The 56892-nt window shown below is 63.5% G+C and carries 54 protein-coding genes (2 of these 54 only partly in view); 25 read left to right on the top strand and 29 right to left on the bottom strand.

All coding sequences use genetic code 11. The annotated features are described in order from the left end of the window. From ACWV14_RS11285 to dmeF, 9 genes are all read right to left on the bottom strand, one after another. A protein-coding gene (locus ACWV14_RS11285; RefSeq protein WP_454906661.1) for a HupE/UreJ family protein crosses the window boundary here: on the bottom strand, positions 1-63 show its 5' portion. The gene continues 741 nt to the left of window position 1, outside the view; 63 of the gene's 804 nt are visible here — the first part of the coding sequence; it begins with the start codon at positions 61-63; its stop codon lies off the left edge, out of view. Between the two features lie 52 nt (positions 64-115). Beyond that, on the bottom strand, positions 116-1354 hold the full coding sequence (locus ACWV14_RS11280; protein WP_454906663.1) for a TolC family protein: 1239 nt from the start codon (positions 1352-1354) through the stop codon (positions 116-118). Beyond that, a complete protein-coding gene (locus ACWV14_RS11275) occupies positions 1351-1653 on the bottom strand; it encodes a DUF3240 family protein (RefSeq protein WP_454906665.1) in 303 nt (100 codons plus the stop codon). Before ACWV14_RS11275 ends, ACWV14_RS11280 begins: the two co-directional genes overlap by 4 nt. Continuing rightward, positions 1646-4750, bottom strand: coding sequence for an efflux RND transporter permease subunit (locus ACWV14_RS11270; RefSeq protein WP_454906667.1), 3105 nt, complete (start codon positions 4748-4750; stop codon positions 1646-1648). Before ACWV14_RS11270 ends, ACWV14_RS11275 begins: the two co-directional genes overlap by 8 nt. 1 nt (position 4751) lies before the next feature. Further along, positions 4752-5879, bottom strand: a complete 1128-nt coding sequence (locus ACWV14_RS11265; protein ID WP_454906669.1) for an efflux RND transporter periplasmic adaptor subunit — start codon at positions 5877-5879, stop codon at positions 4752-4754. A gap of 79 nt (positions 5880-5958) precedes the next feature. After that, positions 5959-6447, bottom strand: coding sequence for a hypothetical protein (locus ACWV14_RS11260; RefSeq protein WP_454906671.1), 489 nt, complete (start codon positions 6445-6447; stop codon positions 5959-5961). Beyond that, entirely contained in the window at positions 6444-6719 is a 276-nt protein-coding gene (locus ACWV14_RS11255; protein ID WP_125948373.1) for a metal-sensing transcriptional repressor, read from the bottom strand. Before ACWV14_RS11255 ends, ACWV14_RS11260 begins: the two co-directional genes overlap by 4 nt. A 139-nt stretch (positions 6720-6858) precedes the next feature. Next, a complete protein-coding gene (locus ACWV14_RS11250) occupies positions 6859-6984 on the bottom strand; it encodes a YHYH domain-containing protein (protein WP_159273336.1) in 126 nt (41 codons plus the stop codon). An 819-nt stretch (positions 6985-7803) separates the two neighbouring features. Further along, positions 7804-8784 (bottom strand): CDF family Co(II)/Ni(II) efflux transporter DmeF, encoded by a 981-nt coding sequence (dmeF, locus tag ACWV14_RS11245; protein WP_454906674.1) that lies wholly within the window; start codon positions 8782-8784, stop codon positions 7804-7806. Between the two features lie 62 nt (positions 8785-8846). On the opposite strand from dmeF, the gene ACWV14_RS11240 reads away from it, so the two are divergent. Next, positions 8847-9122, top strand: coding sequence for a metal/formaldehyde-sensitive transcriptional repressor (locus ACWV14_RS11240; protein WP_454906675.1), 276 nt, complete (start codon positions 8847-8849; stop codon positions 9120-9122). A gap of 16 nt (positions 9123-9138) precedes the next feature. Here ACWV14_RS11240 and ACWV14_RS11235 read toward each other — a convergent pair whose 3' ends face one another. Then, a complete protein-coding gene (locus ACWV14_RS11235) occupies positions 9139-11070 on the bottom strand; it encodes an FTR1 family protein (protein ID WP_454907831.1) in 1932 nt (643 codons plus the stop codon). A 199-nt stretch (positions 11071-11269) separates the two neighbouring features. Between ACWV14_RS11235 and ACWV14_RS11230 the strand changes: the two genes are divergently transcribed. The 8 genes from ACWV14_RS11230 to ACWV14_RS11195 are packed head-to-tail and all read left to right on the top strand — an operon-like array spanning position 11270 to position 16573. Then, positions 11270-11593 carry an ArsR/SmtB family transcription factor gene (locus ACWV14_RS11230; protein WP_454906677.1) on the top strand — a complete coding sequence of 108 codons (324 nt, stop codon included), beginning with the start codon at positions 11270-11272 and terminating at the stop codon, positions 11591-11593. A gap of 11 nt (positions 11594-11604) precedes the next feature. Beyond that, complete coding sequence (locus ACWV14_RS11225) at positions 11605-12090, top strand: ArsI/CadI family heavy metal resistance metalloenzyme (protein ID WP_454906679.1); 486 nt, start codon at positions 11605-11607, stop codon at positions 12088-12090. A gap of 10 nt (positions 12091-12100) precedes the next feature. Continuing rightward, positions 12101-12604, top strand: a complete 504-nt coding sequence (gene arsN2 / locus ACWV14_RS11220; protein WP_454906681.1) for an arsenic resistance N-acetyltransferase ArsN2 — start codon at positions 12101-12103, stop codon at positions 12602-12604. Continuing rightward, positions 12597-13106, top strand: coding sequence for an arsenate reductase ArsC (locus ACWV14_RS11215; protein ID WP_454906683.1), 510 nt, complete (start codon positions 12597-12599; stop codon positions 13104-13106). Before arsN2 ends, ACWV14_RS11215 begins: the two co-directional genes overlap by 8 nt. After that, on the top strand, positions 13103-13591 hold the full coding sequence (locus ACWV14_RS11210) for an arsenate reductase ArsC (protein WP_454906685.1): 489 nt from the start codon (positions 13103-13105) through the stop codon (positions 13589-13591). The genes ACWV14_RS11215 and ACWV14_RS11210 overlap by 4 nt, the downstream gene beginning before the upstream one ends. A gap of 4 nt (positions 13592-13595) precedes the next feature. Beyond that, the gene (gene arsB, locus ACWV14_RS11205) at positions 13596-14654 is read left to right on the top strand and encodes an ACR3 family arsenite efflux transporter (protein WP_454906687.1); all 1059 of its coding nucleotides are present in this window, start codon (positions 13596-13598) and stop codon (positions 14652-14654) included. Further along, positions 14644-15357, top strand: a complete 714-nt coding sequence (gene arsH / locus ACWV14_RS11200; RefSeq protein WP_454906689.1) for an arsenical resistance protein ArsH — start codon at positions 14644-14646, stop codon at positions 15355-15357. Before arsB ends, arsH begins: the two co-directional genes overlap by 11 nt. A 16-nt stretch (positions 15358-15373) precedes the next feature. After that, positions 15374-16573, top strand: coding sequence for an MFS transporter (locus tag ACWV14_RS11195; RefSeq protein WP_454906691.1), 1200 nt, complete (start codon positions 15374-15376; stop codon positions 16571-16573). A 1032-nt stretch (positions 16574-17605) separates the two neighbouring features. Here the strand turns inward: ACWV14_RS11195 and ACWV14_RS11190 are convergent. Next, positions 17606-18004 (bottom strand): hypothetical protein, encoded by a 399-nt coding sequence (locus ACWV14_RS11190; protein WP_454906693.1) that lies wholly within the window; start codon positions 18002-18004, stop codon positions 17606-17608. Between the two features lie 814 nt (positions 18005-18818). On the opposite strand from ACWV14_RS11190, the gene ACWV14_RS11185 reads away from it, so the two are divergent. The 3 genes from ACWV14_RS11185 to ACWV14_RS11175 all read left to right on the top strand — a co-directional run bounded on the left by ACWV14_RS11185 (position 18819) and on the right by ACWV14_RS11175 (position 20639). Beyond that, positions 18819-19895: a ParM/StbA family protein gene (locus ACWV14_RS11185; RefSeq protein ID WP_454906694.1), complete on the top strand. Its 1077-nt coding sequence runs from the start codon at positions 18819-18821 to the stop codon at positions 19893-19895. A 142-nt stretch (positions 19896-20037) separates the two neighbouring features. After that, positions 20038-20268 (top strand): hypothetical protein, encoded by a 231-nt coding sequence (locus ACWV14_RS11180; protein WP_454906696.1) that lies wholly within the window; start codon positions 20038-20040, stop codon positions 20266-20268. A 5-nt stretch (positions 20269-20273) separates the two neighbouring features. Continuing rightward, positions 20274-20639 (top strand): hypothetical protein, encoded by a 366-nt coding sequence (locus ACWV14_RS11175; RefSeq protein ID WP_454906698.1) that lies wholly within the window; start codon positions 20274-20276, stop codon positions 20637-20639. Between the two features lie 70 nt (positions 20640-20709). Here ACWV14_RS11175 and ACWV14_RS11170 read toward each other — a convergent pair whose 3' ends face one another. Beyond that, a complete protein-coding gene (locus tag ACWV14_RS11170) occupies positions 20710-21120 on the bottom strand; it encodes a hypothetical protein (protein ID WP_454906700.1) in 411 nt (136 codons plus the stop codon). Between the two features lie 214 nt (positions 21121-21334). Here ACWV14_RS11170 and ACWV14_RS11165 point away from each other — a divergent pair, with 214 nt between their 5' ends. From ACWV14_RS11165 to ACWV14_RS11150, 4 genes are all read left to right on the top strand, one after another. After that, positions 21335-21655, top strand: a complete 321-nt coding sequence (locus tag ACWV14_RS11165; protein ID WP_454906702.1) for a hypothetical protein — start codon at positions 21335-21337, stop codon at positions 21653-21655. Positions 21656-21668: 13 nt separating this feature from the next. Then, a complete protein-coding gene (locus tag ACWV14_RS11160; RefSeq protein ID WP_454906704.1) occupies positions 21669-23126 on the top strand; it encodes a nuclease-related domain-containing protein in 1458 nt (485 codons plus the stop codon). A gap of 61 nt (positions 23127-23187) precedes the next feature. Continuing rightward, positions 23188-24327 carry a DUF72 domain-containing protein gene (locus ACWV14_RS11155; RefSeq protein WP_454912740.1) on the top strand — a complete coding sequence of 380 codons (1140 nt, stop codon included), beginning with the start codon at positions 23188-23190 and terminating at the stop codon, positions 24325-24327. A 101-nt stretch (positions 24328-24428) separates the two neighbouring features. Further along, positions 24429-25160, top strand: a complete 732-nt coding sequence (locus ACWV14_RS11150; protein WP_454906708.1) for an FRG domain-containing protein — start codon at positions 24429-24431, stop codon at positions 25158-25160. A gap of 271 nt (positions 25161-25431) precedes the next feature. Here the strand turns inward: ACWV14_RS11150 and ACWV14_RS11145 are convergent, their stop codons facing one another. Then, complete coding sequence (locus ACWV14_RS11145; protein ID WP_454906710.1) at positions 25432-25827, bottom strand: hypothetical protein; 396 nt, start codon at positions 25825-25827, stop codon at positions 25432-25434. A 158-nt stretch (positions 25828-25985) separates the two neighbouring features. Between ACWV14_RS11145 and ACWV14_RS11140 the strand changes: the two genes are divergently transcribed. Further along, positions 25986-26408 (top strand): hypothetical protein, encoded by a 423-nt coding sequence (locus ACWV14_RS11140; RefSeq protein WP_454906712.1) that lies wholly within the window; start codon positions 25986-25988, stop codon positions 26406-26408. Between the two features lie 52 nt (positions 26409-26460). On the opposite strand, the gene ACWV14_RS11135 is transcribed toward ACWV14_RS11140, so the two are convergent. From ACWV14_RS11135 to ACWV14_RS11085, 11 genes are all read right to left on the bottom strand, one after another. After that, a complete protein-coding gene (locus ACWV14_RS11135) occupies positions 26461-26790 on the bottom strand; it encodes a hypothetical protein (RefSeq protein ID WP_454906714.1) in 330 nt (109 codons plus the stop codon). Positions 26791-26916: 126 nt separating this feature from the next. Then, positions 26917-27246: a type II toxin-antitoxin system RelE/ParE family toxin gene (locus ACWV14_RS11130; RefSeq protein ID WP_454906716.1), complete on the bottom strand. Its 330-nt coding sequence runs from the start codon at positions 27244-27246 to the stop codon at positions 26917-26919. Continuing rightward, positions 27243-27494 (bottom strand): ribbon-helix-helix domain-containing protein, encoded by a 252-nt coding sequence (locus ACWV14_RS11125; protein WP_454906718.1) that lies wholly within the window; start codon positions 27492-27494, stop codon positions 27243-27245. The genes ACWV14_RS11130 and ACWV14_RS11125 overlap by 4 nt, the downstream gene beginning before the upstream one ends. Positions 27495-27602: 108 nt before the next feature. Beyond that, the gene (locus ACWV14_RS11120; RefSeq protein ID WP_454906719.1) at positions 27603-29108 is read right to left on the bottom strand and encodes a hypothetical protein; all 1506 of its coding nucleotides are present in this window, start codon (positions 29106-29108) and stop codon (positions 27603-27605) included. 69 nt (positions 29109-29177) lie between these two features. Then, positions 29178-29768: a type II secretion system protein gene (locus ACWV14_RS11115; RefSeq protein WP_454906721.1), complete on the bottom strand. Its 591-nt coding sequence runs from the start codon at positions 29766-29768 to the stop codon at positions 29178-29180. 313 nt (positions 29769-30081) lie between these two features. After that, the gene (locus tag ACWV14_RS11110) at positions 30082-31308 is read right to left on the bottom strand and encodes a hypothetical protein (protein WP_454906723.1); all 1227 of its coding nucleotides are present in this window, start codon (positions 31306-31308) and stop codon (positions 30082-30084) included. A gap of 34 nt (positions 31309-31342) precedes the next feature. Further along, positions 31343-33133 carry an ATPase, T2SS/T4P/T4SS family gene (locus tag ACWV14_RS11105; protein ID WP_454906724.1) on the bottom strand — a complete coding sequence of 597 codons (1791 nt, stop codon included), beginning with the start codon at positions 33131-33133 and terminating at the stop codon, positions 31343-31345. 110 nt (positions 33134-33243) lie between these two features. Then, positions 33244-33909 (bottom strand): hypothetical protein, encoded by a 666-nt coding sequence (locus ACWV14_RS11100; protein WP_454906726.1) that lies wholly within the window; start codon positions 33907-33909, stop codon positions 33244-33246. Then, positions 33896-35341, bottom strand: a complete 1446-nt coding sequence (locus ACWV14_RS11095) for a hypothetical protein (RefSeq protein WP_454906728.1) — start codon at positions 35339-35341, stop codon at positions 33896-33898. Before ACWV14_RS11095 ends, ACWV14_RS11100 begins: the two co-directional genes overlap by 14 nt. Before the next feature lie 14 nt (positions 35342-35355). After that, positions 35356-36981, bottom strand: a complete 1626-nt coding sequence (locus ACWV14_RS11090) for a type II secretion system protein GspD (protein WP_454906730.1) — start codon at positions 36979-36981, stop codon at positions 35356-35358. Positions 36982-37004: 23 nt separating this feature from the next. After that, complete coding sequence (locus tag ACWV14_RS11085; RefSeq protein WP_454906732.1) at positions 37005-37760, bottom strand: TcpQ domain-containing protein; 756 nt, start codon at positions 37758-37760, stop codon at positions 37005-37007. A gap of 339 nt (positions 37761-38099) precedes the next feature. Here ACWV14_RS11085 and ACWV14_RS11080 point away from each other — a divergent pair, with 339 nt between their 5' ends. From ACWV14_RS11080 to istB, 3 genes are all read left to right on the top strand, one after another. Beyond that, entirely contained in the window at positions 38100-38489 is a 390-nt protein-coding gene (locus tag ACWV14_RS11080; protein WP_454906734.1) for a hypothetical protein, read from the top strand. A 119-nt stretch (positions 38490-38608) separates the two neighbouring features. Continuing rightward, positions 38609-40198 (top strand): IS21 family transposase, encoded by a 1590-nt coding sequence (gene istA, locus ACWV14_RS11075; protein WP_454901620.1) that lies wholly within the window; start codon positions 38609-38611, stop codon positions 40196-40198. Next, the gene (gene istB / locus ACWV14_RS11070; protein WP_454901618.1) at positions 40188-40991 is read left to right on the top strand and encodes an IS21-like element helper ATPase IstB; all 804 of its coding nucleotides are present in this window, start codon (positions 40188-40190) and stop codon (positions 40989-40991) included. Before istA ends, istB begins: the two co-directional genes overlap by 11 nt. Before the next feature lie 151 nt (positions 40992-41142). Here istB and ACWV14_RS11065 read toward each other — a convergent pair whose 3' ends face one another. From ACWV14_RS11065 to ACWV14_RS11055, 3 genes are all read right to left on the bottom strand, one after another. Beyond that, a complete protein-coding gene (locus tag ACWV14_RS11065) occupies positions 41143-43575 on the bottom strand; it encodes a DNA repair ATPase (protein ID WP_454906736.1) in 2433 nt (810 codons plus the stop codon). A 483-nt stretch (positions 43576-44058) separates the two neighbouring features. After that, entirely contained in the window at positions 44059-45438 is a 1380-nt protein-coding gene (locus tag ACWV14_RS11060) for a metallophosphoesterase family protein (protein WP_454906738.1), read from the bottom strand. A 235-nt stretch (positions 45439-45673) separates the two neighbouring features. Beyond that, positions 45674-48235: an adenosylcobalamin-dependent ribonucleoside-diphosphate reductase gene (locus ACWV14_RS11055; protein ID WP_454906740.1), complete on the bottom strand. Its 2562-nt coding sequence runs from the start codon at positions 48233-48235 to the stop codon at positions 45674-45676. Positions 48236-48844: 609 nt separating this feature from the next. Between ACWV14_RS11055 and ACWV14_RS11050 the strand changes: the two genes are divergently transcribed. Next, positions 48845-49447 carry a hypothetical protein gene (locus tag ACWV14_RS11050; protein ID WP_454906742.1) on the top strand — a complete coding sequence of 201 codons (603 nt, stop codon included), beginning with the start codon at positions 48845-48847 and terminating at the stop codon, positions 49445-49447. 112 nt (positions 49448-49559) lie between these two features. Beyond that, positions 49560-51545, top strand: coding sequence for a helicase C-terminal domain-containing protein (locus tag ACWV14_RS11045; protein WP_454906744.1), 1986 nt, complete (start codon positions 49560-49562; stop codon positions 51543-51545). 66 nt (positions 51546-51611) lie between these two features. Here ACWV14_RS11045 and ACWV14_RS11040 read toward each other — a convergent pair whose 3' ends face one another. Next, on the bottom strand, positions 51612-53537 hold the full coding sequence (locus tag ACWV14_RS11040) for an ATP-dependent helicase (protein WP_454906746.1): 1926 nt from the start codon (positions 53535-53537) through the stop codon (positions 51612-51614). Positions 53538-53544: 7 nt separating this feature from the next. Continuing rightward, on the bottom strand, positions 53545-54492 hold the full coding sequence (locus tag ACWV14_RS11035; RefSeq protein ID WP_454906748.1) for a hypothetical protein: 948 nt from the start codon (positions 54490-54492) through the stop codon (positions 53545-53547). Positions 54493-55526: 1034 nt separating this feature from the next. Here ACWV14_RS11035 and ACWV14_RS11030 point away from each other — a divergent pair. The 3 genes in view from ACWV14_RS11030 to ACWV14_RS11020 are tightly spaced (at most 46 nt apart) and all read left to right on the top strand, a layout consistent with a single transcriptional unit that may run on beyond the window. Then, entirely contained in the window at positions 55527-56207 is a 681-nt protein-coding gene (locus tag ACWV14_RS11030; RefSeq protein WP_454906750.1) for a hypothetical protein, read from the top strand. After that, the gene (locus tag ACWV14_RS11025; RefSeq protein WP_454906752.1) at positions 56204-56737 is read left to right on the top strand and encodes a polymer-forming cytoskeletal protein; all 534 of its coding nucleotides are present in this window, start codon (positions 56204-56206) and stop codon (positions 56735-56737) included. The genes ACWV14_RS11030 and ACWV14_RS11025 overlap by 4 nt, the downstream gene beginning before the upstream one ends. Before the next feature lie 46 nt (positions 56738-56783). Then, a protein-coding gene (locus ACWV14_RS11020) for a hypothetical protein (protein WP_454906754.1) crosses the window boundary here: on the top strand, positions 56784-56892 show its 5' portion. The gene runs 83 nt beyond the window's last position; only the first 109 of its 192 coding nucleotides appear in the window; the start codon lies at positions 56784-56786; its stop codon lies off the right edge, out of view.

The raw sequence follows: 56892 nt of genomic DNA, 5'->3' as shown, positions 1-56892 counted from the left end.
ACCGATCAGCAGCGCCAGCGCGGCGAGCGCCAGCAGAGCAAGTTTCCGGTGAGGGATCAACATCAAATCTCTTTCAATGGATACAGGTTTGAGAAATGGACGGGGCAAGGCGCACTCACTCGAGCGCCAGATCCCAGATCAGGTGCGCATCGATGAGGAGCCGATAGGTCGCACGCAGCGCATCGGCACGGGCCTCGAGCGCTGCACGGGAAGCCTCGAGGAACTGGCGCCGGGCCAGCAGCAGCGACTGCAGGTCCGCTTCTCCCAGCGAATACGCGCGCTGCGTGAGTCGCGCGCTCTCGCCGGTGGCCGTTGCACCTCGTTCGGAGAGTTGCCAGCGTGCGAGATGGCCGGTGGCGTCCGCGTAGGTCTCGGCCACTGTCGTCTCCAGCTCGCGCTTCTGCCGGTCGACGGCTGCGCGCGCCACCTCGACCTCCTGCAGCGCCTGCTTCATGCGCTCGTCGCGGTAGGTGCCGCTCAACGGAATGCTGACGCTGACGCCTACGATGCGTTCCTTGCGAAACGCTTCCGACGCCGCGAAGACGCCGACGGTCGGATCGGGCACACGGTCGGCCGAGGCGCGCGAGGCGGCCAGTTCGGCCTTGCGTAGCTGTCCTTCTGCGATGCGCAATGGGTCGGCGGCTTCCAGCACGCGCTCCAGCCAACGGGCTTCTGCCTCCGCCGGCGGGCGCGGATCAGCCATCGGCTGCGCGGGCAGTTGGGCACCCGGGAAGCGAACGCGCAGCTTGGCCCGTGCCTTGGCGAGATTGGAGGCCGCCAGGCTTGCCTGGCGCTCCACGTCCGCGAAGTCGGCCGTGGCCACGCTGGCATCCAGCGCCGAGGCATCGCCGGCTTTCTTGCGGCTCTCCACGGCTTTCAGGTTGGCCTGCGCAAAGGACTGCTGCTCCTGGAAGAGTTTCTGAGCCTGTGCCGCAGAGAGCCCGTCGATCCAGAGGTCTAGCAGGGAGCGCGCGGCCTCGTGGACGGCCTCTCCGACCTTGGCCTGTGCGATGACCTGCTCCGTTTCGCCGAGCTGCCGGTCGAGATCCGCCTTGCCGTTGATGCGAATAGGGCGCTCGAGCTGCGCATGCCACTCCTTGGAGGCGGGGCCACCCTCGTCGAAGCTGCGCCGCTGCACGGCGAGTCGGGTGGTCCATTCGTTCGGCGACGCGGCGATCATGGCCGCCGAGTGGCCCGCAGCCGCCTGGGCGCTGCGGGCCTCGCGGACGCTCGGGTCCTGCTCAATCCACTGCCGCGCCGCGACGGTGGAAGGCAGGTCGGGCGGCGTCGCCTGGTTTTCGGCGAGCGCGGGCAAGGCCCAGGCGATCATTGCGATCCCGGTCCACAACTTCATTTGATTTCTCCCTCGAAGGCCACGGGCGTGGCCCAGTAGCGGATGCCGGTGCCGGCAAAGTCGCGTTGAAGACGCTCGAGCAGGTGCGCCAGGGCTTCCCCGCTCAGCAGAACCTGGATCTGCATGGCGCGGCTGCGGCCCATGACCTGTTCCTGCGCACTCAAGCGGCCATGGGGCGCGCCGTGGCTGTGAATCTGGACGCTGGTGAAAACCTCGCTGTCTTCGCTCTCCAGCAGAGCGTCGAGCAACTTCTCCTCGACGGCTGGCGGGCAGATCAGGTTCAGGCAGTACTCATGCATGGCGCACCTCCAGCGTTGGGTCGTCGCGCTGATCGCGCGCATGGGCGAACCGCAGGTACAGCAGCGGCAGAAGAATCAGCGTCAGGGCGGTGGCCGTGATCAAACCGCCGATCACCACGATCGCCAGCGGGCGCTGGATCTCGGAGCCCGGCCCACTGGTGAAGAGCAGCGGCACCAGGCTGAAGGCGGTGATCGCCGCCGTCATCAGCACCGGCCGCAGCCGCCTTCGGGCACCCTGCGTGACGCAGGTGACCAGGTCATGCCCTTCGGCGCGCAGTTGGTTGAAATAGCTCACCAGCACCACGCCGTTGAGCACCGCGATGCCCAGCAGTGCAATGAAGCCGACCGAGGCCGGCACCGACAGGTATTCCCCGGTGACCCAGAGCCCGACGATGCCGCCCACGAGCGCGAACGGGATGTTGCTGAGCACCAGCAGGGCCTGGCGCACCGAACCGAAGGTCGTGAACAGGATCAGGAAGATGAAGCCGATCGCCAGCGGCACCACGAGGGTGAGCCGCGCCGCGGCACGCTGCTGGTTCTCGAACTGCCCGCCCCAGCTGATGCGGTAGCCGGTGGGCAGCTTCACCTCTGCCGCCACTTTGGCCTTGGCCTCGTCGACGAAGCCGACCAGGTCGCGTCCCGTGACGTTGGCGATCACCACGCTGTAGCGGCTGCCCATTTCGCGGTCGATCTTCACCGGGCCGCTCTCGCGCGTCAGGGTGGCCAATGTTTCGAGCGGAACGCTCTGGCCATCGGATGTCGTGATGCGCAGGGCCGCAAACTCGGCCGGCGAGATCTTCACGCTGTCGGGCCCGCGAATCACGATCGGAATGCGCCGGTTGCCGTCGATCACCGTGCCGGCGCGCTGGCCCTCGATCTGGACCCGCAGGGCATCCTGCACGTCTTCCACCGACAGGCCGTAGCGCCCCGCGCTCAGGCGGTCGACGACCACCCGCAGATACTGCACGCCGTCGTTCTCGACGGTGTACACGTCCTGGTTGCCTTGCACCGTCTTCATCAGCGTCTCGACCTGGCCCGCCAGCTCGTTGAGCTTGTCGAGCTCGGGGCCGAAGATCTTGATGGCGAGGTCGCCGCGCACGCCGATGATCATTTCGGACACGCGCATGTCGATCGGCTGGGTGAAGCTGTAGCTGATGCCCGGCATCTGGTCGAGCACCTCGCGGATCCGGGCGATCAGCGCGTCCTTGTTGGCCAGCTTCCATTCGGCGCGCGGCTTGAGCACGAGGAAGGTGTCGGTCTGGTTCAGGCCCATCGGGTCGAGCCCGATCTCGTCGGAGCCGGCTCGCGCCACCACGCCGGTGATCTCCGGGATCTGGCTCATGAGGGCCTGGTGGATCTTCAGGTCCAGTGCGGCGGTTTCCTCAAGGCTCACCGAGGGCAGCTTCTCGATGCCCACGATGATGTCGCCTTCGTCCATCGCCGGCAGGAAGGTCTTGCCGACCTGGGTATAGACGCCTGCGGCCGCGGCGAGCATGACGCCGGCCACGATGAACACGACCTTCTGGTGACCCAGCGCCCAGCCGAGCACCGGTTCGTAGAGCTTGAGCAGCTTGCGCGGCAGCCACGGATCTTCGTGCGCGACCTTCTTCAGCAGGAACGACGACAGCACCGGGATGACCGTGAGCGACAGCACGAGCGAGCTGAACAGCGCGAACACGATGGTCATCGCCACGGGCACGAAGTACTTGCCTTCCAGGTCCTGCAGCGTCAGCAGCGGCAGGAACACGGTCACGATGATCAGGATGCCGGCGGAGACCGGCACCGACACCTCGCGCACCGAGCGCAGCACCACATGCAGCCGCGGCAGCTTGCTGTCTTCCTTCTCGCGGCTGATGTGCTGCACGATGTTCTCGACCACCACGACCGCGGCGTCCACCAGCATGCCCAGCGCGATGGCCAGGCCACCCAGGCTCATGAGGTTGGCCGACATGCCGACCGCACGCATCAGGATGAAGGTGCTCAGTGCGGACAACGGCAGGATCACGGCGACCGCGACGGCCGCGCGCACGTTGCCGAGAAAGGCGCCAAGCAGGACCAGCACGATGAGCGTTGCCTCGATGAGCGCGGTGGAGACCGTGCCGACGGCCTTTTTCACGAGTTCGGCGCGGTTGTAGAAGACCTTGATCTCCACACCCTTGGGCAGGGTGGGCTTGAGCTCTTCGAGCTTGGTCGTCACGCCTTCGACCACTTTCTGGGCATTGGCGCCCGCGAGCCCGAGCACCAGGCCCTCGACCGCTTCGGCCTTGCCGTCCTTGGTCACGACACCGTAGCGCGTGACACTGCCGTCGCGCACCTGCGCCACGTCGCCCAGCCGCGCCAGGTTGCCGTCCTTGCGGCTGACCACGATGGCGCGCAGGTCGTCCGCGGTCTTGATGTTCCCTTCACTGCGCACGAGCAGCACTTCGCCGCCTTCGCCGAGCCGGCCCGCGCCGTCGTTGCGGTTGTTGGCTTCGATGGCGCTCTTGAGCTGCGCCGTCGACACACCAAGCGCGGACAGCTTGACGGGGTCCGGCACCACCTCGAAGCTGCGAACCTTGCCACCCAGCGCATTCACGTCGGCGACGCCCGGCACCGCGCGCAGGGCCGGACGAATCACCCAGTCGAGCAGGCTGCGTCGGTCCTCCAGCGACATCCCGTCGGCCTCGACGGTGAACATGAACATTTCGCCGAGCGGCGTGGTGACAGGCGCCATGCCGCCGCTGATGCCGGCGGGCAGATCGGCCGAGATGTTGGCCAGGCGCTCGGACACCTGCTGGCGAGCCCAGTAGATGTCGGTGCCGTCCTGGAAGTCCACCGTCACGTCCACCAGGCCGTACTTGGACACCGAGCGCAGCATGCGCTGCTGCGGGATGCCGAGCATTTCGACCTCGATCGGGCCGGCGATGCGGTTTTCGATTTCTTCCGGCGTCATGCCCGGCGCCTTCATGATGACCTTCACCTGCGTGCTGGACACGTCGGGGAAGGCATCGATGGGCAGGTTGCGGAAGGCATACCAGCCGAAGCCCGCAAGCAGAGCGGTTGCGAGCAGCACGAACAGGCGCTGCGACAGCGCGAACTGAACAAGGCGGTTGAGCATGTCAGTTGCTTCCGCTCTTGCCGAGCCATGCCGCCTTCAGTGCGATCACGGAGCTGGTCGCCACCTGCTGGCCAGCGCGCAGGTTGCCGGTGACCTGGACCGACTGGCCCGCGCTGGAGATGACATTGACCGGCTGCGCGACGAAGCCCTTTTCGGTTCGGACGAACACGTAGGCCTTGTCGTCCTGACGGGCAATCGCTGGCAGGGGCAGCGCCCAGCCGGCGGTGTTCTCCGCGAACGGAACCTTGACCTGCACGACTTCGCCCGGACGCAGCAGCTCGCCACCTCCCGCCACCCGGGCGCGCAGCGTGACCGTCTGGTTGTCGCTCACCGTGGCGCCGACCGACATCGGTGTCGCGCTGGCTTCGCGCCCGACCACCGTGATCGAGCCGGCGGTCTTGCTCGAGAGTGCCTGCTGTTGACGGTCGGATGGGATCTGGATGTCGAGCCAGAGCTGCGCCGTGTTGACCAGACGCAGCAGGGAATCCGAACCTTGCACGCGCTGTCCGGCTTTCACGTCGAGGCCGACCACCGTCCCGGCGCTTCTCGCTCGCACGACGAGGCCGTCCTGCAGGTTGCCAGCGTCCCCCATCTTCCGAATGGCTGCAGGATCGACCCCAGCGAGGCGCAAGGAGGCTTCGGCAAACCGCAGGCGGGCCGCGGCCTCCTGATTGGCGGCATTGGCTTCCTGGACACGCCGCTCGGGAATGATCCCCTCGGAGAAGAGCTGTCGCTCGCGTGCGGCCGTCTGGCCGGTCAGCCTGGCTTTGCTGGCCGCCTCCAGCAGCTTGAGCTGCAGGTCGCCGTACTCAGGGCTGCTCAGGCGCAACAGCGGTTGGCCGGCCTTGACGGGCTGCTGCTCGTCGACGAGGAGTTCTTCGACCCGTCCCCCGAACGGGGCGCTGATGACCTGGTTGCCGCTGGGGGGCACCACCACGCGGGCCGGGTAGGCCATGCCGCTGATCGCCGATGGCTTTTCCAGCGGCGCAAGCGTGATGCCGAGGGCCTGCATCTGTGCGGCGGACACCGGGAACTCGGCGTTCGATGGCGTCGCCGCAACGGCGCTGGCCACCATGAGAAAACTGGACGCGCAGCCGAGCGCGGCACGGCGGGCGAGCAAATAGGACATAGAAACTCCACGAGAAAGCGATCCCGTCGCGCAGTCAGGCGACGAGGAGAAGGCAGCGCGCTATGGCGCCGCCAGGGCTTCAGACGTGGAGTGAGGGCGGCGCGCGGCCGTCAGGAGGAACGGTTCGAAACAGCGGGATGGGCACCCGCTCTCGATCAGGACGCCAGCGCACCAGCGCTTCGGCCACGGGCTGTGTGATGAGCCCGAACAAAACGAACAGCGGCACAAGTGCCAGAAGCTTCGGCGCGGAGTCCGGACTGGCAAGCTGGATTGGAGCGCCTTGAAGCGCCGACATCGAATGCCCGCCACCGTGATCCGCGTTGTCCGAGTCGACATGCAGCGAAAGATCATCGTTTTGAGCCACTTGCTCGAAGGACGAGTGACCCACATCCAGCTGGCCAGCGTGGCTCGAGTAGCCCTCGGGGCCGCTTTCGTGGTGATGCGCGTGGAATGGAGAACTGATCAGGTCCACGGCGATGACCAGCACCAGCAACCAGCGCACGAACAGCATCACCCCGGCCTTGAAAGGGGCGACCGACTCCGATAGCTGGAAGGCTCGTGCGGTCACAGGTACTTCGTGATGTCTTTGAATTCGGCGATGGCCGTGCCGAAATCGCGAGGCGACTTGGCGATCTCCTCGAGGCAGTGATCCAGGTGATCGTGGATCAACAGTTTCTTGGCTGCGCTGATCGCTTTTTCGACCGCGTGCAGTTGCTGTGCGATGTCCGCGCAGTCGCGCCCGCTCACCATCATCTCGATGACGTTTTGCAGGTGCCCGTCTGCGCGCTTCAGGCGCTTGACCAGATCCGGGTGACTTTGGTGGAGGTGTTCGCCGTGCACCGCCGCATCCTATCAGGGGGGATACGGGAGGGGCTAAGGAGGCACGCGTTGCGAAGGGGAATTCGTCTTGGCGCGGGCCCCCTCACCGACTTGGCGAGCCAGAGTCCTTCTTGTCTCTTGCCCGCCCGGAATCGACGACTCAGTGGCAGTGCCTGGTGCCGGTTGCCTTTTCCTGATGGCAGCCGTTCTTGTCCGTACCGCCGGAATGGGCCCATGCCCCAACGCTCAGTACCAGAGCGATCAATGCGAATGCAATCTTCTTCATTTCGTTCTCCTCACCCAAAAGTGGGCAAGGTCAGTTTCAATGAATGTGAGCAAATGTTATCAAGGGTTTGCCCGCAAGCGTTCGCGTTGGATCTGATCAGTTCGCCTTGGTAGCAAATGGGCAGCCGCTGTTTGTCTACAGCGCATCGGGGGCACAGCACTCGAACGCTTTACGTCCGGGCGCCAATTTTTCGGACCCTTGGCATACGCCTCAACCCAACGTCGGGCACAAGCAAGCAATTCGCACATCCAGGTGGGCTTGTTGCGCGTATTCAGACAGCGCCGGCCTTTGCGCCGCGTGAGTCGTCCGTGCCCATTCCAACATTGTGTCGGCAGCAGCATATTCAGATCAGCCTTCTCGAATTGCTCGGGATCGACATTCGACAGCTCGCGGCTCGTACCATAAAGCAGGCCGCAGACGATCGTTCAGTGGTGCATGGCGTCTTGGATAGCGAGGTGCCTAAAAGAGCGCTCGCACCCGACGTGGATGAAACGATCAGCCGGACCGAACAGCTTGAGAAGAAGCTTCCGCTATGTCCGCCGACACCCCTTAGGGCGACGCTGACATAGCCACCCGTTTTCGACATTGAGCGTGCTGCACGCATTTGCAATGCGCTGACCGGCACTCAGGATCACGGGTTTTGCTGGTGGTTATGCATCGGCGCACAGCTTTTGGCAGCCCTTGACGTTTTACCGGTGCACTCGCACCAGCAGCACCCCCTCGGCTCATGTAGATGTTGGCCAGCGCAGGGAATGCTTGCCATGCAGGTTGGCCGCCGTGATTACCAGCGGGATGGTGGGGGACCTTTTTGGCGTAGTCTTAGGGGTTTGCCCGAGCGGGCGCAAAGTCCGTGTCGGTCACCAAAGAGTGGTGTCGGTTTATTTCGACCGATATGTGGACCAGCTCTTCGTGAATACGCAGTTGGCGCTTGAAGTAGTCGGGATCCACGTCTTGGGCGGTCGCCAGCGATACGATGCATGCGTACTTGCCCTTTCCCACCCGCCAAACATGCAGGTCGCAGATGGTCGCCTTGACTGGGCTGCCCTCGATGACTTCCTTGATTTCTGCGACGACAGGTGCATTCATCTCGGCATCGAGCAACACGCGGCCGGAATCGCGCAGCAATCCATAGGCCCAGATGGCCACCAGCCCAGCGCCCACGATACCCATGACTGGATCGAGCCAACTCGCGCCCCACAGCTTGCCGCCGAACAGTGCGACGATCGCCAGGACCGACGTGGCAGCATCGGCCAAGACGTGCATGTAGGCCGAGCGCAGATTCAGGTCATGGTGATGGTCGTGCGCGCCATGGGCATGACCCCCGTGATCGTGGCCATGCTGATGGCCGCCGCGCAATAGCCAGGCACAGGCCAGATTCACAAGCAGTCCTGCGACGCCAATGGCAATGGCTTCGTCGTAGTGGATGGCTGTCGGCGAGACAAGGCGCTCGACAGATTGGTAGAGCATCAGTCCAGCCACCAAGACCAGAAGAATAGCGCTGCTGTAGCCACCGAGAACCTCGATCTTCCAGGTGCCGAACGCGAAGCGACCGTCCCCCGCGAAACGTCTGGCTGCGGCATAAGCCGCGACCGAGAGGCCGAGCGCCAAGGCGTGCGAACTCATGTGCCAGCCGTCGGCCAAGAGCGCCATGGAGTTGTAGACCCAGCCACCGGAAATCTCCACCACCATCATGACCGCGGTCAGCACTACGGCCCACCGCGTGTTGCGTTCCGCCAGCGGATTGCCTTCGTCGAAGACGTGCGAATGTTGCCAGCCTTGAGCCGCGTACGAGTTTTGCATATGGCTGTCCGTTGAGTCTTGATACTGCCCCCCAGTATAGTCACTCGACTTAGAATGACTCAATGGCACACACCACCAAAGGGAAAAAGCAGCTGTTGACGCGGGTACGTCGCATCAAGGGCCAAGCAGATGCGCTCGAGCGCGCGCTCGACGCGGATGTCGAGTGCATGGCAATCCTTCAGCAGATCGCAGCGATCCGGGGCGCGGTGAACGGCCTCATGTCGGAAGTGCTGGAGGGGCACATCCGGGAGCACTTGGGTGCTCAAGACGTGAGCCAGGAACAGCGCGATGGCGACATCGATGCCGTGCTGGCCGCAGTTCGCTCCTATCTGAAATAGGCGGACGTCCTCAACTTCAGCGTGCGCGCTGGGGCCGCAGGTTCATGACGAATCCAATGAGCGCCACAGCCAGAACCCCGAGCTGCGCGCTCACGGTCTGCCAGGACGGATAGATCCCAAGGAGTTCGATGCGCGGCACCGGAGCGGGGTAGACGCTCAGAAGCCCGGCCTCCTGGAGTCCAGCCACCCCCTTGCCGGCCAGGACGACGGCGAGCACTGCCACTAGCAGTGAGCTGGCCGCGAAGAACTTCCCAATCGGCAGCCGCGCACTGGTGCGCAGCAGAACCCACGCGATGGCTCCCAGCGCCACAAACCCAGCAGCGAGGCCGGCGAGCAACGGCAAGCCATTACCGTCGGCCCAGAGTGCGGCGAAGAAAAGCACTGTCTCGAAGACTTCGCGATAGACCGCGATGAATGCCAGCGAAAACAGGAACCATGCCGTGCGCTGGTTCAGTGCATTTGAAAGCTTCTCCTTGAGGTATATCTGCCAGCGTCCTGCGACGCTCTTCTGATGCATCCACATGCCGACCCCGAGCAGGACGATGGCGGCGAACAAGGACGAGAACCCCTCTGTGAGCTCGCGGCTCGCGCCACTGACGCTAACCAGGTACGTGGCAGCGAACCAGGTGAGTCCGCCAGCCGCAAGAGCCAGAACCCATCCGGCATGCACATAGCGCAAGACATCCTGGCGCTCAGCCTTGCGCAGGAACGCAATCATCGCGACGACCACCAGCAGGGCCTCCAAACCTTCGCGCAGCAGGATGGTCAATGCCGCCAGAAAGGTGGTGAGCGCATCATCTTCGCCCGGCTGCAGTGCAGCGTCCGCCTGGTCGAGCAGCGACTGGAGCGATTGCCCTGCGCTTTGCACCTGGGTCTGGGCACCTGTAGCGATAGCCGCTCGGTAGGCGCCCATGGCTGTTTCGATGCGTGCGAGCAAGTCCGCATTCCGTGCGCGCAGAGCCGGCTCGAGCGGCTCGAAGCCGTCCAGGTATGCGGACAAGGCCAGTTTGCTCGCGCGTGCCCGATCCCCTTGTTCGAAGGCGGTCGCACTCTCGGCGAGCTTGGCTTTGGCTGCTGCGGTGCCTTGCTGCGACACGGCCGACTCCTGGGGGTGCGCCCGCAGAAAAGCGACGAGCGCAGGCGCAGACTTGGCGTTCACCTTCGCGGCGAGCGCGCTTTCAGACAACTGGGCCAGCGCGTCCAGCCCAACTACGGCGCCCCTGGCCTGACGATCCTCACGCCATTGCGCGGCGCCAGCGGTGCGATCCGCATCGGAATACGACAGCCCGCCCACGAAGAAGGCCAGCGCCCAGCGCTCCTCGTCGGACAGGGTGTCCTTGAAGCTGGCCATGGCCGTGCCCTGAACGCCCTGTGTCATCACTTGATACAGCGCGAGCGGCGATCGGTTGCGTGCACGCTCCCGGTCCGAGAAATTGGTGGGATGCGGGTCAAGCCGGGCGGCGAGCGGTCCGTCGCCGGTGCCTTGGATGCCGTGGCAGGCGGCACAGGTCGACTGGAAGAGCGTCGCACCTCGTGCGAGATCCGGCATCTTCGTTGGCGAGAGTGGAAAGGGATAAGCCTTGACCAGAGCGGCGGCCAGCGCGTGAGCTGCGTTGCCCACAACCGCCTGATCAGACTTGGCCGCGATGAGCGCGCTCAGCTTGCCGGCCTGATCGACAAGTTCTGGAAGTTGCGGCGTGCTCGGAAGTGCCTCGAGTTGCCGCGTGGCGGTCAAAGCAAACTCTTGCATTTCCGCGTATTCCGAGGCGCTCTCGACCTTGCCGTCGCGCACGGCGCCGCCGTAATCGACTGCGAGGTAGTCAAGCAACTGCCAAGTTTGTTTGGCTTTGTCGGAGGTCAATTCGTCCGCAGCTTGGGCGGGCAGGCATACCAGGACGAGCAGGGTGACCAGCGCCCATAGGCGGACGCGGGGAAGAACAGGGCGCATCATTTTGTTGGAGTAAAAATATGAAGGATTCGCATTCAGATCGTATCGCGCACGCCCCCCACGGGTTTGCGGAACAGCGAAGACCACAGACATTTGATCGCCCGCTCCGTCGAGCCTACGCGCAGGAAGCTCTGGCGGTCGCCAAAAAGAAAAGATGACCGCCCTTGCAATCATTCTATATTTCAACTATCGTTGAATCATGGAAGAAAAGAACGTTATTCAAGCCTTGGCCGCGCTGGCACAGCCAGTGCGCCTTCAGGTCTTTCGAGCGCTGGTCGTCGCCGGCCGTAGTGGACTCACGCCCGGCGTGCTCGCCGAGCAGTTGAGCGTGCCATCGACCAGCCTCTCATTCCACCTTAAGGAGCTGACGCACGCCAACTTGGTGAGCCAAGAGCGCGACGGCCGAAACCTGATCTACCGCGCGGTGTTCGAGCAGATGAATGCGTTGCTCGGCTACCTCACGGAGAACTGCTGTCAGGACGAGGCGTGCCTCACCGACAGTTCAACTGCCTGCGAATGCTGAAGGAGTGACCCATGAAGCGTTTCCACGTCCACCTGCATGTCGATGACCTGACCAAGAGCATCGCCTTCTATTCCAACCTGTTCGCATCGCCGCCGGCGCGTGTCGAGGCCGACTATGCGAAATGGATGCTCGACGATCCGCGCATCAACTTCGCGATCTCGACGCTCGGGCAAGGCAAAGGTATCGATCACCTCGGCATCCAGGCCGAGGACGAAGCGGAACTGGTCGAGTTGAAGGCTCGCGGCCTGGCCGCCGACCGGACCCTGCTCGACGAGGGTGAGACCGTGTGCTGCTACGCGCGCAGCGAGAAGCACTGGGTCACCGATCCGCAGGGGATCGCGTGGGAGCACTTCCAGACCTTGGACGGCGCCGTGCCGGTCTACGGTCAGCCCAAGTCCGTCGCCAAGGCCAAGGCCGAGTCCGCCTGCTGCACGCCCGGTGCTGCCCGAGGCATTCCGGTCAACGTGTCCGGCAAAGCCACAGGCGCCTGCTGCTGAGGGCTACGCCATGCCACAAGAACCGTCCGAATCGCTGGTCAGATCGCTGTTCGTTCGCGCAGAGGCCGCGTCTCTGCCGCCCGTGCGATCCCTTCTTCGTGATGCTGGCCTTCCCGAGTCCGATCTTCGGGAAGAGCACATGGAAGCCTTCTTCGTGAGCCGTGTCGGAGATGAAGGGATTCTTGCCTGTGTCGGCCTGGAGCGCTTCGGCGACACCGCCTTGCTTCGGTCCCTCGCTGTTCGTGCCGATGCGCGCAGCAAGGGTGTAGGCGACCAGGCCCTGCAGACCATGGAGTCCTTCGCGGTGTCGAAAGGCGTGAATCGCCTCTGCATCCTGACCACCACGGCAGAGCCATTCTTCGAGACCCGAGGCTTCGAGCGCTGCGACCGCACTGCGCTGCCGGCATCCGTGCAGGCCAGCAGCGAATTTAGGAGCCTGTGCCCGGCCTCGGCTGTCTGCATGTTCAAAGAGATCAACCCCACTTCCTCCACCGAGAAACATCGTCATGGCTGACAAGACCTACAACGTCCTCTTCATCTGCACGGGCAACTCTGCGCGCTCCATCCTGGCCGAGGGGCTGCTCAACTACCTGGGCAAAGGGCGATTCAAGGCCTACTCCGCTGGCAGCCACCCTGCTGGCAAGGTCAACGCCTATGCATTGCTCACTCTGGACAAGATGCACCTTCCCACCACCGGCTATCGCAGCAAGAACTGGGACGAGTTCGCGAAGCCGGATGCGCCGGGGATGGACTTCGTTCTCACCGTCTGCGACAAGGCCGCGGGCGAGGTGTGCCCGGTGTGGCCCGGCCAACCCATGACCGCGCACTGGGGCGTGGCCGACCCTGCAGCATTCGCGGGGCCGGAAGAGGCCACCGAGCGCCAATTCATGGATACGGCCCTCACGCTGAAGCGCCGGATCGAGCTGATGCTGGCGCTGCCTCTGGCCCGGCTCGATTCGATGGCCATCCAGCGCGAGATCCGCGATATCGGCAAGGTTCAAAAGGCACCGCAATGACACTCAACGTACTCATCCTCTGCACCCACAACTCGGCCCGCAGCGTGCTGGCCGAGGGCATGCTCAACCACTGGGCCCAGAAGCTCGGCAAGGGCGTGAAGGCGTTCAGCGCCGGCAGCGCGCCCAGCGGAAGAATCAATCCGTTCGCCATCGAGGTGCTGCAGGCGGCCGGGGTGAACACCGAAGGCTTTCGCAGCAAGAGCTGGGATGAGTTCGCCACGCCGGTCATGCATGTGGTCATCACCGTCTGCGACAGCGCGGCACAGGAAGCCTGCCCCTACTGGCCGGGCACGCGCGTCAAGGTGCATTGGGGATATCCGGACCCGTCGAATACCGAAGGTGGCGACGACGCCAAGCGCCAGGCCTTCGAGCTGACACGCCAGGCGATCTCCTACCGGATGCTGCAACTGCTCGCACTCGATAACCCGGAAGCAATGAGCGACGCCGAACTGCAAGAGCGGCTGAAGCGCATTTCTGCGAACTGACACCATGAGCGCAGTCATCGAAAGCCCGCGCGCCAGCGCGGCCCCCATGAGCGTGTTCGAGCGCTACCTGACGGTGTGGGTGTTTCTCTGCATCGTCGTCGGCATCGCATTGGGGCAGTTGTTCCCGGCCGTGTTCCAGGCCGTTGGCCGCCTCGAGGTCGCCAAGGTCAACATCCCCGTGGGCGTGTTGATCTGGGTGATGATCATCCCGATGCTGCTGCGGGTCGACTTCGCAGCCCTCGCACAGGTGAAGAACCACTGGCGCGGCATCGGCGTGACGCTGTTCATCAACTGGGCGGTGAAGCCGTTCTCCATGGCCTTCCTGGCGTGGTTCTTCGTGCGCCAGGTGTTCGCCAGCTCACTGCCCGCCGACCAGCTCGACAGCTACGTGGCCGGCTTGATCCTGCTGGCCGCCGCGCCCTGCACGGCGATGGTCTTCGTCTGGAGCCGCTTGACTGGCGGCGACCCTGTCTTCACGCTGTCGCAGGTCGCCTTGAACGACGCCATCATGGTGTTCGCCTTCGCGCCGATCGTCGGGTTGCTGCTGGGGCTGTCAGCGATCACCGTGCCGTGGGACACGCTCATCACCTCGGTGGGGCTCTACATCGTCTTGCCGGTGATCTTTGCGCAGGTGCTGCGCAAACGACTGCTGAAGAACGGGCCTGCGGCTTTCGAACGAGCGATGCATCGCATCGGGCCGTGGTCGATTGCGGCGCTCCTGCTGACGCTCGTGCTGCTGTTCGCGTTCCAGGGCGAGGCCATCATCAAGCAGCCGTTGGTGATCGCGATGCTCGCGGTGCCGATCCTGATTCAGGTGGTGCTGAACTCCGGCCTGGCCTACTGGCTCAACCGAAAGCTCGGCGAGAAGCACAACATCGCATGCCCGTCCGCGCTGATCGGCGCATCCAACTTCTTCGAACTGGCGGTGGCCGCAGCCATCAGCCTGTTCGGTTTCCACTCGGGCGCGGCGCTGGCCACCGTGGTTGGCGTGCTGATCGAGGTGCCGCTCATGCTGGCGGTGGTGAAGGTGGTGAACTCGTCGCGGGGTTGGTATGAGTCGTGAGCTGCCGAACATCGATCCGGCCTTGTTCGCAAAAGCCGATCCGGATCTGTTGATGCCGGCGCAGCGCTCCACCCACGCGCCCCGCATCCTGCTGCTGTATGGCTCGGTCCGTGAGCGCTCCTACAGCCGCTTGCTGACCGAAGAAGCAGCGAGGCTTCTTCGCGCGCTCGACGCCGAGACGCGGATCTTCGATCCTCGCGGCTTGCCGTTGCCAGACTCGGAGCCCGACAACCATCCCAAGGTAGTGGAGCTACGCGAGCTCGCTCAGTGGGCAGAGGGAATGGTCTGGACTTCGCCCGAACGTCACGGCGTCATGACCGGGATCATGAAAGCCCAGATCGACTGGATTCCGCTGGCCATGGGCTCCGTTCGGCCCACGCAAGGCAAGACGCTCGCGGTGATGGAGGTGTCGGGCGGCTCCCAGTCGTTCAACGCCGTGAACCAGCTGCGCGTGCTTGGCCGCTGGATGCGCATGATCACCATCCCCAACCAGTCGTCGGTGGCCAAGGCCTTCATGGAGTTCGACGAGGCCGGGCGCATGAAGCCCTCGCCGTACTACGAGCGCGTGGTCGACGTGATGGAAGAGCTGGTGAAGTTCACGCTGCTCACGCGCGACTGCGCGGGCTACCTTGTGGACCGCTACAGCGAGCGGCGCGAGAGTGCCGAGGCATTGTCGAAGCGGGTCAACCTGCGCAGCATCTGAGCAAGGCGAACCCAGGGTGCAAAGCAAGACCACGACGACGGTGATGCTGGGTGTGGCTCAGACCCTGGCGTGGGCCTCGTCGTACTACCTCCCCGCGGTGCTGGCCGGTGCCATCGGCAAGGACATCGGCATTTCCACGTCCACGGTCTTCGGAGCTTTCTCGGTGGCGCTGCTCGTCGCAGCCGGCATCGGCCCCTTCGCCGGCCGGCTCATCGACCGCTTGGGCGGGCGCCCGATTCTTATTGCCAGCAATCTGGTGTTTGCCGCAGGGCTGGCCGCATTGAGCCAGGCCAGCTCTACAGTCCACCTCTTCGCCGCCTGGGCTTTGATGGGCCTTGCCATGGGCAGCGGACTCTACGAGGCCGCGTTTGCCACCGTGGTACGCCTGCACGGCCAGGATGCGCGACGAGCCATCACCGGCATCACGCTGTTCGCAGGTTTTGCGAGCACCGTGGGGTGGCCGTTGTCGGCCTATCTGGAAAGCACCGTGGGCTGGCGCGGGGCCTGTCTTGCGTGGGCGGCATTGCATCTGGTGGTCGGCCTTCCGCTCAATGTGCTGCTGCCACGCGCTGCCCGGACCGATCAGGCTTCGAAGGAGGCAACTGTCGCCAACAAGGGCGATGGCGCGGGTCTTGCGCCAGCGCAGCAGCGCCGCGCTGCCTTCCTGATGGCCTACGTCTTTGCCGTCACCTGGTTCATCAGCACGGCAATGGCCGCGCATCTGCCGGAGCTGCTGTTCGCCAGTGGTGCCACGCTGGCCGCGGCAGTTGGCATCTCCGCCTTGGTCGGCCCGGCTCAGGTGGTGGGACGGGTGATCGAGTTCACTTTTCTCAAGCGTGCGCACCCGCTGTTGTCGGCCCGGTTGGCCACGCTGGCTCACCCACTGGGCGCTCTCTGCCTCGGCCTGCTTGGTACATCGGCCGCCGCTGCTTTTGCGGTGTTGCATGGCTTGGGAAATGGCATCCTGACCATCGCCATCGGGACGCTTCCGCTGCTGATCTTTGGTGCCGAGGGCTACGGGCAGCGCCAGGGATTCCTGATGGTGCCAGCGCGCATCGTGCAGGCCGGGGCACCATTTCTGTTCGGCATGGCCGTAGAACGGTGGGAAGATGGCGCGTTGTGGTTCTCCGCGATGCTTGGCCTGTCCGCGTGCCTGGCACTGGTGGTCATGACGGCCGACATGAGGAAAGCACCACTTGTTGCTCCGGCGCATTGAAATCAGAACCCTGATCGTCGTATGACCCACGACGTGATCATCGTCGGTGGTGACTAGGCAGCGCCCTCGGTGGCGTACTCTCTGCGACCAGCACAGCGCTCATTCCTGATGTTTGATGCTGAGAAAGTCGGCGGGGGTGCCTGGCAGTACGGCTGGGATTCGCTGAGGCTGTTCTCGCCATCCACGTGGAGTTCCATCGCAGCTTGCCCGATGCCAAACGCGGGCACAACCTACACCGGCCGCGACTACATGGTGAGCTACCTGCGCGACTACCTAAGCTCACGCGCGCCGAGTAAGGATTCGCGCGCATTTCAATTTGCTTGGTTGCACTTTAAATCGCGGTCCGGCGCCGAAACGATACAACTAAAGTGCGTTTTCTTTGGGGATTGTCGCAAAAATAGGGATACAGAGAGATTTTTCCTTTAAAATCAATAGCTTGCGGTGTGGCTGCTCAATTTGTTCAGTTTTTATCAACCGTACGGGAATGCCCTCCAATGCAAGCGCGCACGTGGACATTGGCCCGCCTGCTCGCCGACGACCGCAATGCCCTGAACGCGATCGACAACCACTGTTGCACCGACCACGACGACGCGAACGATTTCTGCCGCTCGACGCGGGCTGTCGAGCGGCTGGACTCCAGTCCACCTGATCCCCATTCCTCAAACACGTTACTTAAAGAATCTGAAGCCGCCAGCAGCGAGGTTGTGTCAATCCTCTGCTGCCCCAAGGCCTCGCGGCGTTTGGTCCCTTGCGTCCTGCCTTCGGCAAGTACTCAAGAACAGGTCCCATGTCGTCGGGCATTACGCGTCGCGTGCCTCTCGGGGAGAGCGGCGGGTTGACGAGACCCTGTTCGCTATGCACTTGAGACCCTAACAGCCGCCATGACCTGCCGGTGCTTTCGGTGTCTCCCAGGATTCCTTCCTGGTCGTGCGGGTGGGGAGCTTCGTTCGATGCTCGCGCCGTCCTTGGTTGTCAGTCGTCTTGGTTGCCGTTGCCCTCTCGGCAGCGACGTTGGTGATCGGTTGCAGCCCATCAAGCAAGGGCCGGTTTTCGCAGGAGCGTCGTGGTGTGGGTCGCGTCATCGATCGATCCGCCATTGCAGCGGGTGATGATGAAGCAGTCAGGGGCATTGTTCCAGCCGCCATTGCAGCAGCCGGTGGGTGGTTCGTTGTCGTCGTGTGCCGCTCCATCGTCGGAGCCTTCGTCGTTCTCGCGGTGGTCATCACCCTCTCGGCGATGCCTGTCATTGCCCTTCCAGCCCCATCGACGGGACGGTTTCACCGCTCCATCGGCGATAGCAGTCGTTGCCATATCTCCGACTACTTTCGTTCCCAGAGAGCCATCGCCCACACTCTCAAAAACCTGCGCTGTTTGCGTTCTGATCGTTAGGAACGAACCCAAGTCGTTGTCGCGGATGACGAATTTCGACACTCTGTCTTTAAATGTTCATGAAACCCCGAAGCGGGAATTACCCCCGCCAGAACGCAAGGGCGACAAAAAAAGCGCGCTCCGGCAGCATCGGCCTGTTCAGTGCCCCTTGAGAGCTTGTGAACGGCCAATGCGCGGCGCGCGCTTTCGTCGGGCATTGCCGACAGTCATCGAATCATTTCCGCGTGCTGCGGCATGGAAAACCGGTGCCCTCCTGGAGGGCGTGATCGAACTGTAGGCAGTCTCGCGGCATTTGTCATCCTCGAAAGACACGCAAATCCGACCCGCATTCTCGGAACTTGACGCTAGGCATCCCCGCAGACTTGAGAACGACCAAGAACTGCCAAGTTTGACCGGAAGATGACCAACCCCAGCGAGCATGCGATGAGAACCCCTGGCACCGACCAGTCCCCCCCTACCGAGCCGCAAAAACCCACCTTTCGTCTCCGCGTTTCGATCGCACCGGACGACGTGAGCCTCCTTCCGCTGTACGACGCGTTGGTGGCACTGCCGAGCGACAAGGCAAGGCGGCTGCACATTCGGCAGTTGCTATTCCAGGCCTTGATAGGTGGGCCAGCCGCTGTGTCAATGTGGGCACCTCCAATGCGACCGATACAGCCCGCGGCACAAACCGCTACGACGGAGCATTCCAGTGGCCATCCGCAGCCTGTTGCTGGTCACCTGCCACGACGCCCGGCACGGACTCGAAGTGCGGCGCTGAGCAGCTCGCTTGCAAAACTCATGATCGACTGACTGCGGTGATGTCCGCTGTTCGATTGCCCCCTCCCCTTGCATCTCACTAGCCCAACGGAACTCCATGAGCAGAACCATCCTTTCCATCGACGTCGGATTCGGCAACACCAAGGCGGTCTGGTCCGACCCGGGCGCCAAGGACTTCGGCCCGGCCGGCGAGATCTGCTTCAGCTCCGTCGTGCCGGCGTGCCATGTGCCAGCGCTGGAGAAGGCCGGCGGCCTTGGCGGCGGCGCGCTTAACCGCGTGGTGGTCGAGGTAGATGGTCGCCACTTCTTCGTTGGACCAGAAGCAACGCTCGGCGATGGCGCCCGGATTCTCGATCCGAACTTCATCGAGCGGCCCGAGTACCGCGCGTTGATTGCCGGCGCCCTGCACTACTTCATGCGAGCGACGGGCCATGTCAGTCAAAGCGTCGATGCGCTGGTGCTGGGCTTGCCGGTCTCGGCGTTCGCTACCAAACGCGCGGCGCTCAAAGCCGTGGGAGGGCGTGTCCATCGGGTGCCCGTGCCAAAGGCGTTACAGGGGCGCACTGGACGGGACACCATCGATCTGGTCGCCAAGAAGGTCATCGTCGTGCCGCAGCCCTATGGTGGTTTACGGTTTGCGCTCAATGAAGCGCTCTCCCACCAGGCCGGAGATCTGTTCGTTGGCGATGACGAGGTGAACCTGGTCATCGACCCCGGATTCAACACCTTCGACTGGTTCGTCGCACAAGGAATGGAGCCGCAGTTGGAGATTTCGGGGTCGTTCCCGGGCGGCGTGTCGCAGATCGTGCGAGAGGTCGCACACGCGGCCGGCATGAGCCTGGGCGTGGGCGATCTGAACTTCGTGACGACGGAACGCGCGCTGGCCAGCGGCGTGCTCACGCATGGTGGCCAGCGCATCGATTTCACGCCCTACCGCACCGTAGCCCTCTCAGCCGCCCAGCGCGTGGTCGACGAGTTTCTTCTGGCGTTCAATTTCGAGGGGATCGGTGTCAACCGGGTGATCTTGGCCGGCGGCGGTGCGATGCACTACCTGCAGCCGTTGCGCGACAGGCTGCCGGGATTCGATGTCCAGGTGCAGGCCGACAGCGTCATGTCGAACGCCCGTGGCTACTGGCTGGTCGCCAACGACGCGCTCGCTGCGCAGCCGGCCTGATCGGCGGACAAGTGGCCGGGATGCCCGCGCTGAACGTGCCGCACTCGAGGTTGCGCTGCCAACGGCGGGTGCTAGCTTGCTTGCAGGTCAGCCCATCGCTTGAGTTCCGGGCAGGCCATCCCCTACAGGAATAGGAAATGACATGAGTCTCAAGAAATTCAAGGCCGCGATGGCGCAAGGCATGGTGAGCGAGATGCGCAAATATGTGCCGAGCGTCACCGCGAAGGAGCTCTTCGTGATCGCCCTCATCGCCTCCGCGATCGGCTACCTGCTGATGAACTTTTGTACCGGACCGGTGCTTCGCGTCTACGGCGGCCTGCTGTTTGTCTCGGGCATGGTGACCAGTCTGATCACCTTCGATCCGGGCGAGTGAGCGCCATGAGTTCGCTCGCCACGGCCGTGGCCGCGCTCCGGTTGCGCACCCTGCAGGTGCTGGGGCTGGGCTTCAACAGCCCGATGGCATTGGGTGCGCTGACGCGGATGCGTGTCCGCGAAGGTCTCGATGAGGACACTGCGGCGGAACTGATTGCACTTCAGCGGGCCCGTGTGAGACGCCGGACGATCACGGCCTGCTTTGCGCTGATCGCGCTCGGCGTGCTGCTGAATCACTCCCCTCGCCGTTCGCTCGCGCACACGGTCGCGGCTGTCTTGATCTACGGCGGCCTGTTCGTATTGGCCTCGCAGTTCTCGCGTGCATGGGTGCTGCGACCCGGCACGATCACGAAGCAGCTGTTTCGTCGGTAGACCCCAAAAAGCAGCGAGCGGCCAAATTTGGCCGCTCTACGAATTTCGTACTACGACTGGAGCCCCAGTGTCAGCGTTGCAGCGACCGCAGATGGAACTTCCAATCGTCGTTGTACAGGAACGTTTCGGTGAAATGCCAAGGCTTGGGCAGGTTCGACACGTCGCCGAACGGCGCAGCCCGCATGATCGCATCCATCGCCATCTGCATGGACTCCGGCGCGTTCTGGGGCTCACGTACGACATGGATCTTCTGGACGGAGCCGTCCGCCTCGAGGTCGATCTGGAGCACCGGGATCGAGAGCAGGACGGCGGGTGCGTCGCCCTCGTAAGTGGCACCCTGGTTCCATTCCATGATCCGCTGCGCCGCCTGGCGTCGGTACTCCGGCCAGGAGGTCGCTTGGGCGCAGGCGTGAGTGGCTCCAAGCAGCGCGGAAGCGCCGAGCACGGCGGCGAGGACGGAGGTTCGGAGAGGTTGTTGCATTCCACGTTTATGGCGTGCTCCGCGCCTTCGACCGAATCGAATGCGCATCGATTGAGCTCTTGTATTGCCCACAACGCCTCTTGGAGTCAGTGGCACCGCGCTCCGCACGGCCAGACTTGCGCGGACAACGTCCCATGTCAGTATGTCGTCGGATCAGCCCTCTCGGTGGGGGTGCCATCCAAGACGCGAAGCTCAACGCAGAAGAGGAAACGGAATGAAAGACCGAAAGTTGATTCTTCGAGATCTTGTGCGGCAAGCGTCGCCCGACACCTTGCGCGTCGTTCATCGAAACGCCGCCTGGTGCGCGAAGAGCGACGACATCACGCTGATGCGCCCAGACGGCTCGACCTCCTTCAGCGATCTGTGCGAACTGCTGGGCGTGCTGGCCGGCGTCGGCATTCGATGCGCACAGGTCGAATGGGATGGTTTGCCGGCCAGCAACGAAGGAGGAAGACGGCCGCTGCAACTGAACGACCAGCATGGCCCGTTGCGTTCGCCGCTGGCATCGCCGGCAACCACGCCTTCATCTTCATAACGAGGGGCAGAAATTGAATAACATCGACTGGGCCGACTATCAGCGGCATCAAGAGAACGCGTACTACGCGGACAAGGAGGATCGTGAGCGCCGCGACGACGATGAAGCCAGTCAAGCGGTACCAGCGAAAGCCTGCGGGGATGGCGCAGGAGCCACGGGTTTCGGCATGGTGTCGGGCATTGCCGCGCTGGGCTTCGCAGGCCTGCTCATCGCGTCGATCGCGCAAGTCTTTGGCCCGTTCTTCGGAACCAGTACAGGCGGACCACTGGTGTTCAAGCACTCGATGGCGTCTTTCCTGATCCTCGCGGTTGCTTTGCATCTGGTTCTGAGCATTTCTCGTCGCAACAGGCTGTCGATGTGGCTGAGTGTGCCGCTGCTCTTTTTCTATGGGGTCGCGCAGGTAGGTGTCCTCGACGGTTTGCGCGGTGGGACGGAGCAGTCGGATCTGCTGCGCCTTGCGATCGTCTGCGCGATCGCCATGGGTCTTTGGCTGGTCGTTTGCTCCCTGTACCGATTCATCGCCGCGCACATACGCGACGAGGCGCTGCGCAAGGAGCGCGACGCCCACCTCGCGGCGGCCAACAACGCGGTGCTGGACGATGCGAAAGAAGGCAAGGAAGGTGAGCAACGCGTTCACGACGCGCTGGAGCTTGCAGTGCGTCGACAGTTTGGCGCCGACGCGGTAGTCATTCCGCGGGGTGGATTGCTTCCCATCGAAGGCCGCATTCCATTCACCGATATCGACCATATCGTGGTCACGCCGCACTGCGTCATCGCTGTGGAGACGAAAGATTGGAAGTGGCAACGCATATCTCCCGTGCCTGGCGACGAGAGCTTCGTCGAACGACGTCGGCCGGGTCGGGTTGAACGTTTCGAGAACCCGTATGGTCAGGCATCACGCAAGCCCGATCACCTGCGACGGGCTGTGGGCCTCGGTAGTGACGTGCCGATCGAATTCGCGGTTTGCTTCGCCGGCAACGAAACCGAACTGGCCCCGGGCTTTCCGGGCTGTATGACGACGATAGGAACCTTGCCCTCATGGCTGCAGGCGGTGACTCGACGCCACCAGGAGACCCGATTGGACGCTTCCTTGATCGCTGGACAGATTGCCTCGCGATTGGACTACGGCCCTTCGTCCTACGAGCGTTTTCGGCTTGCGCTGGAAAGCGGCGGCGCCTACGCGAAGCTTCTAGCCGACCGAGAGGAAGCGCGAGCTGCCATGCTGATCCCGCGATCGACGCCCAAGCATCTGTCAAACTTCCGCCCCGGGCTCCTGCCTCTCGGGATGTTCGGGGTGAGCGTTGCCCTCCTCTGCCTGACTTTGGTGATGACTCAAACCGGAGCCCTCGGCAGTGCACTGGCGGACGCTCTCGAGTCACCAGCGAAGGCCGCACTACGATGGTTGCCTCCCGGCCCGAGCTCCGCATTCTTGAAACGCGCTGCGATAAATGCGCCCCTGACGGCGCGATAACTCGTCGCTGATCCATTTTCACCGGCTGCAACAGAATTACCGCCGGTGCCCATAATGGGGCATGCCTACCCTCGTCGGACATGCATCCTGGGCCGAAAAGACGCTGATCGACTGCGGCCGCTTCTACCCACCGGGCTGCAAGACGCCCGAGGCGCGTCTGCGCTACTACGCGAGCATATTCCCGCTGGTCGAGGTCGACAGCAGCTACTACGCCATCCCGTCGCCCACCAACGTGCACAACTGGGCGGCCCGCACGCCCGAGAGCTTCGTCTTCAATTTCAAGGCCTTCCGCTTCTTCACCGGGCACCAGACGGACGTCCAGGTGCTGCCTAGAGGAGTGAAGGAGCTGCTACCCGGCCGGAAGCGGCTCCTGTACCGCGACACCGCCGACGAGGTGAAAGAAGCTCTGTGGATCGCGTTCAACCAGGCGCTGGAGCCGGCGCGGCTTACGGGCAAGCTCGGACTAATTCATTTCCAGTTTCCCCCGTCCGTGGTGCCGTCGCCGCGTGTGACTGCCCACCTGGAGGCCATCCGCGAGAAGCTGCCCCGGGACACTTTCAGCGTTGAGTTCAGGCACAGCAGCTGGTGGGATGGGATGAAACGCACGGTCGAGACCTTGGCCATGCTGCGCGCCTTGGGTGCAGTTCACACAGTGGTTGATGGACCGCGAGGCGCGGAAAACTCGGTGCCGCCGGTTTGGGAAGTCACAAACCCCGACTACTCGCTGATGCGCCTGCATGGTCGGAACGCAGAGACGTACAACGCACCGGTGCCCTCGGCCGCCGAGAGGTTCTCCTACGAGTACAACGACGCCGAGATCAAGGGCATCGTTGTTGAAGCTGTCCGCCTGGCCTACAAGGTCCGGCACGCACACATGATCTTCAACAACTGCGACGAGGACCGAGGTGTCCGCAACGGCATCACTGCGATGAAGATGCTGGTTCAGTACGGGGACGGTCAGCGGCCTGATCTCTCCCAGCCCTTCCACCCGAATGGCGTTTTGCCGAGCCTGTCAGCCGACGAACTCGCCGGGGCCCTACGCCAGCTGCCGGAGCCCGCAGACGGTGAGTCGCTCATTCGAGAGGTCGAGATCGACTCTGAGCGCATCGGGCGGGTGCGGGTCACATTCCAGTTGCGGAACGCTAGGCACCACAAGAGCAGTCACTCGTTCTGGAATGCCTCCTTCGCCCAGCCAATCTAGCCTGCCAGGGCGATCAGGATTGCGTAGACAACAATATTGACCGCCGACTGCCTTGCTCCGGATGTTCCAGGCTTTCGCAGTCGGTCTACAAGAGGAGCAACATGGCAACGACGACGATTCCCAGCAAGACGGCGAGTGAGTTTGGCACCTATGTCCAACTGGTTGAGCGCCTTCAACAGAAGAAATCGGGCCAGTACATATTTCGTGGGCAAGACCGGCGCGGGAACCTGCTGCCCGGCGTAGCGCGTGGCACCCCAAATCGCAACCGCGTGCTGAGCGAGCAAGAGGCACTGGAGCAATTTGGACTTTTGGGGGCGTCCCTCTTGTCTCCCGGCCAGCACGGCCTGGTTGATTTGATGGTCGTGGCCCAACATCACGGGCTGAAGACTCGGCTACTCGACTGGACAGCCAACCCGCTGGTAGCCTTGTTTTTCGCCTGCAATTCCCAAGCGACCGGTCCAGTGTTTGTCTACGCCTTGCACGCGGAGAATCTTCTCGATAAAACGGTCTACGATAAGGATCCTTTCGACCGACGAAAGACGGTTGTGTTCCAACCGCGGTTGAACAATCCGCGTGTCACGGCCCAAGACGGATGGTTCACCTTGCACGCTTTTTCGGGCCAAGGCCGCTTCATAACCTTGGAAAGCAATCGGGAGGTAAAGCCCCACCTGTCCCAGATCATGATCCCCGCCGCTGCAAGGGGGCCTATCCTGGACATGCTGCAAGCAATGGGCTTTAGTCCCAAGTCCATGTTCCCGGATCTCGGTGGCTTGTGCACACATCTGAACCTCAAGCACAACCTGACCTCCCGGCCGGACTTTGATGACATCTAGGCCTAGTGTTTCTGCGCTGAGCACAGCGCGAACAACTGAAGGCAGTTCAGATTTTCGTCACTCATGTCGTCCCCGTGAAGGAAGGCGCAATATCTGAGATGAATTATCGGAATTTGCCCCGGGGGGAAGACCCTGGGACACGCACATTCGAGGCAAAGTCGAAACGTCTCGGGGACGGCTGGAGCCCCCGGCGGGGGCTGAAGAATTGGCATTCCGGCAGGATATCTGCGTCCCAAAGACATGCAAGGGCATCGAACTTGCCGGTGACCGCTCACAAACGGTGTCCGGCGACCGCCCCTGGGCTGAAGCCTGCTTTCGTCGTTCTCCGGTATCGGTGCCGGCCTATCCTTTGACCGGCACCTCTTTTAGAAAAGCCCTGCAGGCTCAACTTCGCGATCCCAGCTGTAAATGACCAGCTCTTGGCGCTCGGCCCGGTTGGCCCCGCCCCGCCCACCGTGTAGTCGATGGCCAGGCTCTCCATGCCAAGGCCCTCAAAGCAGCCGCGGCTGGGTAGTCGTTGATGTTGACGATGGCCTCCCGCTTGAACTGACGCGGCCTGGAAGCCAGCGGCTCGTACTGCTTCCAAGGGGAACGGCATGCCGTGGCCCTTGATCAGCCAGCAAGGCGGGGCCATGTAGAACAGCGTGGGCAGGTCGTAGTAGTCCATGCAGGTCGCCCAGTCGAGATACTCGGTGTATGTGCAGGCCCGGCACAAATGAGTCGCGCCGAGGACAACCATGCGAGCCTTCGTGTTCGCGTTTCAGCACTTGCGGCGATGCAATCTTGTGCCACCATTTCTGCATGTCCAACAGACGGAGGTCGAAATTGAACTCGAAACCAGCCACCGCAACGGCACTTGTCGGAGCGCTCCTGCTTGCCGCGTGCGCAGCCGGAAATCCCGGCGGTGGCACCACGCATCGATGGGCGATCAACCTCGCCGGCCATGTGAATGGCACTGCCAACAGGGTCGCCGAGTTGACGGAACATCCCGATGGCACCGCCACGTGGAGAATCATGGGGGCTGGTATTGCAGCCTGTGATCAAGGCGAACACAATGCAGATGTTCGCCGCAGGAATTCGACCACTGGTGTCCCAATTGTTGTCGTCCGAGTAGAGCCTCGGATGACCGGCTGCGAGCCTGTGCGATTCGTCATGAAGGTTGACGGAACCGGTGGGTGGTCGGAAGTCATCCGCGACGGGAACTGGATTCCGATGGACCGCAGCCTGGGATTGACCGCGATCCAATAGAGGTAGCCGGATTGGGGCGCAAGGGTTGCGCCCCTTGAATATCGCACAGGGACTAGTCGCCGTCGCCGCCGGCACTGCCTCCATCCCCTCCCGAGCTGCCAGCGCTTCCGCCGCCCGCCGAAGTACCAGCAGAGCCACCACCATCGGCGCTCGCGCTGCTGCCGTTGCTGCTGCCGTCCGCGTTGGACGAGTCGCTAGAGCCAGATCCTGTCGATGTCGGCTGCGCGGCAACGCCAGCCGCGTAGCCTTGATCGTACGTTGCCCTCGCGCCATTGCGTAGCGGCGTGATGCAGGTCGAGTCGCATGCGGCGAAAGCCGGCAACGCGATGGCCGCGGACAGCGACAGCGCGGCGGCAGCGAGTGTGGAAATCTTGAGACTCATAACGGAAGCTCCTTAAGGTCGTTGATGGGACCTTGCAGGCTATTCCTCCCGACGGTCGCCCGAGGCCCGATTGGATGAACAATCGATACGCCATTCGGAAATGGGCGTTTTCGCACTGGCCGTGTGTCAGATCTGGTCCAGCTCCCGCATCCATGCGGGGATGTCACGTTGGCCATGCAGCACGCGCCACACGTCGATGTGATCTTTGCGCTCGACATAGAACACCAGGTGCGGATACCGCGTCAACGGCCAGAATCGCAGCCCCGGCAGATTCAACTCATGGGCATAGCGCGGCGAACCCGTAGATGGATCGCGACGGATGTGCGCGAAGGCCTCTTCCAAGGCATCGATGAAGCCCATCGCTGCGTGCTCGGCATCCTCGCTCAGGTAGTGTGCGATGACGTCATCCACGTCCCTGCTGGCCTGCTCGCGAGGAACGATCTTCTTGGCGGTCACTTACGCGCGCTGGCCTTACCCGCGCCACGCACGCGATCACGCAGGCCCTTGAAGTAGGTCGCGTCGGCCGGCCCTGACGGGGTCGACGCGGCGCCATCGAGCAACAGTCCGCGCAGATGCGACCGATCCTGATCCCTTCGGATCAACTCGCGCACGTACTCGCTGCTGGTTCCAAACGCGCGCTTCTCGACCTGCTCATCCACGAAGTCCTTGAGCGTGTCGGGCAGGGAAATGTTCATCGTGCTCATGGCCTGATGGTAGGCCTTATGGCAAATTTTGGCAACAATTGGCCGAGAAGCGCCCTGCTCATTCACCTGGCACGGCGGTTCCGCCACGCTCAATGCCGGGGATGGCGACTACTGGTACCAGCACCCAATCTGGGCCAGGGACTGGCTGGACACGCCTGCACCAGTCCCATCGGTCAGACTGATGTTCCAGTACGAACCTTGGTCGCTTGCCGTGAAATTCGAGGCATTGCCTCGGGTGTCGATCGCCTGCGGGATCGAGAAGATCTTCGGCACACCACCGCTGCCGCAGCCCGGCTTGCCGATGTTCCAGCCGTTCATCACGACGATCGAGTCCTGCACCGACCACTTACCCTCGCGGTCGACGGCGCTCATCCACTGGTTTCCCACGCACGTCAACGACACGCCGCCAGGCGTCACGCCGGCCGCGCCGTTGGTCGAGCAGCCCGCGCCAACCGACGAAATCGACACCAACGGCGCCCAGGCCGAACCCGAGCAGACGACCAGCATGCCGCCCGAGCCGGTATCGGTGGAGCGTGCCACCGCGCCGGCATCGCTGCAGGCCGAACCGGGCGTGAACAGTCCGCTCGGGATCAGGCGATTGCCGACCATGCGCCCCGAGGTCTGCATATAGGCCTCGGAATCACGAGACATGACGGACCACTTTCCCGGCGTATTCGGACCGCTCCAACCCTTGGGATCTTCCGTTGTCAACACGCTGCCCGTGGCCGCGACGTCCCACGTCCGTACGCCACCATCCCAGCCGCTCGGCATCTCCATGGGGTCGAAACAGTTGAACCCGGCCCGACCGTCCTTCTGCAGGCGGATGCACTTGTTCACATCCACGTCGCCCGTTGTGCTGAGCGTGTTGTTCACCGTCACCGGACCGCCGAACTGCGAGCTGCCTCCGATGTTCAGGTTGCCGGCCACGGACAGATTGCCTTGAAGGTCCGGATCGCGTGTGTCCCGGATCTGCACGAACCGCTGATACAGGCCCTCATCCAGGTAAGTGCCGATCGCGATGGTGCCTGGCACATTGCCGTTCGGGTTGGGCACGTTGAAGATCGAGGAGACCAGATTCCCACCGTTGGTGTAGGGCGCCGAAGCACCAGACCCACCGGCGGCTTGCAGAAAGCGGGCCACAAGGTCATAGCGCACGTTGTTCGTGCCGAAGGTCATGGCCTGCGTCGCGTACGAGACGCCAAACAACTGGCAGTTCACGCCCGGGCAGTTCTGCGGAATGATCTTGATGGCGACCGGGATGTTCTGCTTGGTGATCGCGGTCGGGAACGACGGGTTCGAGATGTACTTCGCGGTACGCAGTTCCTCGATGGTGGGCGCCATCGAGTTGACGAACCCGGCCACCGGCTGGCTGTTGGACAGCGCGTTGTGGTTGGACAAGTTGTACTTTTCGACCGCCGAGTTCAGAACCTGCATGTACACGCCCACGGCATCCATTCCGGCGTCCTCGACCTCGCGGACCTGCTGCGGCGCCTTCCAGACCGCGAGCAGCGTGGAGAGCGCGATGACGATCGCCAGCTCGATCATCACGTAGCCTGTGCCGCGGCGGCGAGCCCCGCCGCCGCGGGTCCTGTCGAAAATCAGTTTCGGAGTCATGGCATGCCTCGATGAAAGTGAGAAAGCCGGGAGCGAACGCCCCCGCCTGGTGGCGAGTGCGTTCGGCGGTCAGGCGCCGGTGAACTGGAACTGGTTCGTGTCCAGCAGCGTGCAAGCCGCCGCCGCAGCAGCAGCGTTGAACGAGCCGTTGGCGGCTTTCACCACAGTGCCGTTGATCGAGATCACGACGACGGAACGGTTCATCGTGGCGCCAAGGTCCGGGCACGCGAAGCTGCTGACGTTGTCGACCTGGATGGTCCATGCGTCGCCAGCATTGGTGACCGTCCCCGGCGTTGCGGACACATTGCCGCTGCCAAAGGCCACGAGGCTGTGCGTGCACGTGGTGCCGTTTCCGGTGCCGGCCGAGGTGATGATCGCGCCGCCGCGCGCGATGTTGCACACCTCGTCCGTGGTCAACGTTGTGTACGGGGTGGCGCCCATGCCGTCGGCATTCAGCGTCAGGCGCTGGCCGATGCGCTGCAGCTCGGTGGTCATGGTCGAGACGCGGCCCGAGATCACGAATGCCTTGTAGCCGGCAATGGCCGCCACGGACAGGATGATGACGATCGCGATGTACAGCGACAGCTCAGCCAGCGAGAAGCCCTTCTGCTTGCTGTTGCTGCTGCGGCGCGGTTGGGGTGTACGGGCGGAATACTTCATTTCAGGCGCTTTCAAGTGAGGACGGTCGGACAAGAGGAACGGTTGTTGGTCCGATGAATCTTGAAAGCCTGTCGGGCCGCGATCGATCCGAATGCAGCGGAAATCGCGACGCCAATCGAAACCGGAGGCACTGCGCCGTGAAGAAATCCTCAATGGCCGGCGGGTTGATCGCCGCTGCTAACAGGCTGCCGGAACCAAGCTGAGGTGAGGAACGAAATGCCTGAGGGCGATCCCATCTGGCCTACGCCCAAAGCGTCGCGGCCAGTCAGCGCACTGAAGCACCGACCGGCTGCGAAGTGAACGCCCTGCTCGCTCAGGACTGATAGAAGAGCTTGGTTGCTTGCAGCAACGCGGACCCTGCCGATGCGGTCATCGCGCCGACGCCGAAGACCCCCAGCAGCGCGAACACGATCATCGCCGCGCGCAGCCAGGCGGCCCGTCGTGCGACCTTCTTCAGCGTCGGCCCCTCCACGCGCAGCCCCGTCTTCTGCAGCCCGACCGCGATACCGGCACCGTCCTGAACGTCGAGGAAGTACCAGAATGTCTCCTGGTCGATCAAGCCTGTGTTCAGTGCGTTCGCGATCGCCGTGCTGTTCTCTTCCGCCTGCGAACTGTTGACCTGCGACAGGTTCGACAACATCTGGTCGATGTGCCACTGCATCCAGGGCGAGGCGCCCTCCCGCAGCTGCGCCAGGCCGTCGGGCAGCTGGGTGCTCGAATTGTTTCGCCGCTTGACGATGGTGCTCAGGATGGCCAGGAACATGGCCCCCTGGAAGTCGCGGTACAGCCGCCAGATCAGCACCTGGTCAAGCTTCGTGCGCCACGGCCCGACAAGATTCGTCAACGACCACTTCACCCACCAGCCGGCAGCGGCGGCGAAGATCGTCAGCACCAGGGCGTTGGCGGAGATCGCGTCCGAGAACCCAAACATGGTTTGCGCCCGCGGCGGGAGCTGGTCCAGCGGCAAGGCGGAGAAGGTTTCGCGCAGCATCGGCACGGTGTACAGCGGCATGCTGAACAGTGCGGCGACCAGCACGCAGAGCGTTGCGAAGCCGACGAGCGTCGTCGCGAGGAAGGTGCTCTTGGCCTGCGCCACCATACCGGTCAGCCGCGCCATGTCACGCAAGGTCGAAGGCAACGCGCCGGCGCCGGCCTGCTCGCCCACACGGATCAGCGCCACATCCTCCGGCGGCAACGTGCCCTCGAAGGTCATGGCCAGATTGCCGCCCACTTCCACATACCGCGCCGCCCAGTGCGCGGCCAGAACACCTTCGGGCGTCTTGATCGGATTGCCCTCGCGGTCCGCCGAGTAGCGCGCGGCGTCGCGCTCGAAAAGGTCCTTGAGGGTCAGGCCACTGGCGTTCTCGAGTCGATCAGCCAACGTCTCGTAGTAGTCCGCCCGCTTCTTTCGAAACTTGCCTGCTGCGTTCTGCACGGGGTCCGTAAGCGAATGCCAGAAATCGGCGACGTCCGCCACGATCCCTTTGAAGAAGCCGGGACCGTTGGCCTGCGTTTGAAAATAGGTTGTAGGGGTGCTCATGTTCGATGAAGCGCGGTGCGCCGCGCGAGTGGGTTCAGACGGCGTGCAGCCGCGTCGGATTGGCGGCCTTCAGACGCTCCCGGCTCTTGCGCAACATTTCTTCGCGCTCGAAGCTGTGGAAGCGGGGTTCGACCCGCCGTGGATCCAGGACGCCTTGCGTCATCCAGTACACGGCGCATTCCATGGCCGTCTTGCCGGCCATGTCGGGCGAGGAATAGTCGCTGGTGCGCTGTTCCGCGAAATAGCGCTTGAGTCCGACCGTATCCGCCGCCTTGATCAACGTCAGCGCGTACTCGTCCGGCTCGAACACCTCCGCCACCATCTTCCGCCCGGCCAGGCCGTAGAGCTCACGCAGGTCGTTCTGGCGACAGACCGAACATCCTTCCGGGTTCTGGACCATCACGCCACCCACGTCGATATCGTAGAGGTGCTCCAGCCGTTTCGCGTACCCCAGGTAGTCGTTGGCGCGTGGCGATCCATCCTGGAGCAAGGACATGAAGGGCTTGCGGCAGTTCTCACAATTCGACGGAAGCAGCGCTTGCCCGACGATCACCTTGACCATTCGCGGGGTGGCCAGAAAATCCCTGGAGACACCCACGGTGTCCTGCGTGAGCTTGTCGTAGGCGCCGAACGCGTCGGGCGCGTGCGTCGTGCAATACAGGTTCACGCCCATCGCACACAGGTCGGAGAAGGCGCGACCGTCGGAGGAATCCCGGATCTCGCCCAGCAGAATGTCGTGCATCGCGCTGCGCTTGAGAATCTTCAGTTCCTCAAGGAAGTCGCCGGTGACGGTCTTCTGGATCACCCCCGGGATCAGCAGCTCGACGGGGCTTTCCAGCGACATCTTCTTGTGCGTCTCCGGCAGGCTCCCCATCATCGCGGCGATGGTGTGCGTCTTGCCGGAATTGACCACCCCGACGAGGATGACCGCGCCGCCCTCGGCGTTGGTCGCCCGATGCAGCCCGGCGATTTGCGTGGGCAGGTACCCCAGATCCTCCAGCACCAGCCGCTCGACCTGGGACATCTTGACGATGCGGGTCGTCACCGAGGGACCAGGGTACTGCGACGCGATGCTGGCCCACCGCAGCAGGATGTCCTGGCCGTCGATGTTCAGGTTGACGCGAGCGTCCTGTTCCACCGTCGGGTCATAGGTCGGCAGCTTGACGCCCTCGGCAATCATGTAGGCCGTGTTGAGCATCGAGTTCAAGGTGCCGGTCGGAATCCGGAAGCGATCAGGCGACACGTTCAGGCCGTTGATGATGAAGCTGATCTGGCTCATCGCCTTGCCGTCATGCATCGTGAACGTGATGTCGGAAGCCTTCTGCTCCAACGCCCACTTCACGACTTCCTTCAAGCTGCCGTAGGCGCCGTTGTCGTCGGGGTTGGCACGGATGACGCGGCGCTTGGCGATCTGCTCCTTGGTGACCTGACCACGCACGACCGACAGCAGCAGCACTTCGGAGGCGATGATGATGGGCGACTCCTTCCACAAGGTCCAGCGGCTGCTTTCCTTCGCCAGTTGCTCACGAATGGCGATCGCCTCGTCCGTGACCGAGGCCACCTCCGTGCACAAGAGCGCCGCATGCGCGGCGCTGGTGCCGAAGGCCCCGCCAAGCAACACCGGACACATCTGGTAGGCCAGATGGGGGCCGACGGGCACTTCCTTGTCCAGCTTCTGCTCGAACCCCAGCTTCAAGGCAATCAGGTCGTCAACGGAGTTGAGGCGAAGAGGCGCGATCACCGACCGCGAACTCACCGCGCCATCCGGCACATCGGCGCCAAACGTCGCCCGCTCGCGCAGCGGCTCGTGCCTCGTTTCGCGCACACCGTCACGCGGTCGGGTTGTCACCAACGGGCGCGATGCAACTGTAGGGGTCTGGCGCTGTTGAGCGGCCGACTTCCCAAGTCCAAACATGATGGGGATCCCTTGTTCCTTCAACGGGCCGGGGTGGCAACCGGCAGCGAGCCTCCGCTCGGCAGCTGGATCGAGGTCGGAACGGATCCGCCAGCCTGCGGCGCCACGACCGGTACCGGCGGCAGCATGCCAAGCGACACCGGCGGCGGCAGACTGCCGCCCACGCCTGCGAGATTCGGACGCAGCACGTTCTGGGCCGTCAGGATCGGCGCAGCGACGTAGCAAACATTCGTCGGCTTGCCTGCCGAGGTCGCCTTCGATTTGTGCGCGGCCTTCTTCGTCGCCGAGCCGCTCACGGCCGCCACCCGCGCGCAGGTGCCATCGATGCCGACCAACGCGTATCCATTGTTCGCGCCTCCCGACTCGCTGAGGTCGATGGGCACGCCGTCGACGGTAAAGCGGACGTTTCGCTGACCCGTCACACCGAAAATCGAAACCAGTTCAAAGACCTTCTCGCGCACGACCTTCGGGGCAGACAAGCTCGCGCCTGGCGGCGGCAGCCCGGCAGCCTCGCGCGCAGTGCGCTCTGCCTTCACGGCCTTGATCTCCTCATTCGCCGCGGCGGTACGCGCGTCGGCAGCGAGCAGATCATCGACAGTCTCCGCACTGACCTGACCAGGCCCCACGAGCGACGCGGCGACCAGGCCCGACAGGACGACGGACAGAAAGGCTTTACGGCTTTGCATAGATCTCCCCTTGGAGGTTGGCTTTGAGTTCAGACTTGGCGCGATCGGGTGTCACGTTCTTGGTGACGGTGATGGCGACCTGCTTCCACGACACCTGAGGCATGTGAATGAGTTTCTCCGTCATTGATCGCAGAGGGCCGTCCACCTGCAGGGTGGCGACCAGCGGGAACTTCAGGTTCGCGGGCACGGGTGCATTCGTGCCGTTGGGCAGCTTGGGCGTCGCGACCGGTACCCGGGCAAACTCACCCAGCGGTTTGGAGCCGAGCTCGAGCACCCGTTCCAGGCGCTGGAGGTAGCTGACCGAGTTCACCAGGTGCCAGTCCTTGGTCTCCAGTTCCTTCTCGTTGAACCGCTTGCTGACTCCGGCGACCTGAAAGCGTGCAGTGACGCCGCCCAGCGGCTTCCATTCCAGCGCCCAGTCCTTCGGGATGCTCGCCTGGAAGGCCGCATTGGTCGAGGCGCTGGGCCCTACCCCCTCCACGGGCCACACGTACTGGGCGGCGCACTTCCAGCCGCCACGCATCGCATCCAGATCGCAAACCGCCCTCGTCAAATCCCATCGGGCGATGTGCACCGGCACGTTCCGCAGGGCCAGGGTGACTTGTTCGACCGACTTCACCCCCGCGAGCTTTCGCGCGCCCGCCCACTGCTCGTATGACTCCTGCCAGAGCGCCGCCGGGTCCACGACCGGCTCGTGCGCCTTGCGGTACCTGGCAATCTGCTGGTTCATGATGGGGATCAACAGGTACTGCGCAACGCCGGCGATCACAAGGACCCCCGCGGCATACTTCATCGGCTTGGGAATGCGCTTGAGTGCGACAAGGGAGCCGGCCTTCGCCGGCACGAGCCGCGAAGCGTTGACGACGGCCTCGGCCTGGCGATCCGCGCCGAGCTCGACCAGATCCTGCCAGTCGAAGCCATTGCCGTGATCAAAGCGCGTCGCCTTGTCCTTGTAGCGCTCCTGCAGCGCACGCCAGATTTCATCGGCCTGTGCGCGTGTCACAACCACATCGTGACCGCGCAGCACTGCGCCGTTTGACACGGCGCCGAGCCACACGCGTTCGTCGGCAGCGTTCTCGTGGCCTCCGGCCTGCTCTCCCGCACTCGAAACGCTCTCGATCGGCAGCGTCACCAGCGACGTGCCGATTGGCTTCAAGGTGGCAAGAAGGCTGGCCGCGGAAAGGACACGCGAGATCTTCTGCTTGGCGAGCTGCTTCTGCTCGGCGCGCTTGAGTTTGGCCAGGCCGACGGAGGATTTCCCGTCGGCGTGCACCAGATGCGTAGCCTTGTTGCCCAGCGCGACCGAAATCGCGTTCGCAGCCTGAACGCCGGCGGTCAACGGCGCCCAGGAGAGCCCCAGCGCCAGCGCGGTGTCATCGGGCAGACCCGACAGGAACTCGTCGGATGCCGCGGATAGAAGAGTGATGTCCATGCCGGTTCACGCACTCAGATGTTGTCTTCCGCAACGGCCGTCACGAGCAGGATGATGCGGCGCTTGCTCTGCGTGACGGAGTCGGATCCGCCGAGGATCATCGGCGCGTGCGCGTCAAGGCGACGCGCGGTCGATTGGCTGGCGTTTTCGTCAAGACCACCGATCAGGTGGGTCACGCCGACACGCAGCACGGTACGGCCGGACAGGTTGCTCTCCTGGATGTTGCGCTGCTGCACCGTGGTGCCGCTGCCCTGCACTTCCACCGTGTAGGGTGTCAGCGTGCCGGTTCGGTCCTGAAGATTCACCGAGACCAGAACCTGCCCGTCGTCCTGGGCCTCTGGCGTCACCGTCAGGAAGGCGCCGTACTTGTCCTCCTTCTGCGTGATGGACGGGGCGCTGATCGTTCCCGTCGTGGAGGTCACCGCGGTGTTCGACACCTGGGCCACATAGTCGAACACGGTGGGGAGGCCCACCGTCGCGGTGTTGCCGTTGAGTGTCGAGACGGGGAAGCTGCGACGCGTGACGGTGAGACCCATTTCATCGAGTGCCCGCAAGATGACCGACGTACCGGAGAACGCCCCCGTCCCGCGCACGCTGAAGCCGGCCGATCCCACTGCGGATCCGGCCAGGGTCGCTGGCGAACTGAAGGTGTTGGCGGTGCCGGTCAGCTTGTCGTACAGCACCGACCAGTCCACGCTGGCCTGATCCTGCTGCTTGGAAGTGACGAACAGTTCTTCGAACACCAACGTGACGCGACGGGTGAGGCGCTTGTTCTCGTCGTCGATGTAGGTCTGCATGCGTGCGATGGCGTCCGACGTGTCCGTGACGATCACCGACTTGCTCTCCGGATTGATCACCACATCGCCGGCCACGGTCCCCATGGCCAGCAGCGTCTTGTGCATGTTGACCAGCGCATCGGTCGCCGTGGACTCGTAGGTCGACTTGCTCTCGGCGCTGAAGCCCGCGCTGGTGGAAACCAGGTTCGTCACCTTCTGCGCCAAGGCCTTCAGCCGAAGCACCTTGGTCTCGATGCGGAAGATCTCGATCTGCCCCGACTCCGTCACGCGATGGCTGACGCCCCAGGCAGCGTCGGCCAGGTCGAGCAAGGTGCCGACCTGGATGTCCACAGGCCCGATGGCCATGCCACCTTGCTGACCTGAAGTCGACGATGCCGCGGCACTTGACGGCGGCGCCGTCGCGGGCCCGCTCGAGCCGCGACGCGGCGCGAACTGCGACACCGGCAGCAGCGCATCGGGCTTCACGCGCACCGGAATCCCCGTGGCGAGCGTGATGCAGCTCGCGAGCGTCGGCAGGCTCAAGGTGCTGGACATGCAGGCCGACGACACCGCGGAGACCTTCACGTTGGCCCGCAGAGCGGGTGGCAACGTCACGTCGCGCGAAAGGGGAATGCTCTTGCCAGCGAGCCAGGGGGCCCCGACCTCGTCCAGCGCATCGCGGTTGCGGTAGTAGTTGTTGGTCAGGTCCTGCACGCGCTCCTGCTCACGCTGGGCGCGGGCCGTCACGTCGGACAGATCGGCCTTGACCTGCTCTTTCGCCTGGTAGGTGCTGCAGCCCGCGACCGACAAGGCGACAGCCACGAGAACGATCAGGGGAGAAGCAAATTTGAATCGAAGGGTCATTGAATTCTCACTGTTCATTTGACTTACAGGTCGCTGCGCTTGCACAACTCGCTCGCGGGGATCACCCGCAGCACGTTGTTGCTGTAGAAGCACGGCCGTGCCGGCGTATCGCTCAGGAGCGAGCTTTTGAGCAGCGTTCGAACTGCCGTCTTGAAATCACCCGTGAAAACATCGGCGCCACCCACCGGGATGTCTCGCGACACGGCCCAGTGCTCGGAGGCGAACGACCAACCGGCCATGCTCGACCACTTGCCGATCACCTCGCGAAAGGTGCGATCCTGCGGCGCGATAGCAAAGCCGGATGCGACCGGGGCCGGCGCGGCGGCTGTCGCCGGTCCTGGCGACACCTGCACGGCTTGCACCGCGGTCACGGGAACCCTGGCGCCGGCAGAAGCCCCGGCTGGTGGCGTTGCCGAGGGCTGCCCCGAATGGCGGGCGTCCATCTTGCTCAGGACTTCTCGGGCCTGAGCGCTTGTACCCGCACCGTCGCTCACCTCGGTCGCAGGCGCCGCAATGGCGGTAATGGGCGAGACCGCCACACCGCGCGACGTCGGCAATCCATCGACCGCCTTCGATGGGCTGGCCTGGAGCGACTGGCACATGGCATTCGCTCGGTCAGCCCCGAGGGTGTTCCGCCAGGCAAGCGCGGCCTCCAAGCGGCCTGTGGATGGACTGACGGCACAAGTGACTTGAGCCTGCGCATTGCCCGCAAGCGTGCACGCAGCCATGGTCAAAAGCGCCAAAGCGCTGGGGGCGAGACGCCCGCGAGGGGTGTTCATGGGATGGACGACTGGTTGATCAAACACGCATCCATTTGACGGGGGCTCATTCCCGTGTTCTGGGTGAATGCACGCTCGATTCACGTCCGTTTCTGGTGGCTCCCGCGGAGCCTTGCACCCTCGCCGTGGCATGGATTGATCGCAAGCATTGCGCCCGCAATCGAGGCCCACGTGGCGGCGCGTTGCCTGGCCCACGTGTTGCGCGTCCAGTGCAACGTCGGCGCCCCGAAACGCTGCGGAGGAAGGAGCAGCGATCCTCAAAAACAAACGCGCGGCCAAATTTGGCCGCGCGATGCATGGACGTGAGAGGCTCTCGACGCCCTATTTCCCTATTTCCCCTTGCGCAACGCGCTGAGCGCCCTCGCCGCCGCGCCGGCACCGGGCATGGACGCGCCGAGCGACGTTCCAGCCGACGCCATGCTGCCCGTGCCCCTGCGCACAAACGATCCGGTGGCCGCCGCTCCCTTGCCGATGGACCCCACGGCCCGCGATGCGCCACTGGCTGCCGCCGCGGCATCCCGCCCTCTCGTGATGGCGCTGCCAGCGGCCGTCCGACCGGGGAACAATCCATCCGCGAATGCCGGAATCGACGAGAAGATCTTCCCCAAGCCGAGCGCGAGCAACGCGATGGCGATCGCCTGGCCGGAGAGCGTCGCGCCGGTATCCGCCTTCATGGCAGGACCGATTCCCGTCGCCACCAGCGTGACAACGATGACCGTGATGGCGTAGAGAAAGGCCCCGTTTGTTGATTTCCATCCAGAAGTGACCCACTTGGCCCGGTGATTTCCATCTAAATCTGACCCACGTGATAACCCTAACCTGCTGCTTTTAGCAGCAGGAGCACAGGAGTGATTGACGTGGCGACACTGAGTGTCATCAGGCGTTGGGCACTGCGAGAGCAACTGTCCATCCGAGAGATAGCCCGGCGCACGGGCTTGTCTCGCAACACCATCCGCAAGTACCTTCGCGAGGGCGAGGCGGCGCCCAGCTACGCGAAGCGCATCAGCCCGAGCAAGCTCGACGCGTTCGCCGAGAAGCTCGGCGGCTGGCTCAAGAGCGAGGCGTCTAAGTCACGCAAGCAGCGGCGCACGCTCAAGCAGATGCACGCCGATCTGGTGGCGCTGGGCTACCAGGGCTCCTACAACCGCGTGGCGGCCTTTGCACGAGCGTGGCATGCGCATCTCCACGAGGTCCAGCAGACGACCGGGCGCGGCACCTTCGTGCCTCTGGCCTTCGGTCCCGGCGAGGCATTCCAGTTCGACTGGAGCGAGGACTGGGCCGTCATCGCTGGTGAACGCACCAAGCTGCAGGTGGCGCACTTCAAGCTCAGCCACAGCCGTGCGTTCATCGTGCGCGCCTACCTGTTGCAGACCCACGAGATGCTGTTCGATGCGCACAACCGGGCCTTCGAGGTACTCGGGGGCGTGCCTCGGCGCGGCATCTACGACAACATGAAGACCGCCGTGGACAAGGTACGCCGCGGCAAGGAGCGCGACATCAACGCGCGCTTCAGCGCCATGGTCAGTCACTACCTGTTCGAGGCCGAGTTCTGCAACCCGGCCTCGGGCTGGGAGAAGGGCCAGGTCGAGAAGAACGTGCGTGATGCGCGCCACCGGTTGTGGCAACCTGTGCCGGCGTTCGCCACGCTGGCGCTGCTCAACGACTGGCTGGAGGACCGCTGCAAGGCGCTGTGGGGCGAGATCGTCCACGGCAAGCTGCCAGGGACCGTAGCCGATGTCTGGGCGCAGGAACGGCCACTACTGTTGCAGATCCCCAGACCCTTCGATGGTTTCGTGGAACACACCAAGCGCGTCTCGCCCACCTGCCTGGTGCACTTCGAGCGCAACCGTTACAGCGTTCCGGCCTCCTACGCGAACCGGCCAGTGAGCCTGCGCGTGTACGCCGAACGCCTCGTCGTGGCGGCCGAGGGCCAGATCGTGTGCGAGCACACGCGCATCATTGACCGTCGCCACGACACCGCAGGTCAGACCGTCTACGACTGGAGGCACTACCTGGCAGTGCTGCAACGCAAGCCAGGAGCGCTCAGGAACGGAGCGCCCTTCAGCGAGCTGCCGCAGGGCTTCCGGCGGCTGCAGGCCGCGCTGCTGAAGCAGCCAGGCGGAGACCGCGAGATGGTGGAGATCCTGGCGCTGGTGCTGCACCACGACGAGCAGGCAGTGCTGACCGCGGTCGAACTGGCGCTGGAAGCCGGCGTGGCCAGCAAGACTCATGTGCTGAATGTGCTGCACCGACTGCTCGATGCCAAGCCCATTGCGCCGGCGCCTGTCACGGCACCGCAGGCACTGCGCCTGATGAACGAGCCGAAGGCCGATGTGCTGCGCTACGACACGCTCCGGGGGCGTGCCAGCGCTGCTGGCGGCCTGCGCGGGCCGCTGAACTCCAAGTCGAGTAGCCAGGAGGTGCGCCATGCGACATGACCCTGCCAGCGGCGCCATCGTGATCATGCTGCGCGAACTCAAGATGCACGGCATGGCCCAGGCCGTCGCGGAGCTGGCCGAGCAGGGATCGCCGGCCTTCGAGGCGGCCCAACCGATGCTCTCGCAGTTGCTAAAGGCAGAGACAGCCGAGCGGGAGGTACGCTCGGTGGCCTACCAGTTGAAGCTCGCTCGCTTCCCAGCCTATCGCGATCTCGCTGGCTTCGACTTCGCCAACAGCGAGGTCAACGAGGCGCTGGTGCGTCAGCTACACCGATGCGAGTTCATGGACGATGCGCAGAACGTGGTGCTCGTGGGCGGTCCGGGCACCGGCAAGACCCACATCGCCACGGCGCTGGGCGTGCAGGCCATCGAGCACCAACACCGCCGGGTGCGCTTCTTCTCGACGGTAGAACTGGTCAACGCACTCGAGCAAGAGAAGGCCAGTGGCAATCCCGGCCACATCGCGCACCGACTGATGTACGCGGACATGGTGGTGCTCGATGAACTGGGCTACCTGCCGTTCAGCGCATCAGGTGGCGCGCTGTTGTTCCATCTGCTGTCCAAACTCTACGAACGCACGAGCGTGGTGATCACAACCAACTTGAGCTTCAGCGAGTGGGCCAGCGTCTTCGGCGACGCGAAGATGACGACGGCGTTGCTGGACCGGCTCACGCATCACTGCCATATTCTGGAGACCGGAAACGACAGCTTCCGCTTCAAGCACAGCTCGGCTCAACCCGTTCAAGCAGTCCAACCTAAAAAGGAGAAAGCCAAGAACTTATCCACACCGTGAGCCGGCTGGCTCGCAAAGAGGGTGGGTCAATATTCGATGGAAATCGCGGGTCAGGATTCCATGGAACTCAACAAGCGAGGGCAATGCCCTTTCCAACTGCCCCCCAAAAGAGAGGGCAGTTGGAAAGGCCTCACGGCCTGTCCTTGAATGTCTAGAGAGCCCCGACGTCGATCCTCGCGTCGCACAGATCCCACAACTGGGGCGTCTGCGTCACGAGATACTCCCGCCTGTAGCCTCCGCGATCGAGTACGGCTCGCTTCATGTCCATGAACTGGCGCTTGCGCGCCTCATCCAGTGGACCGTCGGCCTCGTCACAGAAAAGCGTCGAGTAGTGCTGCTGGCTCGATCGCGCGATGTACAGGGCCATCGAGCGCACAAGGCACTCGTTGATCCACACCTTCTCGCCACCGGACATATCCGAGAGGCGCTTTTCTTCGCCCCGGTGCGTATCCTCGACCCACACCTCGAAGCTCTCCTTGAGGATGCCCGTGGCCGTCGTCTGCTGCGTGCTCAAGCGCACCTGGAATCGACCGCCGTAGCAATCTTCCAGAAGCGAGTTGCACTGGGCGGACAAGGCGGGACCGGCGTCATCGATGGACATCGCGACAATGCCGTTGTTTCCAAGCGCAGCCGCCAGAAGCGTCCAGCTGGCGATCTCGTCGGAGATGCAGGTGGCCAGTGCCTCGACCTTCGAGAGCTCGGCCTTGGCTGCCGTCAGTTGCCCAAGCACCAACGTGGATTCCTGCCGCTTTGCGACGATGTCGGCCTGGCGATCACGTGCCTCCCGATGCACCACTTCGGCTTGCGCCAGACGCTGACGGACGAGGTTGACCTCGGCCTCTCCGACAATGCGTGGCAGCGCGGCGACCATCGCCTGAATCCGTTCGACTTCCGCGGCCAGGGTCGCGGTGAGCTGTCCCATGGCAACTCGGTGATCGGCATCCAGCCTCGACAAGTCATTTTGTACGGCCACCAGGCGCTGCTCGACACGTTGGAGTTCGGCTTTGGCCTCCGCCACGCGAGCAATTCCTGGCTCCACCTTGGTCTTGGCCTCCTCGATCGCCGGCAGTTCAGCGGCAAGCGTTCGCGCGTTCACCAGCTCGTCGTTCAGCTTGCTGATGTCCGCCAGAAGCTGGTTGTGTACCTTCTCGGCATCGAGCAACTTCTGCAGCTCCGCGTCGGCGGACGCACGCTTCTTCTTGTTTTCCAGGAAGGTGTTGCGCAGAACCTCCAACTTCGCGGTGGAGGCAGGCAGCCCTTCTGCGGCATCGTTCGCCTGCAGCAGAAGCTTGCAGGCCGACTGAAACGAATGCCCCTTGCAAGGCACATCGTTGATCAGCGATGCCGTCTGCGTGGCCGTCGCGACCAAGTTCGCCAGCGCGGTGCCATCGGCCTGCCCCGTGGCGAGGGCCTCGGACAGACTGAGCACGTTCCTTCGAAGCTCACCGATGCGATCCGCGTCCAACTGCACCTCCTCGAGCTTCATGCGTTTCGCAGAGAGCTGATCACGCAGATTTGTCCGCTTGGTCTCGGCCGCCCGTACCGCGGGCTCCCTGGCAATCAACGACCTCACCGATGCAAGCGAGGTGTTCGCGTCGGTCAACGTCTTCGAAGCCGCCGAGACGGTCTGCTGAAGGTCGACCTGCGCGGATTGAAGATGGGTCCGCTCCTGGGCTTGTCTCGTCGCAAGTGCGGCAGTCGCCGTCTTGCGATTCGCCTCGCTGGATTCGAGTTGAACCTGCAACGCAGCGTGCTGGGCCTTGACTGCTTCTTGCTGTCCCGCCGCGGCCTCGATCGTGACCAGGTCCGCATGGGCCTGCCGCTCCAGCATGCCTGCCCCGTCGACCGCGTGAGTAGCGGCCTCCAAACGATCATCGAATCCCGCGAGCGAATCCCGAAGTGTCGCCTCGCGCATCAGCTGCTGCTGCAGAGGGATCGCCTGGGCCTTCGTGGCCTCCAGATGGGGACGCAACCCCTTGACCACCTCCTGTGCTCTATCGCCAAGTGCCTTCACGCTCTCGATGTTCAGCATCGACGCGAGCAGCGACTTGACTTCGCTCACCGTCATCGCGCTGATGGGGCGTTTTCCCTGCGCCGAAAACAGCGCCGCGAAGAATACATCCGGTCGCCCGCAAACGGCTTCCACCGCGCGGTCGTAGCTCTCGGCCTTGCCGTCGCTCACGAGTCCCGTTCTGTCCGCATAGGGCACGAACGCCGCGGTCGCATCCTGCATGAACAGGTAGCACTCCTGCTTCTTGCTCTTTCCGGCCGCGCGCATGCGTATGACCGATTGGTAGGTCACACCGTTGTGACACCAGACAAGGTCCTTCAACCCGTCGGCGCCTTCGACCAGATCGTCGTAGTAGCTGTAGGCCGTCGGGGTTGGCGAGCTGGCCCGCGATGGCATCACCCGGTAGGGGTGCATGTTATCCATGATGGTGGTCTTCCCGGCCCCGTTGGGACCGACCAGCGCCACCATCCGGGCAGCACCATCGATTTTCCCGAAGTCGATTTCAATCGAGTTCTTTCCACGGCCGGAAGCGATGCCTCTGAACCCGGAGAGTTTGAGCTTGAGTGGCTCCATGTTTCTGATCCTTTCCTAACAAGGGGGTTGAATCCATAGCCGGACGGCCTCTCGAACGAGAAGGCGGATGCCACAGGGCATTCGTCTGTACGCTCACTGGAGTCTGTCGGGAATGGGAGTCCACGATGTCGAACTTCGGCTGGAGGCTCATTCGATATCCCGTGTCGCGTGGTTGCGAACGGGTGCCTGGCCGCTTGGGCAACTGACAGATTGGCGCCGATCTCCGCAGCGCGTGACGCCCGGAGTCAGAAGTTCGTTCCGCGAGGAGCGGAGACCCATTGTGAACGCAAGGGGGTCGCGCGATGTTCCCGAAACGCCCCGATTTTCGAACCCCATTTTCTGTGACCACCATTCACACGGGTCAATCGCCGGCAGCTCGCATCGCCCGCCCAACCCCAAGAATGGGATCGGGCGGGATGCGACACTGGCTTGTCGTGAAGCACGTCCAGAACGAAGGCACCGAGCGTGATCGATGCCCTGTTGCTAGGCGAAGAGGCTCTCCTGCAATTCGTCCACCAGGTGGCCGGCAGGGCTCCCCGGCGGTTCCAGGTCCATCGCGTCAGGCAGTCGATCAGGGACAGCGACCAATACCTCAGCTTCCGACGCTGCATCCACGTTCGGGAGCGGCACAGGGGCGATGGGCTCGCGGCCGTGCATTCGGTCCATGATGTCGACCACGATCATCTCGCCGGTCTTGCTTTGCAGGTCGCTCAGCCTCGATTGAAGGCCGTCGCCCGGCGTCACCGTGGCTTCACACCACTTCTGAAGCTTCTCCGACAGGCTGCTGGCCGTGCTGATGCCAGCTGCGCGGACACGTTCGACGATCAGCGTCTTTCCCTCGATCTGCACGTCGGCAGCGCCCGCAAGAAGCGCCTTGATCGCCTCACGGTCCACACGCTGCCGGTGTTCCTCGTCCACCTGGTAGCGAACTCGAACGAAGAGACCGGCCAGCGACGCCGACAGCTCCCGAATCTTGTCCATGTCGGGCGGACCGTCGAAAAACAGGTCGACCGTGCGTCGCGACGGCGTCGGATGCGCGGCAAGGCGCGGGTCTCCCGATGTCATATCCCACTCGATCCACACCTTATCGCCTTCCTCGCCGTGGTGGAAGCGCCCGATCGAGCCCGCATAGGCAACGATTTTTCTGCGCCCCGATACCTGGGCATCCTGATTGCGCCAGACCTGGTGCTTGTGGATGTGCCCCAGGGCAACCACGTCGGCCTCCGCCGAGAAGAGCGTGCCAAGCGCGAACTCGTGATCCGTCCCTGCCATCGGAACACCATGCTCGGTCAGGCAGTTCAGGACGGTCCCATGGCTGATCACCATCGTTGGAACACCCTGCTTGAGCAGGGACCGGTTCGCGCAAGCAAAGGCGTCCAGGATCTGCGAGATCAGATCTCCGACCTGGCGCCCGGCTTCGCCGACGGCCTGCGGCGCCAGCGCCGCGATGTCGGCCTTGTTGAGGGTTGGCAGCGCATGGACCGCCAGTCGGTAGTCCTTCCCCGCGACGATGGGCTCGAAACTCCCTTCTTCGAGGCCGAACGAAGCGATCCGATCGGCGATCGTGATCGGATGACACGCACCGATCAGTTCGAACATCCGCAAGAGCCCTGGCGGTTCATGGCTGAACGTGCCCTGAAGCATGAGCACGGGGCAATGATCGGCCAGCCGTTTCAGTTGCCGGGCCAGCGCAATCACCGCCGGCGCGTGCGCATCCATCGCATGGTCCGTGCTGTCGCCCGTGATGATGGCAGCGTCGACACCAGCCAGAATCGCCTCGGTCACAGAGGCGCCGAAGCAACGGTCGGATTCGACGAGGTTCTTGGCGCAGTAATGCAGGTCGCTCATTTGCGCGATCTTCATGATGAAATCCTTTCGTTGTGTAGAGAACAGAAAGGTGCAGCCACGAGGGCTTGTCGATGCCATCGCCACGATGACATCGAAAAGACTTCGGCTCGTTGCAAGAGATCGCACACCGCCACCGGAGGCGAAGGGGTGCGAGTTCCGGCGAGGCGCCCTTCATCACGACCCTGAGAGGCTTTCCTGAGCCCAACGGACTCGGGAAAGCCCCCAAGGGGGCTTCCAAAAAGTCAATCGATCAGCCGCACGCGCCGGTGTGACCGCAATGCGTGCAGAACTCGCACCCGTCTTTCTTGATGACGGCGTGCGCGCCGCATTCACCGCAAGCCTTGCCAGGCATGATCGAGCTGCCGGTCGACGTCGTGGCTTCCTCGACCCGCGGCGCCGGCACATGCGCAGCCGCTTCAGAGCCAGTCCGCCTGGCAAGTGCCTTCGCGGGAATCTGGTTGCCTTCGGCGTCCAGAAAACCCCGTTTCACAAGCACCTGCTGAATCGCGTACGCGATGACGCCCACCTCGGACTCGTGGAACCGCGGCACCTTCGTGCCATCGGGCTTCTCGTAGTGGCCGTAGCGAACGTTGCCTCGATCCGACTTGACCTGGCGTGCATCCTGCAATGCCTTGGGCAGCAGGCCCGAACGAGCGTTCAGCGAGAGTTGCCGGGCAAAGGTCGAGATCCATTCCTGGGGCACATCGCTTTGTCCGCCCGGGATGAACACCTCCACGGGACGCGATACCTTCACAGGCTCGCCGTCCAGCACGCCCTCCACATCGGCAAACGAAATCGAAAGGTAAATCGACTTGTCACCGCTGCCACTCGGCATGTACCGGATGCGGGTATTCACCGCTTCCAGATCGCCGTCCGCCCGCTTGTCGAGCACGCGCGTCACCGGATCCAGATCCGCCATCTTCGTCGGCAAAGCGGCAACCGGCGGTTGCGCGGTGGGAGCGCCAACCGACAGGACGGCGCCGATCGTGTCGTTCGGCCGGTAGGTGGCAAGCCCCTTGAGTCCGGCCTTCCACGCCTGCATGTACAGGTCCTTGAAGTCGTCGAACGGGTAGTCCGCCGGGATGTTGACCGTCTTCGAAATGGCCGAGTCGATGAACGGCTGCACGGCCTCCAGCATGCGCAAATGGTCGGTCGCACTCATCTCCAGCGCGGAAACGAACGACGGCGGCAGAACCTCCTTGACATTGTGGATCACGGAGCCCACGGCGAACTCGTCGCGATACCGGCAAACCGCATCCAGGAGACCTCGAGCCGTCGGATCCGGCAGCGTCCGCAGGAACACGCGGAAGGCATGGTCGAGCACCGGATAGTGCTTCTCGGTTCCATCCGCCATCCGCTTCTTGCGGCTGTAGCCCCACGAAAATGCGGGCTCGATGCCGTTCGAGGCGTTGTCCGCGAACGCGAGACTGACGGTGCCGGTCGGCGCGATCGACAGCAGGTGGCTGTTGCGAATGCCGTGAAGCCGAATCGCATCCTTGAGATGTGCCGGGAGGCGCGACGCGAAGGAGCCTTCTTCAAGGTACTTGTCGGCATCGAAGAGCGGGAACTGACCTTTCTCCTGGGCGAGAGCGCACGATGCACCGTAGGCAGCATCACGCATCTGTTGCGTGAGGCTGCGCCCGAACTCGATGCCTTGCGGCGAGTTGTAGCGGATGCCGAGCATGATGAGCGCATCACCGAGGCCGGTGAAGCCAACACCGACGCGACGCTTGCTGCGAGACTCTTCGCTCTGCTCCTGCAGCGGCCAGTAGGTCACGTCGAGCACATTGTCCAGGAAGCGGACCTGCGTCTGCACCGCGCGCAGAAAGCCATCCATATCGAACCTTGCGAACGGTGTGAAGGCGTCGAGCACGAACCTGGTCAGGATGATCGGCCCCAGGTCGCAGCAACCGTAGGGAGGCAGCGGCTGCTCGCCGCAGGGGTTGGTGGCCGCGATGTGCTCCGCGTAGCGCAGGTTGTTGTCCTTGTTCATGTTGTCCAGGAACACAATGCCCGGCTCCGCGAAGTCGTAGGTCGACCGCATGATCTGGTCACGCAGCTCGCGAGCGGCGATGGTTTGGTAGACCCACAGGCCGTCCTGACGTTGAAACGCCCCTTGGGCGAATTGGTCCGGACTTGGCTCGGCCTTGTGAACCAACTCCCACTTCTCATCGGCCTCGACCGCGCGCATGAATGCGTCGGTCACCCCGACACTCACGTTGAAGTTGTTCCAGCGGCCCTTCGTGCGCTTGGCCTTCACGAACTCGAAGATGTCCGGATGGCTGATGGAGAGAATGCCCATTTGCGCGCCGCGTCGGGCGCCAGCGCTTTCGACCGTCTTGCAAGACATGTCGAACACATCCATGTACGAACACGGGCCAGACGCTGCACTGTGCGTGCTCTTTACTCGGGCACCGCGCGGTCGGATCGCGCTGAAGTTGTAGCCGACGCCCCCGCCTCGGCGCATCGTTTCGGCCGCCATCGCGAGTGCCTTGTAGATCCCTGGGGCTCCCTCATCGTCGAAACCGTCCATGCAATCACCGATGGGCTGGACGAAGCAATTGATGAGGGTGGCCTGGATGCCGGAGCCGGCTGCAGACATGATCCGACCGGCACCGATGGCACCGGCCAGCATATTGGCGCGGAAGGTCTGGTACCACTGCTGGCGCAGTTCGGGGGCCTCGGCCTGAGCAACGGCCAGCGCAACGCGGTCAATCACGTTGGCCTCGGTGGACTCCGTGCCCTTGCAGTATTTCTCCAGGAGCACTTCCTGGGTGATGCCCTGTGGGGCGTGAAGATCGATGTCTTCCATGCATACCTCTCAAGAGAATGGCGCTCGCAAGAGCGCAGGTTGTTGGATGCGACGCTTGCCGCAATGAAAGACCGACGGGACAAGACTTCCCATTCGAAAGTTGCCCGGAACTTTCGGATGGACAGTCGTGGGCCAATGCGCAGCACAAGCAAAAACGCCGCACCCCAGATGGAGTGCGGCGTCTCGCGGAAACCTTCCATTCGCTCGAGGCGAATGGTCGGGGGCTCGAGTGCCAACCACGACCCACATGGATCGCGTGGACAACAGGAGAGTTGGCACGAACCCAATGGGCCATGTGCTGATTCGAATCTGCTTTTCGAGGCCACGACGGCGCAGAAACGAACAGCGGGCAGGATCACCCTTTTGAGAGCTGACAGGGCTCTCGGTCAAGTCCTCATCTGAGGATTCAGGCACGGTGTCAGTCGTGCAGCCAGGTCTACCTGGGATGTTTGGCGTTTGCCTTCCGGATTGCCGCCGGCGACGGGGTCAGAGACCAGGAAGAAGCCTGAACTTTAGGCCCGAGCACGCGGCGCGTCCACAGCGAAAAAGCGTCGGTCCCGCCCCTCATTCGCCCAGCCGGGTGCGGGGTGGACTCGAACAATCATCTCCATGGACACCGAGCTGGCAGAAACACTTCCCCGAGTATTCATCGAAGCGGGCGCCTCGCCCGTGATCGCTGACCTGGCCGACCTGCCATCGGCGCCAACGCTGAAGAACCAGGACCGCATCGACGAACTGCGAAGCCGCATGTTCGCCCGGCACACGGTCACCCTGCGGACCAGCTTCTGCAGTCGCAACCTGCGCCGGGACTTCAACATCGCGAGCGCGAAGATGTATGTCTATTCGCTCAACCGCCCCTACAGGGAGAAGATCTCCGAAGCGCTATCGGACCTGCACTGGCAAATCGCGATCCTCGGCTCGGACCCCGTCATCCTTGCCTTCGGTGCACTCGACGTGTCGTGGCTCAATGGCGGTACCTTCGACTTTGTGATGGTCAGTCCTGAGAGTGCATCGATGTTCCGCGCCTTGCGAAAGCTCGATGAACTGGTCGCGCGCCTGTTCACCGCCGAACGACTGGACCTGATCACGCGCGATCAGCGACGGGCATTGATGGGACCGATCGACCTGGCCTACGCCGGTTTCAAGCAGGTCGCCATGAAATTGACCAACAAGTCGATCGAAGACCTGTTGGCAGAGACCAATCTGGCGTAAGCGCCCCGCGCTCTTCCTCGCCCGCGCGCAACAGCCAGTTCCCCATCCCCGTCAGTCCCACTTGCCCCCGAGCAGCGGAGTGGGAGCATGACTGCGTCCACCAGGAAATCGCATGTCATCCACAGACCGCCAACGAGAAGTGATTGCCGACGCCTATCGGCACCTGCGCGAGGTCATGCCGGGCTTCCTGGTGCGCAAGCAGCAACAGCAGATGGTGCAACGCGTCTCCGGGCTCCTGTCGCAGGAATCCATTGGCCTGATCGAGGCGCCGACGGGTACCGGCAAATCGATCGGCTACCTCATCCCCGGAATCGTGAACGCCGTCGAACAGGACAAGGTGCTCGTGGTCTCCACCGCCACCGCGTCGCTGCAGGACCAACTGGCCTCTAAAGACCTCCCGCTTGCATTGATGGCACTCGAAGGCGCCGGCGTGCGCGGCGTCACATGGGCTGTCGCCAAGGGCCGCGAGCGGCACCTGTGCCCGGCCAAGCTCGACGCGTTGACCGTCACCACCGACATGTTCAAGCAGGGCGACAAACCCATTCACGACCAGATCGTGCAGTTCTGGGAATCGGGTCAATGGGACGGCATTCGCGACACCTTGCCCACACGCGTCGACCGGCAGGCCTGGTCGGCCGTCGCCAACACATCCGCGAGTTGCGTTGGCGAGAGCTGCCCACAGTTTGACGGATGCCCGTACTACACGGCCATGGCCAAGGCCAAGAGCGCGCGCGTCATCATCACCAACCACGACTACCTCCTGGCCACCTCCGCAAACGTGGATAGCAGCTTTCTGTGCGATGCAGAACGCAATCTGTACGTGTTCGACGAAGCGCATCACCTGTCGGACAAGATACTCTCGGCGTTCGCGTCCTCGCTCGACCTGAGCGTCAACCATCGGGAGGAACTCCGACGGCTCGAACAACTGCTGGGCTCACGCTCGTCGGCGCCGATCGAGATCGCCACGGAGCGCATGATGGCCATGTGGAATGCAGCGTCGCATTCGACCCTGTCGATGCTCGGCGACGGTGCGCTGCACCGCTTCACGCTCGGTGAGGCGCCCTCCACGTACATGCAGCTTCTCGAAGACCTGAAGGGCTCTATCGTCAACATGGTCGACGTACTCGACGGCGCCGCCGCATCGATCAACGCGCAAGCCAAGGCCGTCGGCGGTAAGCGCAGCGGGATGGCGGTGCTGGTGCAGTCCCGGGTCGGCCAGATCAAGGGTGAGCTCGACAACGCCATCCAGGCCATCGAGGAGTTCACGAGCCCGGTCCAGGATCGTGCACGATGGCTGGCCAAGGGCCGCAACTCCGTCGAGATCCGGAGCTCGCCCTTCGACAGCGGCGCCAAGGCGCGCAAGCACCTCTGGCCGCGCATCCATGCCTGCGTGCTGACTTCGGCCACCATCTCCTCGCTCGGGAGCTTCGATGCGACACGGGCTCAGCTGGGCCTGCCACCCGACACCCCAGCGCTTCGACTGGACTCGCCGCTGGACTATTCCCGGGCTCGCCTGATCGTGCCGCCGCTGGCGGCCGAGGCCGGAACGAAGGCCCACGCGGCCATGGTCCGCGCCTTCGTCCGCGACCACGCCGTGCGCGGGCCGGAACAGGGCATTCTTGTCTACTTCACGAGCAAGGTGCAAATGCAGGACGTCTATGGTTCACTGAGTCCCGACGAGCGCCAACTGGTCCTGCTTCAGGGCGAATGGCAACCTTCGGCCATGATCGAGGAACACAAGCGACGCGTGGACGCGGGGCAGCGGTCGGTGCTCTTCGGCCTCGACAGCTTGAGCGAAGGGGTCGACCTGCCCGGCGAGTACTGCACCCGGGTGTTCGTCACGCGCCTGCCTTTCCCTTCCCCGAGCGATCCGGTTCTCGCCACGCATGCCGAACATCTGGAAAGAAAGGGCTTGCACGCGTTCAACCTGCTGATGCTCCCCAAGGCCGGTCTGAAGCTTGCTCAGGTGTGCGGACGTCTGATCCGCAAGGACGGGGACTATGGGGCGGTCGTGTGCCTGGACAACCGCCTGCGCACGAAATCCTATGGGCACCGCCTGGTCGCCAGCACCGCATTCACCGCCATTGTCCCCAAGTAGCGCGACTTGAATGAATGACGCGTCGGGTAGCGCGGCCAAATTTGGCCGCGCTGGCAGCTGAAGCAGTCAGCCCTTCGCCCCCTGCCCGCTGTCCGGCTCGGTGACAAAGGTTCCCGTCGGCGCCCGAGCCATGCCGGATTCTTCGATGAACCGTGAGACGGCCTTCTTGCCAGGTGCGCTGACCCAGAGGTTCTTGCGTGCGCGCGTCATCGCGACGTACATGAGGCGCCGCTCCTCCTGGAGCCCAGAGTCTTTGTCGGGGAACGCGTCCTCCTCTGCACCGACGATCCAGACCTGGTCGAATTCGAGGCCCTTGGAGGCATGGGCCGTCATCAACGTCACCTTCGGTTGGAGGGCTGCGTCTTTCTGTTCGGCCGTCCCGCCCGCACCTCTCATCGCAGCCCGAATGTCCGCTACCCGCTGAGCGAACGAGCGACCGCGGCGCTGCCAGATCTGTTCGGTCGGCTCGGCAGCACCCGCATTCGCGGAGGCCGACGACGCCAAATCCCGCCAGAACATGCCGGCGGCCACCTCCAATACGCGCTTCGAACGAGGATCACCGACGGCCTTCGCACTCAGGAACTCCGTCACCTGGGTCACGAGCGTCCTGATCCCGCCGGTGGCGAGGTATGCATGCCACGGGTCCGAAGCCTTCACGAGCTGCTTGAGCACCTCCTTCGTCGATTCCTTGAATGCGCCCTTCCCCATGGCCTGCCGCGAGATCTTCGCCGGCAGCATGTCGCCGAAGCAACGATGGATTTCGCGCAGATCGTCTTCGTCGACCCCGCACCAGGCCAGCAGTTCGTCGGTATCCTTCGCCGTCGGCTTCCACAGGCTCGTGAACGTCGCCACCATCACCGCGACCTCGCGGGTGTTGAGCAGAGAATCTCCCCCGGTGCGGACGTAGTCCACGCCCTCGGCATGCATCTCCGCTTCCACGGACTCGAGCCGGGCGTTGGTGCGTGCCAGCACGCCGAACGTCATCCCGTTCTTCACGGCCTCACCGGCCGCCTTGGCGCACGCCGCGGCTTCCAGCTGGCGGCCGGCAAATCGCTCCCACATGGCACTGCCGCCGACGCCCTTGTGCGACACCAGCGCCTTGTCCATGCGCTCTGCGTTGACCCCGATGAGTCGGCCCGCACATGTGAGCACTTCGGCGTGAGAGCGGTAGTTCGTTCCCAGCACCACGCGCACGGCCCTCGTGTGCTGGGCGAACATCTGCATCCCCTCGTACCCCAGCGCACGCCGAAATCCGTAGATGCTCTGATCGTCGTCGCCCACGGCCGTGACGATGCTACCGGCCTTGGCGTGCGCCATGGCCCATTCGTATTGCGCCAGGTCCGTATCCTGAAATTCGTCCAGCAAAAGGTAGTTGGTCGCGAGCGGCGTGATGTCGCCGTTGGTCAACCCCTCATTGGTCTTAAGCAGGATGTCCTGAAAGTCGATCACGCCATGGCGCTGCAGCAGATCGGTGTAGGCCTGCACGAGCGCACTCTCACGCGGATCCTTCGGGGTTGCGGCGCCCGATTTCAGTTTCTCGATCAGGGACGTGGCGTCGTCAATCTCCAGGCCCGGGAGTCCGGCGACGTCGATCGCGCGGGCCACCGCGCTGCGACGGTTGCCATCCCGCACGATCTTCCACGGCGCGGAGAGTTTCGAGCGCGCCTTCGCCAGGATCGCCGAGCCCATCGCAGACCGCGCCTTGGCGGGAAACGCCATGAGCAAGTCGATGCTGTGGAATGTGCCCACGAGCAACCGATCAAGCACTTCCTGTCCGGCCTGCCGAACGATGCGGTCACGCAGTTCGATCGCCGCGTCGCGCGTGAAAGTCACCGCGACCACGGTGGCACCGCCAGAAAGCAAAAATGCTGCCTTGGCAGACAGCATCTTGGTTTTCCCCGAACCCGGCGCGGCGACCGTCAGACAGTGTGTCTCGCAGATTGCCGCCTCGCGCTGCTCGGGATTCAGGCCGTCGAGAAGCTCTGGGCGCACCGCGACCTCAGTGCGCCAGCGCCGAGTCGGCCGCCGCCGACTGTTGGACCGCAGTCGACCTCGAGGCCACGCCTGGACGCGCGGGTCGCGCGCGACGGTTCAGGCCGATCAGCGACCGGGCGGCGAACTGATGCAGCGCGCTCAACGCACGACGTTCTTGCTGGCGTGCCTGGTCGATCCGGACCTGATCGACCTTGCCGTTCCATTGGAGGACCGTCAGATGCCGCACCAGCGTGTCGAACGCGAACAACCCTTCGAGGATCTTCAGCGTCTCGGGGTGCTTGATGAACACCGCCATCTGGAACGCATTGCCGCGGTACTCCGGCACGATCCAATCCGCGTCGAAAGCAAGTTCCTGCTCATTCTTGAGCAGCGCATGCGCCTGGTCGCGCTCGGCCACGCCCTTCTCCCGATAGCCACGCGCGAGTTCGGTCAGGCGCTCGATCACATCGGCTGCGCCCTTCTCGCCCAACACGTCTTCGCCCCGGCGGTTGATCGTGTAGAACGCCAGATCAATCAGCCCCAGGAAGCGCTCCGCGCTCGACGAAATGTTGACATCGAAAAATTCGACATCCTTGCGAATCGCCATCGCGCCGACATGCACGCGCTCGAGCTGCGCCCGGCCGCGTTCCTTCTGACTTTTCGCCCGCTTCATGAAGTAGGCAATACGCGCCTCGCGAGCCTCTGCCTTCGCACGCTCTACCTCCTCGGGCGACAGTGCCGATTCATCGCCGACGAGCACAGGGGTCTCCGCGCTCGTTGTCGTCGCAGCGACCGGCACCGCCCCCGCAGCCCCCAGCGTCGCATCGTTGGCCAGACTTGCCTCTGCGAGCCCGGCGGCTTGCTCGATCTCATCCAGCACGCGTTCGGCCTCGGTCCGTGCGATCGCATGAGTCGGGGCCATGGTTGCAGCCAGAGCCGCATGGCCCGGCTGATCGTCGGTGGCTTGATCCATTGAGATTTCCTTCATGAAGTTGGTGCTTTTGAACTTCGATGTTGGAAGACCCCGTGATCGCATGCACCGCGAATGAATGGTCGATCCGACAGCGTTTTACCGGCCCACAGACAGGAAATCCGGGGCGCAACTCCAAATTCATCAATGCTTTCAACTCAAGAATTAAGAGTTGAATTCAATTATAAAATTATTATCCGCCTTTAAATATTTCAGACTCCACCGCGTCTCCAAAGACGAATAGCGAAACGGAATCAACTTTATTTGCAGCGCGAGGAAAATGGCAATTAACCTCATACCAAAACCAGCCGAATACCGCTTTGCGCGAAGGAAATAAGAATGCCAGTTGAAAGACGCGGAGACGGAACACGGTCTCGCCCTCTGATTGCCTGAAACGCGCCTAAGAAGAAGGCTCGAAGAATGATGCCTGGTGCTCCAACCCATCGAGGCAACGCGTCATTGGACGCCGATCAAATTCGAAGTAGTTCAAAAGTATTGCCGGCCAAATTTGGCCGGCTACCTTGGAAGCCCGACCCGCGGATTGAAGATGCGCCCATTAGGAAGCTCATGCTTGGAATGCCAAGAATTTCCGCCTCTGCGAACTTTCATTGAAACGGCGCGAATTCGCCCAAACATTCCTGACTTGCGTCCACTGATTCGTCACGTTCAATCGTTGCGTGACAGCAGAACGCACAAGCTCCTTCGGGGCGCTCGCGTTGGTCGGACCGTGTTCGACCGGACGCGCCGCGCCCATTACCCGCCGCCAGCTCCAGCCCGGCAACGACTGCCTGCGCCCGGCCGCAGGCGGGGGGCTTGTCATCGACCCCGACGGCCCGGAACGCGTCATTAGCTCAGGCGGCCCGCGGGCCAGCCTCGCACACTGGCTTTCGGTCATCCGCGAGAGCCTCCGCCGCGCGTCTCGGCGCGGAACCCGGCGGACCGCCTCCAAAGCACCCAACCGACCCACACCGTCGACACACGCAACTCCCCCCACAGTCAGCACTGCGCGCGCAGGCCATCGCTGGAATCACGCGGGCGTGGTCGCCGCCCTCATGGCCCTCTTCGCCTTGGGCATGGCCGTTCAACATCGGGCAGAGATTGTCAACTGGCCCATGCTGATCGGCGCACTCGCCGGCCGAGGACCCGAGGTCCCTGCCCCCACGCCGAGGGTCGATGTGCCCGCGAGCGCAGTCGCGACGGCGGGAAATTCGTCTCCGCCAGCAACGCAGGTCACCAAACCCCTTGTCCCGACGCCAATCCCAGGGCGCCCGTTACGCGACCTGCCGGATCCGCTGCCAGACCCCGATGCATCGCTTCTGGCGCGAAGCGCTGGCGCGGCGGCGCACCGCACGACAGGCCGCGCGAGTCGCTCGGCCGAAGCACAGAGCGAGGACAACGAAGAAGCCGTGTCGGTCGAGCTCCATGGACACACCGACCAGCCAGCGAACAAGGCCGACGACCCGGTGGACGTGACGATCGCGCCGCTCAAGCCTCCCGCCTCAACGGCCTCGCCGCCGATCGCGCCGGCGAAGTCGAGCTTCAAGACGGTGACGGTCAACAGTGGCGCATTGGTCGTGCGCGGCACCGCAACCAGCAAGTTTCAACAGGTGGCTCCAGGAGAGCGTCTACCCAATGGACAGACGCTCACCAGGATCGACGAGGCCGACGGCACCTTCACCACAAATGCCGGAACTTTCAACTTCGGAGAATTCAATTGAACGCAGTTCTTTCCATCGCACACCCAAATGACCACCGCGACAGCGAGCACGACGATCCGCAACAGGACCAGGGCGCGTCTGCAGGTGTCGTCCAGGCGACCAGCCTGGTGCTCCCTGTCGTGGAGCGCGCCGACCGCGCACCGCAGCCGTACAGCAAGGCCGAGGGTCAACTCATCATCGATCACAAGGTCGAGGGCATCGTCAACGCCATCCGTGACGTGTCGATCCCCAAGGAATCGCCGCCGATCCAGTTCAAGGGAGGCCTGCACCTCTCGGGCGTGTTCACCGCCGGTTCCATCGATGTTGAGGGAACCCTTGTCATCGACGAAGGCGCCAAGGTCGATGTGCAGAAAGTCAAATGCAAGCGCCTCTACGTGAACCGCGGCGAACTCCACTGCGTCTCGATCGAAACCGGTTCGCTGGTGGCGTGGGACGGCTCGATCACGGCCAGCGCCGAGATCGCCTATGGCGCCCTCGAAGAGAGCCGCTATTGCGCCATCAGCGGCCAGATGCGCTGGGTCCGCAGCTGAGCCTCGCCCGTTCATTCTCCCAACCGCCTTCAACGTCGAACGCACCATGCCGAAGATGCCCAGCCTCTCGCGTCAGGCGCGTCTCGCACGCAGCACCATCCGCGTCGTCCTCTGGGTCACGCTGATCGCCTATGGCATCAGCGCCATCCCACACG

The sequence above is a fragment of the Variovorax durovernensis genome (assembly GCF_977011995.1).
Note: the sequence above shows the minus strand (reverse complement) of the source record. Positions and strands in the feature narration are given on the sequence as shown.

What these genes read in the sequence shown, in the direction of transcription:
- ACWV14_RS11280 (WP_454906663.1), bottom strand. Translation starts at nt 1,354, where the DNA reads ATGAAGTTGTGGACCGGGATCGCAATGATCGCCTGGGCCTTGCCCGCG.
- ACWV14_RS11275 (WP_454906665.1), bottom strand. Translation starts at nt 1,653, where the DNA reads ATGCATGAGTACTGCCTGAACCTGATCTGCCCGCCAGCCGTCGAGGAG.
- ACWV14_RS11270 (WP_454906667.1), bottom strand. Translation starts at nt 4,750, where the DNA reads ATGCTCAACCGCCTTGTTCAGTTCGCGCTGTCGCAGCGCCTGTTCGTG.
- ACWV14_RS11265 (WP_454906669.1), bottom strand. Translation starts at nt 5,879, where the DNA reads ATGTCCTATTTGCTCGCCCGCCGTGCCGCGCTCGGCTGCGCGTCCAGT.
- ACWV14_RS11250 (WP_159273336.1), bottom strand. Translation starts at nt 6,984, where the DNA reads ATGAAGAAGATTGCATTCGCATTGATCGCTCTGGTACTGAGCGTTGGG.
- dmeF (WP_454906674.1), bottom strand. Translation starts at nt 8,784, where the DNA reads ATGCAAAACTCGTACGCGGCTCAAGGCTGGCAACATTCGCACGTCTTC.
- ACWV14_RS11240 (WP_454906675.1), top strand. Translation starts at nt 8,847, where the DNA reads ATGGCACACACCACCAAAGGGAAAAAGCAGCTGTTGACGCGGGTACGT.
- ACWV14_RS11235 (WP_454907831.1), bottom strand. Translation starts at nt 11,070, where the DNA reads ATGCGCCCTGTTCTTCCCCGCGTCCGCCTATGGGCGCTGGTCACCCTG.
- ACWV14_RS11230 (WP_454906677.1), top strand. Translation starts at nt 11,270, where the DNA reads ATGGAAGAAAAGAACGTTATTCAAGCCTTGGCCGCGCTGGCACAGCCA.
- ACWV14_RS11225 (WP_454906679.1), top strand. Translation starts at nt 11,605, where the DNA reads ATGAAGCGTTTCCACGTCCACCTGCATGTCGATGACCTGACCAAGAGC.
- arsN2 (WP_454906681.1), top strand. Translation starts at nt 12,101, where the DNA reads ATGCCACAAGAACCGTCCGAATCGCTGGTCAGATCGCTGTTCGTTCGC.
- ACWV14_RS11215 (WP_454906683.1), top strand. Translation starts at nt 12,597, where the DNA reads ATGGCTGACAAGACCTACAACGTCCTCTTCATCTGCACGGGCAACTCT.
- ACWV14_RS11210 (WP_454906685.1), top strand. Translation starts at nt 13,103, where the DNA reads ATGACACTCAACGTACTCATCCTCTGCACCCACAACTCGGCCCGCAGC.
- arsB (WP_454906687.1), top strand. Translation starts at nt 13,596, where the DNA reads ATGAGCGCAGTCATCGAAAGCCCGCGCGCCAGCGCGGCCCCCATGAGC.
- arsH (WP_454906689.1), top strand. Translation starts at nt 14,644, where the DNA reads ATGAGTCGTGAGCTGCCGAACATCGATCCGGCCTTGTTCGCAAAAGCC.
- ACWV14_RS11185 (WP_454906694.1), top strand. Translation starts at nt 18,819, where the DNA reads ATGAGCAGAACCATCCTTTCCATCGACGTCGGATTCGGCAACACCAAG.
- ACWV14_RS11180 (WP_454906696.1), top strand. Translation starts at nt 20,038, where the DNA reads ATGAGTCTCAAGAAATTCAAGGCCGCGATGGCGCAAGGCATGGTGAGC.
- ACWV14_RS11175 (WP_454906698.1), top strand. Translation starts at nt 20,274, where the DNA reads ATGAGTTCGCTCGCCACGGCCGTGGCCGCGCTCCGGTTGCGCACCCTG.
- ACWV14_RS11170 (WP_454906700.1), bottom strand. Translation starts at nt 21,120, where the DNA reads ATGCAACAACCTCTCCGAACCTCCGTCCTCGCCGCCGTGCTCGGCGCT.
- ACWV14_RS11165 (WP_454906702.1), top strand. Translation starts at nt 21,335, where the DNA reads ATGAAAGACCGAAAGTTGATTCTTCGAGATCTTGTGCGGCAAGCGTCG.
- ACWV14_RS11155 (WP_454912740.1), top strand. Translation starts at nt 23,188, where the DNA reads ATGCCTACCCTCGTCGGACATGCATCCTGGGCCGAAAAGACGCTGATC.
- ACWV14_RS11150 (WP_454906708.1), top strand. Translation starts at nt 24,429, where the DNA reads ATGGCAACGACGACGATTCCCAGCAAGACGGCGAGTGAGTTTGGCACC.
- ACWV14_RS11145 (WP_454906710.1), bottom strand. Translation starts at nt 25,827, where the DNA reads ATGGACTACTACGACCTGCCCACGCTGTTCTACATGGCCCCGCCTTGC.
- ACWV14_RS11135 (WP_454906714.1), bottom strand. Translation starts at nt 26,790, where the DNA reads ATGAGTCTCAAGATTTCCACACTCGCTGCCGCCGCGCTGTCGCTGTCC.
- ACWV14_RS11125 (WP_454906718.1), bottom strand. Translation starts at nt 27,494, where the DNA reads ATGAGCACGATGAACATTTCCCTGCCCGACACGCTCAAGGACTTCGTG.
- ACWV14_RS11120 (WP_454906719.1), bottom strand. Translation starts at nt 29,108, where the DNA reads ATGACTCCGAAACTGATTTTCGACAGGACCCGCGGCGGCGGGGCTCGC.
- ACWV14_RS11115 (WP_454906721.1), bottom strand. Translation starts at nt 29,768, where the DNA reads ATGAAGTATTCCGCCCGTACACCCCAACCGCGCCGCAGCAGCAACAGC.
- ACWV14_RS11110 (WP_454906723.1), bottom strand. Translation starts at nt 31,308, where the DNA reads ATGAGCACCCCTACAACCTATTTTCAAACGCAGGCCAACGGTCCCGGC.
- ACWV14_RS11100 (WP_454906726.1), bottom strand. Translation starts at nt 33,909, where the DNA reads ATGCAAAGCCGTAAAGCCTTTCTGTCCGTCGTCCTGTCGGGCCTGGTC.
- ACWV14_RS11095 (WP_454906728.1), bottom strand. Translation starts at nt 35,341, where the DNA reads ATGGACATCACTCTTCTATCCGCGGCATCCGACGAGTTCCTGTCGGGT.
- ACWV14_RS11090 (WP_454906730.1), bottom strand. Translation starts at nt 36,981, where the DNA reads ATGACCCTTCGATTCAAATTTGCTTCTCCCCTGATCGTTCTCGTGGCT.
- ACWV14_RS11085 (WP_454906732.1), bottom strand. Translation starts at nt 37,760, where the DNA reads ATGAACACCCCTCGCGGGCGTCTCGCCCCCAGCGCTTTGGCGCTTTTG.
- istB (WP_454901618.1), top strand. Translation starts at nt 40,188, where the DNA reads ATGCGACATGACCCTGCCAGCGGCGCCATCGTGATCATGCTGCGCGAA.
- ACWV14_RS11065 (WP_454906736.1), bottom strand. Translation starts at nt 43,575, where the DNA reads ATGGAGCCACTCAAGCTCAAACTCTCCGGGTTCAGAGGCATCGCTTCC.
- ACWV14_RS11060 (WP_454906738.1), bottom strand. Translation starts at nt 45,438, where the DNA reads ATGAAGATCGCGCAAATGAGCGACCTGCATTACTGCGCCAAGAACCTC.
- ACWV14_RS11055 (WP_454906740.1), bottom strand. Translation starts at nt 48,235, where the DNA reads ATGGAAGACATCGATCTTCACGCCCCACAGGGCATCACCCAGGAAGTG.
- ACWV14_RS11050 (WP_454906742.1), top strand. Translation starts at nt 48,845, where the DNA reads ATGGACACCGAGCTGGCAGAAACACTTCCCCGAGTATTCATCGAAGCG.
- ACWV14_RS11045 (WP_454906744.1), top strand. Translation starts at nt 49,560, where the DNA reads ATGTCATCCACAGACCGCCAACGAGAAGTGATTGCCGACGCCTATCGG.
- ACWV14_RS11035 (WP_454906748.1), bottom strand. Translation starts at nt 54,492, where the DNA reads ATGGATCAAGCCACCGACGATCAGCCGGGCCATGCGGCTCTGGCTGCA.